This window comes from Imperialibacter sp. EC-SDR9, assembly GCF_902498805.1.
GTDB lineage: Bacteria > Bacteroidota > Bacteroidia > Cytophagales > Cyclobacteriaceae > Imperialibacter.
Map to the genome: position 1 here is coordinate 115344 of NZ_LR701583.1, position 57671 is coordinate 173014.

Annotated in this window: 27 protein-coding genes (2 of these 27 cut by a window edge); 13 read left to right on the plus strand and 14 right to left on the minus strand. The window is 47.4% G+C overall.

Going from position 1 to position 57671, the window contains the following annotated elements:
- The 8 genes from GC130_RS12600 to GC130_RS12635 all read right to left on the minus strand — a co-directional run.
- Nucleotides 1–1159, minus strand: the beginning of a protein-coding gene (locus GC130_RS12600; RefSeq protein WP_151998675.1) for a WD40 repeat domain-containing protein. 2012 nt of this gene lie to the left of the window's left edge; only the first 1159 of its 3171 coding nucleotides appear in the window; the start codon lies at nt 1157–1159; its stop codon lies off the left edge, out of view.
- Nucleotides 1160–1162: 3 nt separating this feature from the next.
- Complete coding sequence (locus GC130_RS12605; protein ID WP_151998676.1) at nt 1163–2659, minus strand: DUF4062 domain-containing protein; 1497 nt, start codon at nt 2657–2659, stop codon at nt 1163–1165.
- A gap of 55 nt (nt 2660–2714) precedes the next feature.
- Nucleotides 2715–5966, minus strand: a complete 3252-nt coding sequence (locus tag GC130_RS12610; protein WP_151998677.1) for a HEAT repeat domain-containing protein — start codon at nt 5964–5966, stop codon at nt 2715–2717.
- Nucleotides 5967–6182: 216 nt separating this feature from the next.
- Nucleotides 6183–6830, minus strand: a complete 648-nt coding sequence (locus tag GC130_RS12615; RefSeq protein WP_151998678.1) for an OmpH family outer membrane protein — start codon at nt 6828–6830, stop codon at nt 6183–6185.
- Nucleotides 6831–6886: 56 nt separating this feature from the next.
- Nucleotides 6887–7636 (minus strand): rhomboid family intramembrane serine protease, encoded by a 750-nt coding sequence (locus GC130_RS12620; RefSeq protein ID WP_151998679.1) that lies wholly within the window; start codon nt 7634–7636, stop codon nt 6887–6889.
- 41 nt (nt 7637–7677) lie between these two features.
- Entirely contained in the window at nt 7678–8580 is a 903-nt protein-coding gene (locus GC130_RS12625; protein ID WP_151998680.1) for a histone deacetylase, read from the minus strand.
- Between the two features lie 16 nt (nt 8581–8596).
- Nucleotides 8597–9154 (minus strand): hypothetical protein, encoded by a 558-nt coding sequence (locus tag GC130_RS12630; RefSeq protein WP_151998681.1) that lies wholly within the window; start codon nt 9152–9154, stop codon nt 8597–8599.
- Between the two features lies 1 nt (nt 9155).
- The gene (locus GC130_RS12635) at nt 9156–9959 is read right to left on the minus strand and encodes an outer membrane beta-barrel protein (protein ID WP_151998682.1); all 804 of its coding nucleotides are present in this window, start codon (nt 9957–9959) and stop codon (nt 9156–9158) included.
- 301 nt (nt 9960–10260) lie between these two features.
- Between GC130_RS12635 and GC130_RS12640 the strand changes: the two genes are divergently transcribed.
- The 5 genes from GC130_RS12640 (at nt 10261) to GC130_RS12655 (ending at nt 37339) form a co-directional block, all read left to right on the plus strand.
- Nucleotides 10261–13107, plus strand: coding sequence for a PorP/SprF family type IX secretion system membrane protein (locus GC130_RS12640; protein ID WP_151998683.1), 2847 nt, complete (start codon nt 10261–10263; stop codon nt 13105–13107).
- A 116-nt stretch (nt 13108–13223) separates the two neighbouring features.
- Nucleotides 13224–16481 carry an FG-GAP-like repeat-containing protein gene (locus GC130_RS12645; protein WP_193217846.1) on the plus strand — a complete coding sequence of 1086 codons (3258 nt, stop codon included), beginning with the start codon at nt 13224–13226 and terminating at the stop codon, nt 16479–16481.
- Between the two features lie 294 nt (nt 16482–16775).
- Nucleotides 16776–24806 (plus strand): L-type lectin-domain containing protein (locus GC130_RS28870; protein ID WP_226940458.1); only part of this gene is annotated, 8031 nt, incomplete at its 3' end.
- Between the two features lie 105 nt (nt 24807–24911).
- On the plus strand, nt 24912–36401 hold the full coding sequence (locus GC130_RS28875; RefSeq protein WP_226940459.1) for a gliding motility-associated C-terminal domain-containing protein: 11490 nt from the start codon (nt 24912–24914) through the stop codon (nt 36399–36401).
- Nucleotides 36402–36409: 8 nt separating this feature from the next.
- Nucleotides 36410–37339 (plus strand): type IX secretion system membrane protein PorP/SprF, encoded by a 930-nt coding sequence (locus GC130_RS12655; RefSeq protein WP_151998686.1) that lies wholly within the window; start codon nt 36410–36412, stop codon nt 37337–37339.
- Nucleotides 37340–37439: 100 nt separating this feature from the next.
- Here the strand turns inward: GC130_RS12655 and GC130_RS12660 are convergent, their stop codons facing one another.
- Together GC130_RS12660 and GC130_RS12665 are read right to left on the minus strand one after the other, a co-directional pair.
- Nucleotides 37440–38540: a 6-phosphofructokinase gene (locus GC130_RS12660; protein ID WP_151998687.1), complete on the minus strand. Its 1101-nt coding sequence runs from the start codon at nt 38538–38540 to the stop codon at nt 37440–37442.
- 153 nt (nt 38541–38693) lie between these two features.
- Nucleotides 38694–40568, minus strand: a complete 1875-nt coding sequence (locus GC130_RS12665) for a serine hydrolase (RefSeq protein WP_151998688.1) — start codon at nt 40566–40568, stop codon at nt 38694–38696.
- A gap of 200 nt (nt 40569–40768) precedes the next feature.
- Between GC130_RS12665 and GC130_RS12670 the strand changes: the two genes are divergently transcribed.
- Together GC130_RS12670 and GC130_RS12675 are read left to right on the plus strand one after the other, a co-directional pair.
- Entirely contained in the window at nt 40769–43018 is a 2250-nt protein-coding gene (locus tag GC130_RS12670) for a GH92 family glycosyl hydrolase (RefSeq protein ID WP_151998689.1), read from the plus strand.
- A gap of 297 nt (nt 43019–43315) precedes the next feature.
- Nucleotides 43316–43969, plus strand: a complete 654-nt coding sequence (locus tag GC130_RS12675; RefSeq protein WP_151998690.1) for a tetratricopeptide repeat protein — start codon at nt 43316–43318, stop codon at nt 43967–43969.
- A gap of 55 nt (nt 43970–44024) precedes the next feature.
- Here GC130_RS12675 and hrpB read toward each other — a convergent pair whose 3' ends face one another.
- Nucleotides 44025–46511 (minus strand): ATP-dependent helicase HrpB, encoded by a 2487-nt coding sequence (gene hrpB, locus GC130_RS12680; RefSeq protein ID WP_151998691.1) that lies wholly within the window; start codon nt 46509–46511, stop codon nt 44025–44027.
- 110 nt (nt 46512–46621) lie between these two features.
- On the opposite strand from hrpB, the gene GC130_RS12685 reads away from it, so the two are divergent.
- Complete coding sequence (locus tag GC130_RS12685; protein ID WP_151998692.1) at nt 46622–46840, plus strand: CDGSH iron-sulfur domain-containing protein; 219 nt, start codon at nt 46622–46624, stop codon at nt 46838–46840.
- 4 nt (nt 46841–46844) lie between these two features.
- Here the strand turns inward: GC130_RS12685 and GC130_RS12690 are convergent, their stop codons facing one another.
- Nucleotides 46845–50222: a methylmalonyl-CoA mutase family protein gene (locus GC130_RS12690; RefSeq protein WP_151998693.1), complete on the minus strand. Its 3378-nt coding sequence runs from the start codon at nt 50220–50222 to the stop codon at nt 46845–46847.
- Nucleotides 50223–50497: 275 nt separating this feature from the next.
- Here GC130_RS12690 and GC130_RS12695 point away from each other — a divergent pair, with 275 nt between their 5' ends.
- Nucleotides 50498–50875, plus strand: a complete 378-nt coding sequence (locus GC130_RS12695; RefSeq protein WP_151998694.1) for an SRPBCC domain-containing protein — start codon at nt 50498–50500, stop codon at nt 50873–50875.
- A 53-nt stretch (nt 50876–50928) separates the two neighbouring features.
- On the plus strand, nt 50929–51702 hold the full coding sequence (locus GC130_RS12700; RefSeq protein WP_151998695.1) for a hypothetical protein: 774 nt from the start codon (nt 50929–50931) through the stop codon (nt 51700–51702).
- Between the two features lie 303 nt (nt 51703–52005).
- Here GC130_RS12700 and GC130_RS12705 read toward each other — a convergent pair whose 3' ends face one another.
- Together GC130_RS12705 and GC130_RS12710 are read right to left on the minus strand one after the other, a co-directional pair.
- The gene (locus tag GC130_RS12705) at nt 52006–53589 is read right to left on the minus strand and encodes an NAD(P)/FAD-dependent oxidoreductase (RefSeq protein WP_151998696.1); all 1584 of its coding nucleotides are present in this window, start codon (nt 53587–53589) and stop codon (nt 52006–52008) included.
- Between the two features lie 113 nt (nt 53590–53702).
- The gene (locus GC130_RS12710) at nt 53703–54407 is read right to left on the minus strand and encodes a hypothetical protein (protein ID WP_151998697.1); all 705 of its coding nucleotides are present in this window, start codon (nt 54405–54407) and stop codon (nt 53703–53705) included.
- A gap of 157 nt (nt 54408–54564) precedes the next feature.
- Between GC130_RS12710 and GC130_RS12715 the strand changes: the two genes are divergently transcribed.
- From GC130_RS12715 to GC130_RS12725, 3 genes are all read left to right on the plus strand, one after another.
- Entirely contained in the window at nt 54565–54981 is a 417-nt protein-coding gene (locus GC130_RS12715) for a hypothetical protein (RefSeq protein WP_151998698.1), read from the plus strand.
- 138 nt (nt 54982–55119) lie between these two features.
- Nucleotides 55120–56466, plus strand: a complete 1347-nt coding sequence (locus tag GC130_RS12720) for an Nramp family divalent metal transporter (RefSeq protein WP_151998699.1) — start codon at nt 55120–55122, stop codon at nt 56464–56466.
- A gap of 106 nt (nt 56467–56572) precedes the next feature.
- On the plus strand, nt 56573–57671 hold the 5' portion of the coding sequence (locus tag GC130_RS12725; RefSeq protein ID WP_226940461.1) for an asparagine synthetase B. It continues 161 nt past the right edge of the window; only the first 1099 of its 1260 coding nucleotides appear in the window; it begins with the start codon at nt 56573–56575; its stop codon lies off the right edge, out of view.

The window sequence follows — 57671 nt, forward strand, 5'->3', positions numbered from 1 at the left end:
CGACCACCCGGTACACCTCGTCCTCGGTTACGCCAGCAATGGACGCAATGACGCTCAGCTTGGTAGGCCTTCTAATGCCCTGATTTTCTGATCCCCGTTCGGTGAGTGCCTTGAACATGGTCTCGCATATCTGCTTCTCCCTTTTGGAGAGCATGTCGTAGGCCTCGTTGGCATGCTGCGACAGCGCCTCTTTCAGCGTACCAATAGCATTATAATGCCGGATGTCCATTGACTCGGCTTCCTTGTGATTATCAGCCCAGAATGACCAGGTTCGCATCAGGGAGTGCTGAAGGATGGGTAGCTGATCGGGGTTGTCTCCCACGTCGTTTAACAGCTGTTGTACCAAACGAGGTGCGATGGTACCTCCACCTACCGCCACCGGGCCTTCAATCGCCAGTCTCTTCTGATCCCTGGTCATTTGCGGGATGAGGTAGTGGCTGTCGTTGATCATTTGTGTGAGCTCCGGAAAAACTGCGCACTCACCTATGAAGTCGGACCGCATGGTGATGGTGACATAAATAGGCTCATCGAACTGATGAACTGCTTCCATCAGCAAGTTCACGAATGCAGAAGACTCGTCCTGAGACGAAGTCATACTTTCTGTCTTCTTATAGCGAAAGAGTTCTTCAAACTGATCGACAAGGATCAGGATGTTCTCATCTTCCGATTTTTTTAGTTGCTTAACCGCCTCAACTAGTCCGAGAGAACTACTCCTGAGCACTGTAGCGGTAATCGTCTTCCTTATCAGCCGTTCCTCTTCTTCCAGCCCTGCGTATTCATCGTCTTTTTCCACCAGCGACTCTGCCAGGTTGTCGATCGGCCCCCCGCCCGGTCGCAACACCACAATTTTCCAGTTGGAGCCTGCCTGTGTCATGAATCCCCCGTAGAGCGTTGGAATCAGTCCACAATACATCAACGACGACTTACCACTTCCCGATGATCCCAACACTGCCGAGAACCTGTTCTCTGCCAGCTTTACAAGGACTTCATCACTCTGGCCCTCACGGCCAAAGAAAAGATGGGATTCTTCCACACCGAATGGCCTAAGGCCAGGGAATGGATTGAACAAGGTAGTGGTGCTACCTCTTGAAATAGTGCCAGACGAAACCTGATCAGGTCTTCCGTCGGACTCGTTGGGGTCAAGGTTGCTAGCGCTCATAATTTACTTTTCAATTTTCTCCAGGAATGGTTTTAAAGAATCGGCTTTGAATTCGCCGTTACCAGTTAAAATCAGGGTGCCTTCTTCTTTAAACTCCTCAGCCTTCACTTTGGCCTCCCCTGCCACATAAATTGCTTTTGCCTTTAAGGGCTTAATTCTGCCAAACCCGGGTGCTTTCAAAAGATCCTGAAGCTTGGCTTTTATCCAGTGATGATTGGCTTTTCCGAAATAAATCAGCGAAGCATCACAGCGTCTCAAGTTTTCCTGATGCAGGTATCGCAAATCGATCAGGTCACCATCAAAAAGGGACGTCATCACCTCGCATCCTTTGGCAGTCAGCGCTTTAGCAATGGGCTGAGCCGCCTCGGCGTCAGATTTATCACAAATCAGGTAGATCATTTTCCCGCCTTTGCTCTCTTCCTCCTCCCTTGCGTAATGATCCCTTGTTTTGAACCTTCCGCCGGTAAGCAGTTCCTCCCTTACAATGGATTTAAGCTCTTGCAGTGTAATTTGAAGAACCTCGGCTTCTTCCACTGCAGCGGCATCAGACTTTAAGTCCTCAATAAAAATCTTTTGCCTCTCCGACACATTAACCATGTCGGGTGAAAGCCAAATCAATCTTGAAAAAGGCTCTCTATTGGCACTTTTACTATTGTGCTCGATTACCTTCAGCACATATTCCGAGGCTATCTTATTCTGCATATCTACGATCGACAGATCAGAGCCCTTCGGCTTATAACCATAGTCCTCCCCAATCAGGTGAATGGATAAACGGCACTTTTCCAAATCCGCCTTTACCATTGCCTCCAGCAGTTTGGCTTCCTTCGGGAGAGACTGTTCAGGCAGCACCCTGTAACCATGGCGCAACAATTCCCTTTTGATAATGTCTCGTTGAATCAGAATATCTACACCTGTGCTAGCCAGGTAAACTGTGCGTTCTTTCGGAACCGTATCTTTTGCAATCTTCTTTGTGGATCCAATTTTTTCGAGGATCTGGTAAATATCGTACGACATATCTACCAATTTCAGCCAGTAACTTCTCTCCGCTTCCGAGCCAAAATACCGGGTGTATTCCTGCGCCTCACCAGTCATTGGATCGATCTGAAACAGGTCGTACGGTAAAATTTCCTCGTAATTGGGAAGGACACTGTCAATCTCGACCGGGTGTTTCAACACCTTGAACATCCTTGACTTCCCCGCAAGACTTAGGTTCTTTTCAGCAGTGGCCTTATCGCCAAAGTGTGTAATGCCTTTTATCAGTTTGGCGTCTGCCTTGAAGTTGTTTGACAGTATGGCAATCAAAACAGCTGCCTTTTCGATTTCCTCCGGGTGCTGCTGATTTTCGTCAACCATTCTCACATGAGGCTCCTCCTTCATTATTTGTGTAAGAAGTGTGGTGAGGAACTTACAAAAGCTCGTCACCCAGCCTCTGTCGCCCGCTATCCTTGGATGGTTATCTTCTGAGGAAAAACTAATTAAAATTTCTTTTCCAACTGCCATTTTTTTCAGGTCAAAATCTCATATTCCTTTTAAAAACTCGATAAATATTGTCCTACTATTGACTAAAAAGCAACAGTCTTTCTTCATCCATCACCTCATCTTCTGCCTCGATCTGGTCAGAGTCTTTCACTGACAAAAGTGTTGCCTCAACCATCTCAATGTTTTTGCTCATTAAATCGAACAGCGCCTCCATTGAAATAGTCAAAAAGATCGCCTCGCTGGTCGTTGTATAGTTGTATTCAAATTGGTCTGTCTCAACCAATTTATTGAAACCGATCACATCTCTACTGCCCAGTGTTCTCTGGCGCCCATTGTCGTCTTGTTCAAGCACACTGCCCTTTACAATAATGTAAATTGGTGCATTGCCATTATCTCCTTTATTGATGAAGGTTACCCCTTGCCTCATTCTTACTTCTTCTGAGGCGTCTACCACGTCCGTTAACACTGACCCAGGGATCGTTTTAAATAAATCCAACCCTTTCACAAACACAGCCTTCTCAATGAGCAGCATCTTCATGTGCAGGTCCTCCTCTGTCTCAACAAATGTTGGCGGCACTATGGCCCTGTCCAGGTCTTTCTTAACACCCGGGCGTATTCTTCTGGTGTGACGCTGATACTCCGCCTTGTCTTTTTGGTAAATGATCCAGGCAGATGTTTGAAGAATGAGCTTATCAGGGTTGAAAAGATTGGCAATAAGATCTGCTGAAACTTTTGTTTCATCCATCATGGACAACCTGTACAATGCCACTGCCTTGGTCCACCTGTTTATGTGATTATAATCCCTGTTGACTATGGAAAGGAGCAAGTCTTCATAACCTCTAAAAGTCTCAGGTGCATAGAAGTCATTGAGTTGGCTCAACCTGTCCTGGGGCTTGAGTTCGTCGAAAACCGGAAATAACTTTGGCTTCAATTCATCCTCCAGGATAATATCGAGCATTTCGACTGCGAACGTGACGCTTTCACTGGTGCCTACATTGATATTCTCTTTGACAAGCTCCACAGCCTGAGAGTCGTAGATAAGCGCCAAAAGCATATAAATATCATCATAGTTTTGGGCGTTCTCCTCTTCCATTGCCTGAACGAGCAATTGGTCGGTTTCATTTTCAGTTGGAATTTCAGTGAGCACTTTAATATTCCAGGCCAAGTCACCAATTTCAGCCTCGATCTGAATCTTGATTCGTGCCGCCTGAAAGTCTTTGGCGTGGTAGCCAATATAGCTTAGCGATAACAAGATTTCTGAAACGATGGCTTTATCAGGGAAGTCAATCTTTTTCCAGAGGCGTTCAACCCCCTCGGGGCCGCCTATTCGTCCAAGAATCTGCACAACTCTGAACATTGTACTTCCTTGCTGCCCGGTTTTGTAAAAAGCGGTATCCACGGTATGCAAGGTCGCTTCCCCCCCGGCCGTCAGCGCAGCCTTGGCAACATTAGAATAAATAGGCACATGAAGGTTCTCAATCAAAATGGGCCAAAGCTCCGGCCACTTATTAATTCCGGCACTAGCAATGGCTGCTGTCCTTACATTAACATTGATGTCTCTGGCAAGCTCCACGAGCAAGGGGATATACTTTTCTTCGTCTAGTTTTGCCAACACCTGAGCTGCGAATACCCGATCATCCTTGTCAACAGACCTAACAAGTTTTCTGATACTGACCTCGTTCAGTTTGTAGTCTTCAGCCAACTGTAGGAACGCAATTACTTCTATCGCCAGGTTCCTTATTTGCTCTTCTTGCTCATAGGAAGCCAGCTTTTTGATTTCTGCCAGCTTCTCAAAGTTGTTTACCTGCCTGCACTTGGCATAAGCATATTTTCGCACCTCTGGATGAGGGCTCTTGAGCGTTTCCACCAGAATCTTTCTGAATTCTATCGGTTCCAACTTTTCAAATAACTTCATCGACAGAATAATACTCTCTGCATTGTGCTCATCGAACTCCCGCTGAAGCACGTTCACCGTACTATTCTCATTCTTCTTCCCTTTGGATCCAAGTGCCTCCTTTTGCCTTGTTAAAGTAATTTTCAATGTTCCCTTATACTCATCGTAGAGTTTCACGGCTACGTATATGACACCAACTGCCAAAAAGATGATGATGTACGAAAAGTGAATCAATTTGAAGAAACTCAGCAAACCCAGACCAATCAATGCGGCACCTGAGATGAGTGCAGCAAATTCATTCACTACACCTTCAACCCTGGATTGAATATCAAACCGGATTTTAATATCCAGAGGCAAGAAGAAAATCTTGAAGGCCGGGTTTTCCAAAGCGTCTTTCAGGGAGGCGGTCAAAAGTCTGGCTAGTCCGGTAAAAAGAAAGAACAAGATGTATTCTTCGTTTTTTACTTCGAAACCAAAAATATGCCCCGATACGATGGCCCCTATTGTTAGTCCGGCGAGTACAATAGGCATTACCATAAGCGATACTTTCAGTCCAAATTTACCTATGATAAGATCGTTGAGAAAGCTCTGAATAATGAAGCTAATAACGATGATCGACCCGTCGTAGAACGACAAAAAGTTGGAGAGTTCCGTTTCGTTCGGGTACATAACGTTCACCGACTCATAAAAGCTGTATTCAACAAATACGTTGGCCGACGCCGAAAAAATCAAAAACATTGACAACAGCCCAAGGTACTTGCTTTTGAATAGGTCGGAATAGCTCGTATTTGGCCTCTCCCTGGAAACCTTTTTGGTCGCACCATCAAGGTTGTAATTTTTAACTATAAGAAGAGTAAAAATAAAAATACCGAAGGCACCGGCAATGGAAATAAACAACAAATCAGTTGTATCATTTATCAACTGAAGTCTCCTTAACCCTGGAATTGAAAAGAAAGCAAGACAAGTCGCCAGAAGCTGACCTGTATCAATACCTCCCATTATCCTCTTGGAGGCTCTCAGATTGAACATTCTGCCAAAGACACCCCAGAAAGTCAGCAGTGTAACTGCAGTTATGGGGCCCATCATCACAAAGAAGGCAAAACTGATCCAGGGACTATCGTAAAACTCATATGTTCCTCTCAGTAAGGTAACATACGCCAGGATCAAGAAGGTATTGGTAATGGCGAGACTCGAGAAATTAATATTGCGTTGGAGGGAAACAAAAACAATGGTACTTACGATGCCTAAGAACCCACCAGTAAAAAAGGCGATTCCCAACAAACCCTCTCCCATTCGGCTGATAAACAGCGTTTCTGCGCCTACAGTATAGGTAGCCAGGAAGATGCCCATAAAAAAGCCCTTGCCAAGGAGTAGCCACATTTGCTTCTCCTCGCCTGGCTCACCTCCTAAAAATTTTAAGAAAGCTTGCAGCACGAATCAGTATAGTTAGGTTGACATTTCCGGCACACAGAGCACACCAGAATATTGCCAAAGTACCAAAAAAAATTGTCTTTAGAAAGCTTACAATGAATTAGATGCAGGCTCACAAGCAGCGTCAAAAAAATAGCCGGCAAATACAGTTACAATTGTACTTAAAATTTCATTAATCATCAACTTAACATGAAAAAATAGCAAATTTTACTGCACCACCTATTTGGTGGTGGCAGTAGAATCGGTTTTGTCAGAGGGGATGACACCCTTCGACTGAAGATAGCTCTTATTCAATCCTTTTATCACTTCATCAGTGATATCAAGTCTTTTATCCGCATAAAGTACGCCACTACCCTTCGTGTAGGTCAATACAAGGTGGTATTTGTTACTTCCGCTAAACTCAGACAGGTAGCCGCTAACAGCATTATACAGTTGTTCGTTGAGCTTGGTCTCTTCTTCAACCAACTGCTGTCCCAGTGTTTGCTGATACTGATAGAGGTTTTGTTGTTTAACAGTAAGTTCCTCCTCCTTGGCCCTGGCCTGGTTCATCGTCATGTTCTGGGCACTGTTCTGGAAGTTCTGTATTTCTCTCTGGAGGCCCTCTGCCCGATTCCTGTACTCAGACTCCAACTTCGCTCTCTTTTTTTCCAGATCACTGCTGATATCCTTGAAATATTCATATTTACTCAGCAGCGTGTCTGAGTTGACATAGGCAATCGAAAGATCTCCACTGATTCTGTCAATGGAAGAATCAAGATTAGCTAGCTCAGGTTCTGAAGATGCAGCCTTATTGCTAAGCACCAGATAAAACAACACAGCAACTGCTGCTAAAAGGACGACACTAAGTACAGTGGATAGATTTTTCACGCTCTAGTTTTGATTAAGAAGCGGCAAATATATAGAAACTATTTGAACGGCAATGGCTAATGCAATGAGATAATATCATCGCTGGCATCTTCCTCGTTTTTAGTCGAATTTGTAAACCTTATCAAAAGACTGGAGGGTATTTGAACCTGTTCGGCCACGGTGCCAGGAATCTCATCTCCATCACTGGCCTGGCCTTCCGCAGTGAGCTCATCATGCTGAATTACCTGGTTTACCGTTAATTCTTCTTCGGTAACACACTTGTTTCTGAAATGGATGGCGCAAAATAGCCCCGACAGGCCGCCAAATAGATGTGACTCCCAGCTTATCTGGTCTGAAAAAGGAAAAATACCGGCAAAAAGGCCGTGGTAAAGAAAAACAACTATCATACTTACAGCCAGCGACCTAGCATCCCGCTTGATGAGTCCAAAAAAGAAAAGGAAGGAAACCAACCCGTAAATAATACCGCTGGCACCGATATGAAAAGCCGGGCGGGCTGTTGTCCAAACCCAAAAGCCGGTAGACAGGTACACGATAACAAAAACCTCGATGGCTATCTTTCTAAAAAAGAAAAAAAGCCCTATCCCAAGGATCGCAAGAGGAAACGTATTGGAGAGCAGGTGCTGAATATCGCCGTGGATAAACGGGGACGTAACAATCCCCAGAGAGCCTTTCAAAGTCCTGGGGTATATGCCAAGAAACGACAGGTCAACTGAAGTTGCGTACTCCCATGACTTGATACACCACAGCACTCCCACAAAAGCAAGTGTGATGAAAACGCTTTCTCTGAAAAGCTTGCGCTCGTTCATTATTGAATTAAGCTATTTTCTAGCAAAATTGTAAGCGTGGGTCAAAAGTAAATATCCTGTGCAAGCCTGAAAGTATTGGCGTGCGCCTCCACAATGTCAGTGATTTTTTCAGAATAACCACCTCCCATGGTCACCACCACGGGGAGCCCACAGGCTTTACAAAGCTGCAAAACCAACCGATCCCTTTCCTTGCATCCTGATTGACTCAAGGCTAGTCTACCCAGCTTGTCGGTGGCCAGCACATCAACACCAGCCTGATAAAATGCGAAGTCAGGCTGAAAGTCATCCAAAATGCTTTTAAGGTTCGCCTCAAGTAGTTTAAGGTACAGCTTATCGTCAGTACCGTCGGCCAGCCCAATATCGAGGCTCGACTGCTCCTTTCTGGCAGGATAGTTTCTGGCACCATGCATGCTCAGCGTAAACACCTGTTTGTTTCCGGTAAATATTTCAGCGGTTCCATTGCCCTGATGAACATCCAGATCGATCATCAGGATTTTTGAGGCAAGGGAATTTGCCAGCAGATCGCTGGCTGCAATGGCCATGTCGTTCAACAGACAGAAACCTTCTCCCCTATCGGTAAAGGCATGGTGTGTGCCTCCGGCAATATTGAATGACACACCGTGCTTCAACGCATGTTGACAACACTCAACAGTGCCAGCGGCAATGTTTACTTCTCGCTCAATAAGTACCTCGGAGTGCGGAAAACCAGTTTTTCTTACTTCTGCTGACGAGAGGTTCAGGCTGCTTAACCTCTGCCAGTAGTTGGCGTCGTGTGTCCGGAGGATTTGTTCAGGTTGGAGGCGCCCGGGGATGAACAACTGACTTTCTTTGATAGTCCCCTCGTAAATGAGTTGTTCCGGAAGCAGCTCATATTTCATCATCGGAAACCTGTGCTTGTCAGGTAGCGGATGGTTGTACGCCTTTGACCAAGCCACTCGAAGCATGCCGCCTTTTTTTTAATTAGTCGTCGCTTTCATCCGACTCGAAGCTGTAGAGTGTGGGATCAAGCCTGAGCTGACCGGAGTTAAAGTCGCTGATAAACTTTTCAACCACCGCTGGAGTAACTTTATCTACATTGAGGCAGACATCGATTCCCACACGGGCTTCAAGCTCCTCGTCCAGCTCCATGTGCTCTTTCACCTTTACTGACTCCTCCTCTTCGAGATCAAGCATTGTCTCAGTTATGAAAATGCCTATTTCTTCTTCAAGTTTTGCCGGCAACACGCCTTCACGAATCTCTATTCCTTTGTTGACCAAATCCCTGTACTCCGGGAATCTCTTCATGGCTTGCTTTTCAGCTTCATCATACAACTCACTTTCGTGATGTAGCTGTAAAGTATACAAGGCAGCATCAAACAACATTTCGGCACCGTTGTGTTTGCCTACAAAAAGAAACTCCAAATAGTCGTCTGAGTTGTCGTCGGTTTCGTTGATCACATAAGTGGAATCAAGCGCTTTCATCTCTTCCTTCACCTTCCCAATGCTCTTTTCGTCAAACTCAAATTCACTTATTCTCATATCATTTTACTTTGCTTGTGCTGCGGCCTTTTTTCCTGAGCTGTGTATTGTAGTCTAACAAAAACGCCAGTGATATTTCAACGTTCCGGTTTGAGCCTTCAAAATTCTCTTTGTATTTATTAAGCCCAAAGAAGTTATCTTCCTTTTCCCCGATATTGGTGTGCCCCATATTGTATCTGAAATCGAGTTGCACAATTTGGTCCTCCAGCACTGGAAATTCAAAACCACCTCCAAAACTGAGTCCCACCTGTAGTCTGTTGGCATTTGGCACTTCTATGATACCATTTGCGATTGGATAGTCTCTTTCATCCGGGCGTGGGGAATCATATTTTGTGAAATCATAATGGTAATTCACCGTACCCACCTTCCCCTCATCCAGTTCGGATGACGATATCTGACCATTTCCATACACCCAATAGCTTAGGGCGGGGCCAGCATTCACGTACCATTTGAGCGACCCCATTTGAAAAGTGCCCCTGAACATAGCTGGCATATCGATATTATGGAATCGTGTTACGTTTTTCACGTAGTCCAAACCTCTTTTCTGAATAGTCCTCCCTTTTGTGGAATAATACAATTCTCCATGGAACGACCAAACAGTCGACTTTGAAGCAGAATAGTTGAACACCCACCCGCCACTAAACCCTGGTCTCCAAACGGTCTCGTAGTCCCGGGTATATTGCTTCTCGTCGAAATGCATAGTGGAGAGGTTGATCCCAACCTTTGGCCCGGTCAATATCTGCCCTTTTGCCAGGTAACTGCTTAAAAATAAAGTAACTAGAATAACAAATGAGGTTCTTGTCATAGAAAACCCTGAAGGCGATTTATTCAATTATCCGAAATTTAGGGTTTAAAAACAGATTTTTACTCTCAAATTAAAAAAATCTAATTTGAAGTTGAAATTTTACTATAAGAATAAATCTCGCTAGCTTGCGTTAAAAGTGAGTTCTATTCTTTAGGAATTGCCTTTTTTAGGCCGGTTCTGTAAAGATTATTATAAGCTGTAAATTAATTTTGATAAATTTCGATTTCTGTTTTCTATCTGCTTTTGACCCGCTACTGAGAACTGGTTTAAAAGAATAGTAATATTATCCAATAGCGTTGACATGAGAAAACGTATACTTTGGCTTTTTCTGAGTTTTTTACCCTTTCTATCAGAAGCCCAGCAAGTACCTGTTTATAGCCAGTTCTTCATGAATCCCTACCTCTACAACCCTGCTTTTGCGGGTATTGAAGGGCATACTGTTGTGTATTTTATGCACCGGCAACAATGGGTTGGCATTGAAGGAGCCCCTCAATATTCCCACGTGGTTTTTCATACTCCTTTAAAAAACCGACTCGCACTGGGAGGTGAAATTAGTACGGACAGGCAAGGGCCGTTGACGGATAATTCATTCAGAGTAACCGGCGGCTACCTGCTGCCTCTCGACAGGAAACACTATTTGAGGTTCGGTCTTTCGTTAGGTGCGGGAAACAATGCAGTGGATTTGGACGCCATTGGCAACAGTTCTGACCCTGCGTTGGTTAACCTGCTCGATAATAATTTTTATATGAGGAGCGACTTTGGTGTCACCTATCACTTTGGCAAGTTCAATGCCGGTTTTTCATTACCAAGCCTCATCAGTCACGACGTACTCAGTCAAAAAACACTTAGCCCGGTCAGAGTTACGCCCATCGACAATATATTATTCAAGGCCAATTATCGTCAAAGTCTTTTTGACGATGCTCTTGCCTGGGAGCCGCATTTATTATATAAATATTCCGGAGTCGGCAATAGCCAGTATGAAGTCACCAACATCTTTCATATCAAGCACCTTGTGTGGGTGGGTGCTTCGTATCGGCAAGATGCCGGTTTTGTGGGACTGGCAGGTATAAAAATAGCGGAGCGTCTGGCAGTTGGCTATGCTTATGATTTGCCTTCTTCTGACCTGGCAACTTTCTCCACCGGATCTCATGAAATACACCTGGGGCTTCACCTGGGCACCAGAAAAGAGCACGCTGAGCATGTTTCTTCCTTCATAAAGAGCCATTCGAAGTCAAAAGCGGAAAGGGATGAAGAAGCTGCCAGACAATTGGCTCTGGAAGAGGCACGGAAAAAACGTGAAGAAGAAAGGCTGCAGGCCTTGAACAATGCTAAGCCGGAAGAGAAGAAGAGTGCGCTACTGGTCGACGGCACGCCCGAAAAGCCAGTCGAAGAAAAGAAGCCCGCAGGAGCCTCTTCATGGCAATACGTTTCTGAAAATAACGGTGCACCCATTTCAAGAACAAATGCTGCCGGACAGGACGAAGAAGGTGTGACACTGACCAGGACGAACGCCCAGGGAAACAAGGAGTTCATTGTTAGCTTTATTCCTGAAGCGAAGTTTGGGTCAGAAGAAGCATGGTCGCTGGTAAATAATGCAGGAGCTGCGCAGGAGCGAGTGAATGCCAATGGACAAAAGGAGGTTGGTGTACTTTGGCGAGTGAAGCACGAAGATGGCACTATAGAAGACAAAATTATTTGGTCCCCAGTTTATACCTCCGAAGCCGATATGAAGGCTGAGATGGTCGCCTCTGGCGTTGACATGACTACTGGCCAAAACCCAGATGCCGCTCATAATTTTGCACTGACAAGTAGCCGCTCAACTATGCCCGAAAGAACGGTTAACGGTGAAAGGCAGGTAGGCTTTGTATTCAAAAATACTTTGGCAGACGGAACGGTTGAGGAAACTACTGTGTGGGTGCCTGCTCCCGATCCAAATACTGGCGAAAGGTGGGAATTGGCGGATCCTAATGAGAAGCCTGCGGTGAGAATTGGACCTAATGGAGAGAAAGAACTTGGCGTAATTCTCAAGCGAATCCACCCCGACGGCACTGAGGACTTGATGGTAGAATACGAGCCGGTGGTGAAAAAAGAAGCACCTAAGCCTACCCCTAACGTGGCCGCCGCACCAAAAACAACCAATTGGATTTATGTTTCCGAAAACGAGGGAGCACCTATAGAAAGAGAAGTTAACGGCGTAAAAGAAGAGGGTATAACACTCTCCCGACAAAACGCCCAGGGAAACACTGAGTATACAGTAAGCTTTATTCCTGTTGCTGACTTCAATTCTGAAGAAAGATGGTCGCTTGTTAACTCCATTGACAACGTGGAAGAACGAACTGCTCCAAATGGACAGAAAGAAGTCGGTTTGAAATGGCGGGTTTCAGGGCCGGGTCTTCCATCAAAGGTGTCTACTGTATGGTCTCCTGCTTATTCGAGTGAAGCACTCCTTAAAGAAGATCTAAGGAAGCAAGGTGTGAGAATTGGTGTGCAGGGAAGAAAAGAGGAGACAGACCCGAACAACAACTTCAACCTTGTAAGCAACACTGGTAGCAAGCCGACAAGAACGATTAAAGGAGAAGATCAGGTTGGCTATTTGTTCAGAAACACTCTCCCTAATGGTGATGTGGAGGAATCCACGATTTGGGTACCTGCACCGGACAAAACCACCGGCGAGCAATGGGAAATTGCAGAGGAAGGAGAAAAACCTTTGGTTAGGATAGGAAGCTCAGGGCAGAAAGAAATGGGTTTCACTGTGAAAAAGATTCATGCCGACGGGAGTCAGGAGTTGCTTGTTCAATATGAGCCGGTGACAAGAGTAAATGCTACTCCCCGAATTGTGGAAAACACTGAAACCGTGCCTGTAGCTACTCCGGCTACGCCAACGCCACGAAGTGGCAGAAACCTTCTGGAAATGGCCCCGGGCAATTATGTGATAGTTGGGGCATTTGCCAATTTCGACAACGCCCAAAACTATAGCGACACCTTATTGGATGAGGGTTATTTTACTCAGGTAGGATATCACTCACCCAAAAACTTGTACTACGTGCAGATTTACAGTTCGCAAAGTTTGCCACAAGCTGAAAAAGAAAGAGACAGGTTAAGAAAGAGTCCCACACTAAGCAAGGCATGGGTATATACCGTTAAATGATAATGAAGATGATTAACAGCCATTTTAAATTGTCGTCTAACCCCATCAGGTGGACATCAAAACAAGCTTTGAGTTCAGGGAGATTTTATCGTAGTGTCAGAAATCAGAAAATGGATATGAGGCGGATTGGGTTAACGATTGTCGGTTTGCTGTTCTTTGCTTTCAGCGTGATGGCCCAACGGCCTTTTATAACAAACCTGGATAAAACTACAGCGGCTGCGGGTGACAAACTCACTATTTCGGGCATTAATTTCCCAACCTCCGCAGCTAACATCAAGGTGCGGTTTGGCGCCGGTGTCGGCACTGTCACCTACGCCTCAACCAACTTACTTGAGGTGACCATCCCTGGCAATGCAACCTTTGGCAACGTATCGGTGACCAATCTTACCAACGGCCTCATCGGCTATTCATCCGAGTTTTTCACATTGAGTTTTGGCGGCACTTCATTTCTTTCTGCCGCTATAGATGGCGCAGTAGGTTTTGCGGCCGATCAAAATGGAACCTACGATCTTTGTGCTTGTGATTTTGACGGCGATGGGGTGATTGACGCAGCAACTTCACATTTCAATGATCAGGCATCGAGAGTGCCTGTTTACCGAAATACAAGCTCAATCACTACTACTACATTCACCAAACTCAATCTACCCTCTCTACTCATTAACGAAGCAACTTTGAGTATCACTTGTGGCGATTTGGATGGCGACGGAAGGCCAGACTTGCTGGCCACCAGAGCGATTGCTGGTGTAACTCCGGGTGATATAGTATTTGCCTTCCGAAACACAAGTACACCGGGAGCCATTAGCTTTTCGTCCCCTATCTCGCTCACCCTTCCGCCGGACCCCGCTGGCAACCGAAAGAACGTTAGCCGTGTTTCTATTATTGACCTTGACGGGGATGGAAAACCAGAGGTAATTGTTTCCAACCAGGTTGATAATCAAATAGATGCATTCAAAAACACATCTACTGTCGGCACGCTCAGCTTTGCGGCTCAGCCCGCACAATTCAGTATCGGTGTCAGTCGGTCGTTCGGATTAGATGTGAAGGACTTAAACAATGATGGATTTCCTGAAATTGTAGCTTGCGCACTTCAACAGCCAAACATCTTTGTGCTGCCCAATATTAGTAGTGAAGGCACCATCGCCTTTGGCCCATCGGTCACGCTGCCAGTTTCAGGCAACCTTGCCAACCTTGTGGTTGGCGACTTAAATGGAGACGGACTAAATGACATCTCCACTACTCAAATTGGTAACAATTCAGTGTCTGTCATCCTTAACCAAACCAGCGAAGTAGGCGGCGCTATCTCCTTCGGTGCTGCGAGTTCATTTAGTGTCTCGTCGGGCGCCTGGGGGCTTGACCTTGGCGACCTGAATGGTGACGGCAAGCTTGATCTGCTGGTAGCGAGCACCACTAGCAACAATATGACCGTCCTTGCCAATACGTCGACGACCGGCCTCACTTTTGAGCGGTTTAATATACCTGCTGGAAGCGCAACCAGAAACGTAAAGATTGCCGACGTAAATGCCGACGGCAAGCCAGACTTGCTGGCAGCCGGCATTACGAACAACGAGCTGATTGTTATTGCCAACAGAAATTGTATTTCGCCAACAATAACGCCAAGCAGTGCCACTGTTTGTACTGGCACTGATTTCACTGTAGAGGCAACAAAAAGCATAGGGCATACCTACACATGGGAAACCGCTTCCAGTGCCTCTGGCCCCTTTACGGCTCAGGCAGAAACTTCATCATCTCTCAACCTGTCAAGCCTGCCCGAGGGCAGCCTCTTCATCAGAGTCAATATCAAGTCGAACGACGGAGCGTGTGACGCCAGTTCGGCCAACTCTTCGCAACTGCTCGTAAGCGGAACCCCTCCCACTCCACCTGGAGTTGTTGACCCTTCTCCAATTTGCGCCGGAGAAACACTGCAAATTGATGGTACAATTGCCGGAGCTAAATCCTACCAATGGACCGGGCCCGACGGATTCGCATCCACAGAAGCAGTTTTAAGTGTCGCTAACTTTCAACCTGCCAAGGCCGGAATCTACACCCTTCGTTATGTAACCGCATCGGACTGCCTAAGCCCTCCTACGCAGCTAAGAGCTGAGATAAAAAGCCTTCCACCGGTGGCTGTCAGATTCGACGGCAACGGACTTTTCTGCGAGGATGCTACAGTAGCTCTTTCAGCCGCTTCCTATGCGGGCTATAACTACCAATGGGTGGCTGACGGAGCAGATATCGCCAGTCAAACTACTACATCACTTTCAGCAAGCGCAAGTGGGAACTATGCCATAAAAATTTCGGATGCGGCAACTGGTTGTGCTGCTACAAGTGTGGCCGTGGCGCTCACAAAAAAGACACTTCCAGCGAGTCAGTTTACAGCAGTAGATGCCATTTGCGTGAATGTGGATACCGAATTTACTGCCGAATCTACCGGGGAAGCCGACCTTACGCTCAACTACGCCTGGGATTTTACCAGTGACGGAACAACAGACAACACCAACGCAAATGCAACAAATACCTTCGCAACAGCAGGGACAACCATTGTAAACCTGACAACCGGCTATGATGAAATTGCCGGGTGCGTCAGTTCAGCCACAAAATCTATTGAAGTAAGAGCCTTGCCTGTTATAGCCATCGAAACGCCAGATGGAACTGAAAAATGCCCCGAAAATGAGGTGACTCTTGAAGTGGCTGACAACTTTGTGTCCTACGCATGGAGTACCTCAGAAACTGGGAATGCTATTAGCGTAATAGATCCAGGAACCTACACTCTGACAATTATTGATGATGCCCAGTGTATCATCAACAGCACAGTGGACATAGTAAACTTCGATACCTCAAACTCTATAACGGCTGTGTCGAACAGATCCGTCATAGATGAATTTGACACTACTCAGTTCAATGTTACTGGAGCCTCGGAGATACTTGACTGGACGCCGCTAACCGGCATGGATGACCCAACTATCAGCAATCCGATTGTAACAGGTACTTATGAGTTTGGCGATGTTTTGAATGCATCCAACCAAAGAGAATACCTCTACGTGGTAACAGCCCTTGATGGCAATGGTTGTGAGGTGCAGGCCAGCATTCCTTTATTCATAATACCCGACGAGTCTCCCCAGCCAATGAAATCCTTCTCGCCCAATGGAGATGGTATAGATGACCTTTGGAGCGTCGAAAATGTCGAATTCAACCAGGACTGTAAAGTGGTGATCTACGACCGCCGGGGTCGTGCCATTCTGGAGAAGAAACCATACAATAACGATTGGGCCGGCAGGGTCAATGGAAATGACGTGGAGCAGGGTGTTTACTATTACGTTTTCATCTGCGACGACGCCACCAGGAGCCAAAACGGGAGCATATTGCTTTTTAGATGACAACACAGCCAGCTCAGTGATATTTAACTTTTATGTGTATATTCGACGGTTAAATTATCCTTTCAATCACCTGCAAGTGTATATGCCTGACGCATATAAGAATTATCACATTTTTTCTTCAAAAAATTATTTTCAATTCTTTTACTCTTAGATGGGTTACACTTTTTCTTTAAATTGTATTAACAATCTAAGAACGGAAAGCGCTCAAAGTAAAAAACTATGCTTTTATAGCCTTTGAGTTTATCCTAATAAGTATTTTCAGTTTTGAGAAACGCCACGATTTCGAAAAATACCATGAGACGACACAGCCTAGCCACCTCTGCTTTTGCCCTAATTTTGTTTATATGTACTTCTCAGGCCATGGCCCAGCTGCCAAAAACCGAGGGGAGTCCATTACCGAACACCTCATCCTTTTTCATTCCTGACTACAAGGATGGTTTTGCTACCAGGGGAGACGCATCGGCACTTTCAGAGCGCTGTTATCTCATTACTCAAGACCAGAACAACCGTTTTGGCCGCCTTTGGTGGAACACCAAATTAGATCTTACTCAGCCTTTCAGGCTTGATTTTATCATTTTTGCTGGGGACAAAGACGGCAGTGGCGCTGACGGATTTGGTTTTGTGTTGCAAACAGACCCCAGAGGCTTTGAAGCAACTGGTCGGGCCGGTGGTGGGCTTGGGTTTGGAGACTATCAATTTGCCAACAAAATTATTCCATCGGTTGCTATTGAATTCGACACCTGGAGAAATACCGAGTGCCCGGGCACAGCTGGTGATGACCCTGCTCATGATCACACGGCCGTGGCCTACAATGGAAATATTTGCGACCCGCAAACCAACGAATTATCTACTAACAAAACGCCGAGAATACACCCGACCTTTGACAATATTGAAGACAACTCGTGTTATGATTACGTGATCTTGTGGCAGCCTAATGCCGATGGAACACAAACGATTCAGATGTATGTAGAAGAAGAACTGCGAATCTCACATACTGCGAACATGATTACTACCGTTTTCGGCGGGGTGACTAACGTGAATTATGGTTTTACAGGATCAACAGGCGGTGCACGCAACGAACAAACTGTTTGTTTGAGTGGTGGCCAGCAGCCGCCCCTAACAGCGGAAGATAATTTTACCACGCCACAGAACACCAGTAAATTACTTCCTGTAAGGGCTAATGATATTGTTTTGAACCCTGATCTTGATTCACTGTGGACATTTACGATTTTAACTCCTGCAGCTAACGGCTCTTCCTACATTGATGGAGCCACGCTTGACATCATGTATACCCCAAATGTTGGATTTGCCGGACTAGACTCTATCCAATATCAAATATGTGACGTGCCCGTTGGCCGCTGCTATAGCCTTTGTTCTCCTGAGTGGGCTTATATTGATGTTCAGTGCGTGCCCTACAACTTCATGCTCGATAAATTGACTGACAACGAGCTCTGTAATGATGCTCTTCCTGACAATGGGTCAGCCAGGGCTTATATTAGCTCCGCAACTGTAACCAGCACCAGTGTCAACATATGGGAAGAAAAATTTAATGACCTGTCTACCAATGCCACGGTCGATAATGGAACCACATCCTGGAGCAAATCCGGTAACGCAAGTGGTTATGCAAAGGTTGTTAATAGCAGCGGAAACAAGAGATTCGAAGTAAATGATGCCGATCAGATTATTACATGGACATCAGGAGCCATTACAACGACGGGGTATTCCAACGTAAAAATACAAGCAAGTATCAGTGAGGTGGGTACGCTTGAGGGCAACGATAATGTTAAAGCATTCTACCAGGTGGGAACAAACGCCAGAGTGGAATTTTTCAACCACTCTGATGACATCTCCGGAGGCTCAACGTCTGCATCGGTGACCATTCCCAACGGCAGTTTGGGGTCAACTGTAAAGGTAATATTCGAGTTTATTAACAACAGCAGTAGCGAATACTACAGCATTGATGATGTGCTGGTGACTGGTGACTCCCCTCCAACCACAACATATATTACTGCGGGCTATACCTTTAGGTGGTACGATGGTGCCCCCGGAACCACTAATGCAGCTGACTTAGTCTATACAGGTGCTACCTACAACACCATGGCTGAAGGCACCTACACGGTGCAGGCAACTTCAACCTACGGATGCGATGCAACACCTCTAACAGTAACTATAGACAAGGTTACTGATGCTCCTGTTGTAGTGATCAACCAGGTGCAGGAAGTAACCAATTGCGCCAGCCCGAACGGAGTACTTGAGGCCTATGTGAATGTTAACGGTGTTCCTACGACAGCCGGTTATACGTTCCTCTGGTATGTGGGTGTGGATTTCACCTCAAGTTTTGCCACAGGTCCCACAGCAACCAATTTGAAAGCCCAAAACTACTCTGTTAGGGTGATCAATAACACAAGTGGTTGCGAAGCCGTCGAAGAAGAGACGGTGACCTCTACGCTTACGGCTCCTACCGTTCAGGCCACAGTAACTGCCAACGTGACGAGTTGTACAGCACCCAACTCAGGTGCCGTCTCCGCCAGCAGCGGGGGTGTAACTGCCGGTTTTACCTTTAAATGGTACAAAGGCTCAAGTATTAAGGCCATTGCAGACTACACAGGAGCCACTGTATCCAATCTGGTCTCGGGGTTTTATACAGTTCAAGCCGTCAATTCATCAGGTTGCGTATCTGAGGGGGTCACTGTTGAAATTACAAATACTTCGGGAGGACCGGTTCTTGAGACAGAATTCACAGAAAATACCTCTTGCCGGGTGGACGGTAACGGAACGATCACGACTACTTCAGGCGGTGCCACGACTGGGTTTACCTTCGAATATTTTATAGGGCAAAATACGACGAACAGCGTTCCTGCTTATAAGATTACTGGTAACGACGGCAATATTGCTTCATTACTTAAGGGTGGTATTTATACCGTAAAAGTAACAGAGACAGCCACGGGCTGCTTCTCAACCGAAGAAGTAACCATTTCTGACATCCCTTCGACCCTTACTATCGATCCGTCGCAGATCGACCTCAACTCCAATAAGGGGTGCGGACCTACTGCCGATGGTTCTATTGACGCTTCTGCGGCCGTTTCCGGCGGTAGTGGTTCATCTTTTGACTCTAACGGAAACCCGATTGCCATCTCAAGCAGTTCAAATGGAGGCTTTGATCAACCAGATATCTTTGGGTCGACCCCATTTGCTCAGTCTTTTGTTGGCGGCGCAATTAAGACATACAACCAATCGAACGTACCGGGCTGGCAAACCACATCACCTGATGGAAGAATTGAAATCTGGTCTAGTGGGGCACTGGGAGTGCCAGCGTATCAGGGAACACAATTTGCCGAAATCAATGCAAACAACGACGCCACGCTTTACTTTGATGTGGTGACTGTACCAGGAGTGACCATGAACTGGTCGTTTGCTCACAGGGGCAGAGCAGGAACAGATTGTATTGCTCTGTTGATCAATGCACCCGGCGCACCCGACAATCAGATTAATCAATTTTGCACTGGCAACACGGCGTGGAGCCTGTACTCAGGCACTTACGTAGTACCTGCGGGTCAATATGTAACCAGGTTCTTTTATAAAGCTGTTAGTACGGCGGGCGGAAACAAGTCGGTTGGTAACTTTCTGGATGCCATCACATTCGAGGCAGCCGCTAACACATTCGAGCTTTTCCTGGGAAATGACACGAACGGCGTTCCTATTAGCTCAAATGAAACAGGTGTTTTCTCAGGGCTTGACGAAGGCACATATTCCATTAAGTTTCTCGATAACCTGACCGGCTGCTTTGTTTCTGCAACTGACCTTGTTGTCAGCCTGGATCAGGATGTGCCCAATACTGTAGTTACTAAGGTCGACAACACCGGTTGTACGGTAGGTGACGGAGAGATTCTGGTAGTTTCGGAATCGCAATTCACACCCGACGGCGAACCGGCGGCAGGCTACAATATGGAGTTGTGGCAAGGTGGGGTGAAAATAGATGAAGAGATCGGAGTGATGTGGCAAAATGCTACGCTCAAAGCAAGGCATACTTTCACCGGCCTCCTTAGCGGCACCTACACGGTGAAATCAACCAACCCAGCGAAGACCTGTACCTTCGAGCAGGATGTTACGCTGGATGACCTTTCAGTTGATCCTCAATTTGTGGTAACAGGAACGACCAACGAGCCTAATCATGGATGCGACACTCCCGATGGCAGGCTCACGGTGCAGGTGGATGACGGGGCTGGTAACTTCGACGATCCTTCTGAATACACGTTTGAATGGTATTTTGGCAGTGTCGTTTCGGCGCCAGATCTGCTTGTAAACGGCGTTGACCCTGGAAATGGTTCTACTCCAGCGATTAACAGTAATACTGTTACGGGGCTAGCTGCTGGATTTTACACGGTAGTGGCCACCAAAACCTCTGCCGGTTCTACCGGTTGTGAGTCACCTCAGTATACACTCGAGGTTTCCGACGAAAAAACCATCCCGGATATCACCATTGTTGAAGATCAGCCAGACATCTCCTGTGGAGGGGCTGGTACTGCCCAGCTTTCTGCATCAGTAACTGAGAATGGAACGCCGGGCGTAACCGTTGGCTACACATTTGAGTGGTTTACAGGAGCAACTGCCGGAACAGCTGGCACCGGTTTTGCGACCGGAACTCAAACTGCTGCCAACCTTTCTGCTGGTGAGTATACGGTACTGGTTACAAACACGGCGACTGGTTGTGTGAATGACCTTACCTATGAAATTAATAGTAACCCGGTCAAGCCAGCAACAACACTTAATGTTAAGAACCCCAATACAAGCTGTTTGGTCGCCAATTACAATGGCGGAGCAACTGTTAATGTAAGTTTTAATGGAACGCCTGTAGCAAGCCCATCATCTGCTGGCTACACCTTTGTTTGGCACGTTGGTAGTGGTACTGGGGGAGCGGTTGTTACCAACGGCAATAATGGAGCCGTAGGCGGAAGCGTTACCGGAGCAACCACCGAAACCATTGGTGGTCTTAACGGCGGGCAGTACACTGTGGTGGCTACTAACCCAACCACAGGCTGCGAAGCAGATCCTTTTGTTGTTACGATTGTTAACAGCCCTGTGCTGCCAAATATCGTTATCACCAAGTTGTCGGATCAGACAAATTGCGATGTTCCCAACAATGGTTCTCTAAGTGCTGACGTAACTGTAAGCGGTACTCCTCAGCTTGGAGTCGGCTATACTTTCCAATGGTATGCTGGTGGTTCAGTAAGCGGTGCTGTACTTACAACGAACCGTCAGATAGATAATTTAGCTGCTGGTACCTATACCGTAAGAGTTACCAACCAATCGACAGGTTGTGTGCAGGTGCTTACTTCCTCTGTCTCCCAGGTTTTGGCTGACATAGACGGATCGGGAACTAAAGCCGACTCGGAAGACTGCTCCGGCAATGGCAGTATCACTATTACCAGTGCCTCCATAACAACTTCCGGGGCACCTGTGGTAGCTAATTCAGAGGCGGCTATTCTGGCGAGCTACAACCTCACCTTGCAGGATGCTTCCAACGCCGACATCACCGACTCAGACACTGACGGCTCTGCGACTTTCGGTGGTTTGATGCCTGGCACCTACTATGTGGTGATTACCCACAAATCTTCCAGTTGTGATTCTGAAACATTGCAGTTCGACATCGCCGACAATGCGGTATCACCTACACTGTCGATCACAGAAGATCAGCCTTCTTCAATTTGCCCGGGTGGAACGGGTGGTGATGGAGAAGCGACCGTAACTGTGACCAACGCTGGCGGCAGTACTGATTACACCTACAAGTGGCATACCGGCACAGACACCTCAACCCCCATCGATCCGGTACTTAACACGTCAGCAGCAACAGCTACATTGACTGGCGTTGCGGCCGGATTTTACACTGTGTTGGTAACCGACAATGCCTCTCTTGGTGATGGGTGTTTTGCTACTGAGACGGTGGAGATTACTGCAGCTACTCCCACAATAGAGGTTGTTGCCACTACGGTGAATGCTAATAACTGCCCTACGCCTAACAATGGTTCTTATACTATTACATCGGTTACCGAAGACGCAGGATCAGGCGCCACAGTTGTGGCTGCTGTTGCTGACTACACCTACGAATTCTTTAACAACGCTGGAACTTCTATTCAAGGGCCTAACACTACTGCCTCTATTTCAAACCTTGCAGTTGGTAACTACTCAGTAGTCGTTAAGCGTACTTCTTCGCAGTGTAGCTCGGCTTCTATTCCCTTCTCTATCACTGATGTGTCGGTAGCTCCTATTGTTAGCCTTACGGCTGTCGATAACACCAGCTGTAATGGTGGTGCAACTGCCAATGGCTCATTAACTGCTACGGTAACCAATAATACCGTTCCTGCTGTTAATTTCAACTACACTTTTACATGGTATGTGTCTACCCCTGCCAACTTCGGTAATACCGTAGCGGCCACTCCTCTGACTAATGGTACTAATTACAATGGTGCTACGGTCGCAATAGGCGACAATGGTGGCTTTACTGGTAATGTGCTCTCAGCACTGCCTGCCAACATTGCTGGTCAGGTATATTGGGTGAGAGTAACAGACACAACTGACCCGTCAAGCAATTGCCGTGTTGATGCAAACAGAACCATTGCTGACAACCCGGCTACTATTGTTGTCACTGCTTCCACGGCAACTCCGTCTAATCAGTGTACACCTTCTAATGGCTCTATTGAACTCACTGCCATTACTGTTAACGGAACGCCCACCAACACTGCGGCCGGTTTCCAGGGACTTACCGGATATACTTACAGAGTATTGAGAAGCGATGCAACCACTCTTGAAAAAGTATTCGACGTAGCAGCCAATGGTGGTACAAACACATTCCCCACTGCTACCGCTCTTGCTCCAGGTACTTACTTCATCGAAGTAACTAACGACCTGGGGTGCGTGTCGGCGCTTAAACAGTTTAGTATTACAGATGCCAGTGTTGCCCCTGTCCTTGCTGCATCGGAAGCTGCACCCTCCTCTGTTTGCGCTGGTGGTACCGGAGCAAATGGTTCCGCTACAGTAAACGTCACCAACTCGGGTGGTAGTACCGACTATACCTATCAATGGTACACAGGAACAAGCGCTGTGCCTGCTAATATCATTGCCGCTGGTACCAATGCATCGGCTGTCACTGCTACTTTAACAGGGGTAGCTGCAGGACAGTACACTGTACAGGTAACTGACACCAACGGTGCCGGACTTGGTTGTTCACAAGTGGCTACTACCACCGTAACCCTGGCTAAGCCTACCATAGCAGTGACAAGCACTACGGTCAACGCCTCTAATTGCCCTACGCCTAACAATGGCACCTACACTATCAACACAGTTACTGAAAATGGTAGTGCGGTGGGTGGAGTAACTCTTACTGACTATACCTACGAGTTCTTCAACAACGCTGGAACTTCTATTCAAGGGCCTAACACTACTGCCTCTATTTCAAACCTTGCAGTTGGTAACTACTCAGTAGTCGTTAAGCGTACTTCTTCGCAGTGTAGCTCGGCTTCTATTCCCTTCTCTATCACTGATGTGTCGGTAGCTCCTATTGTTAGCCTTACGGCTGTCGATAACACCAGCTGTAATGGTGGTGCAACTGCCAATGGCTCATTAACTGCTACGGTAACCAATAATACCGTTCCTGCTGTTAATTTCAACTACACTTTTACATGGTATGTGTCTACCCCTGCCAACTTCGGTAATACCGTAGCGGCCACTCCTCTGACTAATGGTACTAATTACAATGGTGCTACGGTCGCAATAGGCGACAATGGTGGCTTTACTGGTAATGTGCTCTCAGCACTGCCTGCCAACATTGCTGGTCAGGTATATTGGGTGAGAGTAACAGACACAACTGACCCGTCAAGCAATTGCCGTGTTGATGCAAACAGAACCATTGCTGACAACCCGGCTACTATTGTTGTCACTGCTTCCACGGCAACTCCGTCTAATCAGTGTACACCTTCTAATGGCTCTATTGAACTCACTGCCATTACTGTTAACGGAACGCCCACCAACACTGCGGCCGGTTTCCAGGGACTTACCGGATATACTTACAGAGTATTGAGAAGCGATGCAACCACTCTTGAAAAAGTATTCGACGTAGCAGCCAATGGTGGTACAAACACATTCCCCACTGCTACCGCTCTTGCTCCAGGTACTTACTTCATCGAAGTAACTAACGACCTGGGGTGCGTGTCGGCGCTTAAACAGTTTAGTATTACAGATGCCAGTGTTGCCCCTGTCCTTGCTGCATCGGAAGCTGCACCCTCCTCTGTTTGCGCTGGTGGTACCGGAGCAAATGGTTCCGCTACAGTANAAGTATTCGACGTAGCAGCCAATGGTGGTACAAACACATTCCCCACTGCTACCGCTCTTGCTCCAGGTACTTACTTCATCGAAGTAACTAACGACCTGGGGTGCGTGTCGGCGCTTAAACAGTTTAGCATTGGTAATACAACACCAATTCCAACGACCAATACGGTAGCTGGGGTCGACAATACATCTTGTACTGCTACGCCGAACGGCCAGGTATCATCGAATTTTGTTTGGACAGGCGGAGCGATTTCCTATCAGTGGTATTTCGGTACTATAGCCTCTGGAACGGCCGTAGCACTCGTGACTGGGGCTAACCCAGGCAATGGATCTGTACCCAGCGATCCAACATTAGCAACCGTTACAGGATTATCGGCAGGCACCTACTATGTGGAAATTACTGATACGGATGGAGGTGCTGGCACAGGTTGCGTTTACCGGCAGGAAGTTTCTATCCTTACGGATCAACCAGTGATCACAATTGCTGGCAGCAACAAAAATCAAGACAATACAATTTGTGATCCGGCCGCAGACCCTGACGGATACAATGGAGAATTCGAAGTGCTGACTGTCAATAAGGATGGCGTTGCAGATGTGCTTGGAAGCTACACATTTGACTGGTATACCAGCGCCGGAGTTTTCATCATCAATACTGCTGGTGCAATAAATAATGACTTCAATGCCGGAAGCTACCGAGTGGTGGCAAAAAATACAGCAACAGGTTGTGTGTCTTCGCCGGTTCCATTTACCATTGGAGACAACACGGCTAAGCCAGTATTGGCAGGTAACTTCACCATTACACCATCTTTAAGTTGCGACAATACCAATTTCCCTAATGGTACAATTGATATAGACCCTGATGGCAACGTCGCCAACAATCCCGCTGGTTATACTATTGAATGGCATACCGGTGGAACTGCGACTATGGCAGTAGGAAATGTTACAACCGATAATAACAATCTCTCCGATGACTTAATAGACGACGTGTTGGACAACGTTTCACCTGGAACTTATTCTGTTAAAGTGACAAATACAGCCACTGGTTGTTTCAGAGTTCAACAGTTTGTAGTAGGGTCTGGTGTGCCTGCCTCACCATCCTTGACGGTAGCGGTTACACAAGAGGTGACCGATTGTAACAACCCTGATGGCATCCTCACCGGAACGCCAGCTCCAAAGGCCGCCTCAGAATATAACTGGTTTTGGTTTACTGACGACCAGACCACTAGCGTGACCACTGTCGGTGGTGATGTATCGGTGGAGGGAGTAGCGTCAAGCCTTCCAGAGGGCCTTTATTACGTAAGAATTCAGGACAAAGAGACCGGTTGTGTATCTAGCTTGATGAGCAAAACACTCACCAGGTCGTCTGTCGCTCTGGTAAGTGTAACCATCAATTCCGCACCTGGGGATTGCGATTCAGATGCTGGCGAGTTTGAGTTTGATATAACCGGCAGCTCTGGTGTTGTTGACATACGTGTTCTGAAAGAAGACGGCACAGTAATGATCACCCAAACTGGCATCAACGTGGCCGCTGTCAACCCTGACGTCACAGTGGCAGACTCTGATCCCGGTGCCACTACCTATTTCTCCAATGCTGGTTTTATTAATGGCAAGTACGTAATTGAAGTGACTGATCAGGTTACAGGTTGTGTTGACGAGCAAGACTTCTTTTTACCATACGTTGGCGCTCCACGACTAGATTTAGCTGTCCCAGTCGTTGTTAGTCATAGTACCAACTGCCAGCCTTACGATGGTGCAGCTATTATCGCAGGAGATAACACCAATGGAGTGACCGGTGGCCAGGGAGGTGCAACAGGCCAAGTTAGTGTAACACTTACGCTTGTGGACGGAGAATTCACAGGTGACAGTCATGACAATTATCAGGTATTCCTTTTCCCAACAACAGTAGTTACACAACCCGAAACTGAAATAGTTCTTACGGTCGATGATATTACTGGTTTCTCCGTAAATGACAATATGACCATCAATGGAGGGACAGCAACCGGAGAAATAGACGCTATCAGCGGTCTGGAGCTGACAATTGATTATACAGGAGGGGACATTACCAGCATTTTGGCTGGTAATACAATTAGCGATGGAATCAACACTCACACTATCACTGGGGTTACTCATGCTGGGTTATGGTCTGTTGCTGAAGGCAGGCCTACCAATATTCAGGTGCTAGAAGGAACCACGGCATTTCAAAATCAGGCCAACCTAGGATATGGTGACGTAACAGCAGGCCACGATGATATAGAAAACACCTATGTGTTTAGTGGCCTGACCGCTGGGGAATACACTGTAATGGCAGCCCAGGAAGGAGCACTATTTTGCTTGTCTCCGTCAGTAGTCTTCGAAATCGAAGACAGATTCTTTGAGCTATACATTGACGAATCAGATGTCGCAGACATTGAAATAACCAACGATACCAATTGCAATGGAATCGCCGCCAACTCAAATGGTGTTATTAACATTAAACAGATTGATCGTAGAATTCTTGACGGAGCTGGTGTTCCTACTAGTGATGGTATTGATGATGCAACCATTAGTACAGACTACACTTACCAGTGGTTTGAAGGCATCAACACCTCTGCTCCAGCACTCGGAACAACTGCAACTGCTGCAGTCAACAACGGTCACCAAATCACTAATATCCCTGCTGGCTCTTACACCGTACTTATCACAAACGGAACAACAACTACCGGTAGCGCCGATGCATGTACAGCCACCTATACGTTCGAGGTTCAAAACGAACCGGAAGTAATTGAAGTAATCGCAGCACCGACCGACAATACCAACTGTTCTGCACCTTTTAACGGAGTTATTACGATCACTACCGTTGAGGTAGATGGAGGCGGTGCAATGCCGTGGAATACAACGGCTAATTTTAGCGCTAATTTGTACAAAGTAGGTGCGGCTACACCATTTGCAGGCCCTATATTTTCGAATGGTGCTACCGACCAATTCACTGCTCTTGAAGACGGGGATTATGAAGTGGTTGTTGAAAATAGCCTCACTTGCGAATCGACTGCCTTCCCTGTCACAGTAGTAGATGCTACTACACTGCCAACACTAACTGTTAGCTCTACTACCAACAACACCAACTGCACAACCAATAATGGTCAGATTACCGTCGATTTAGGTGGAGCGGTTGCAGGTTACAATTACAGCTGGTTTGTTGGTGACATCACCAGCACAACTGCTTTTACCGGAACTGAGTCAAACCCGTCAGGCACAGAAACTCAAATTTCCGGGCTATCTGGTGGTACTTATACACTTAAAGTAACGGACAACTCTTCACCTGATTTTGGTTGTTTCAGTTTTGTCACGGAAACTATTGCCGACGATATCGATAACATTATTGACTTTACTTTCAACGTAGTTGATAACCCCGATTGTACACCGGATAATGGATCAGTGACATTAACCAGCATCGACCTCTACAATAGCTCCACCAATGTGGCAAGCACTTTAACTGCGCCGGGCGACATCATAGCCATTGATGCATATACCATGAATGTCTACGATGCATCAGACAACTCGATAGTTGACACCAATGTGGAAGATGCCGGTGATAATGTAACCATTGCCGGGCTACCAGCTGGAAATTACCTGATTGAGATTCTAAATCCGGCAACACAATGTTTCTCAGCCCAAAAGGCGTTCACAATCGATGACCTCAGTAGTTCACCTACTGTTGACATTGTGGAAGATCAGAAGAACACCATTTGCGATCCAACTTTCGGTGCGTTAGAAGCTAACGGGCAGTTGACTGCTACTGTTACCGGAGACGCTGATGACAACTACACTTTCCAATGGTACAACGGCCCCACAGGAAATGTCGGCTCAAGTACTGCTCTTTCTAATGGAGTAGCGCACAATGGTTCGACAGTAGGTATTGACGAATCGGGTGTCAACACATCTGTCATCTCTAACATTCAAGAAGGTAATTACTGGGTTTTCATCACTGACGTGACTACTGGAAATTTGGGATGTACTGTCACTGGTGGGTTTACACTTACAGCTAACCTCACTCCTGTAACGCTGGACATTGCCAATGTTTCGACAACTCCAGCAACTGATTGCGCCAACCCTGACAATGGAACAATAAGCATCGACTTAGCTGATATATCGGGTTTTCTGGGTAACGACATGAGCGATTACCGAATAATCATTGCAGGTGTTACTACAACCGCAGATGATCAGACATACAACCCTGGCGCAGTTGATCCATTTATTATTACAGACTTATCCGCTGATACCTATGATTTGACTATCATCGACAAAACAACTGGGTGTGTTTCAGTGGTCTATCAAAAAACCGTGCTGTTCGCTCCTGTCGAGCCTATCATTGAAGTGACGACAAATAGCGCCAACAGATTCTGCGACACAAGTGGCGGTACTGTTGGAAATGGAGCAATTGAAATTCGTGTTCAAAACCCTCTGGGTGGATACTACGATCCTGCCAACTACACCTTCGATTGGTATGACCTTCAATCCGGTAGTGCTGGCCCGTCATCCCCATCATCAGGTGTCGGCGACGCTCTCCCTGGCGCCGGCTCCGATGAAAGAACCAATCTGGCTCCTGGCTTTTACACTGTAGTGGTCACTGCGAATGACGTAGCTGCCAATGATGGTTTGGGTAGAGGTTGCTTTGATCAGGTGATAGTTGAAGTGCTTGACAACCCTGACGTAATAGAACTTAACACAACAATTGTTGATGTAACAAATGTAACCGATTGCACACCTGATAACGGTCAAATTGAGGTGACTGATGTGCTCCGCAATACGTCTAGTGACGCCCTCGGCAATTACACCTTCCACCTGTATCAAAGTGATGGAGTAACTGAAATCCCAGCCGCTTCGGCCTTCAATGGCACAGCGATCGTTTCTTCGCTTTCTCCGGCAACCTATTTTGTAGAGGCGAGGAGCACAACAGGCAGTGGTTGCTCATCTAACTTGCTTCAGGTTGTGATAGAAGACGACGCTGTTACCCCTACTGTAGCCATTGTACAAGATCAGGCTAACACCATTTGTGATCCTAATTTTGGTACTCTTGAAGCAAACGGTCAGTTAACAGCTACCGTTACCGGAGACGCTGATGACAACTATACTTTCCAATGGTACAAAGGGCCAACTGGTAATGTTGGTGCGAGTACCGCTCTGGCAGATGCCATGGTCATCAATGGTTCTACGATGGATATTGATGAATCAGGAGTTCGCACTTCGGTTCTTAGCTTTGTCGAACAAGGTAACTATTGGGTTCAGGTCACTGACATCACTACTGGAAATCTCGGATGTACTGTCACTGGTGGATTTACACTTACAGCTAACCTCACTCCTGTAACACTGGATGTGGCCAATGTGGTGGCTAACCCTGCTACAGACTGTACAGCGCCTGCCAATGGATCAATCATCATTGATCTGGCCGACATATCAGGAAGTGGTGCTGCCATTACTGACTACACCATCGCTATCAATGGTGTAAATACAAATTTAGCTGACAACGCTGCTTTGGCGCTGTCGACTGATCCTGAAACAATCAGCAACCTTGAGCCTGATACTTACGATATCACTATCACCGACGAAACAACTGGTTGTGTATCCACAACATATCAGGTTACTGTCGGTCAGGATGGTACTGAGCCTACCATCAACCTGGTAAGTGTTACTGCCGACAACTTCTGCACTGGTGGAAACGGTACTATTCAGCTGGAAGTAACTGCGCCTGATCTCGACGAATCAAACTACACTTTCGACTGGTATCAGGGTGTAGGTGTGACTGATCCTTTCACGCTGGCTGAAGGCTCCCCAGGCAATGGCCCTATTGCAGGTGTAGCCGGAACAGGCAACGGTGGTGGCGATGAAATCACAGGACTTAGTGCTGGTTTCTATACCATAGTGGTCACTGCTTCAGGAACTGCTGCCGATGGCGTCGGCTGCTCAGACCAAATCGTGGTAGAAGTGCTCGATGATCCTTATGAGCTTACTATTTCCAATACTGCAGTAACTGACGTAGCTGACTGTACGCCGGACAATGGAATCATTGATGTCACTGAACTTACATATACTTCAGTAGAAGATGGAGCCACAACTATCACCGCAGCTGGCCTTAGTGATGCCAACCTTACCTACAACGTGTATGACAATGCTGCCCTGACCGTTAATGCAAATACATTAACTATTACTGGCGCTGCTCCTACTTTCACTTCTTTGGCTCCTGGGACCTACTATGTAACCGCCCAATTTACAGGTGGTGCCATCGCTCCCGGATGCGTGTCTCCTGCTGTACAACTTGAAGTGTTGGATAATGGCACAGCTCCTACAGTAGCCATCGTGCAAAATCAGGCTAATACCATTTGTGATCCTAATTTTGGCGCTCTTGAGGCAGACGGTCAGTTAACAGCAACTGTCACCGGAGACGCTGATGACAACTATACTTTCCAATGGTACAAAGGCCCAACTGGTAATGTTGGTGCGAGTACCGCTCTGGCAGATGCCATGGTTATCAATGGCTCTACAATGGATATTGATGAATCAGGAATTCGTACTTCGGTTCTTAGCTTTGTGGAGCAAGGCAACTATTGGGTTCAGGTCACTGACGTCACTACTGGAAATTTGGGATGTACTGTCACTGGTGGATTTACACTCGCATCTAACCTCACTCCAATAACACTGGATGTGGCCAATGTGGTAGCCAACCCTGCTACTGACTGTACAGCGCCTGCCAATGGCTCTATAATCATTGACCTGGCTGACATCTCAGGAAGTGGAGCAGCTATTACTGACTATACAATTGCTATCAACGGAGTAAATACAAACTCAGCTGATAATGCTGCTTTAGCTCTCTCGACTGACCCTGAAACGATCAGCAACCTTGAGCCTGATACTTACGATATCACTATCACCGACGAAACAACTGGTTGTGTATCCACAACATATCAGGTTACTGTCGGTCAGGATGGTACTGAGCCCACAATGAGTGCTGTCGTAACACCAGACACATATTGTACCGGTGGTGATGGTACGATTAACCTATCGATCACTAACGGTGACGGAGATGAAGCAAGGTACGACTTTCAATGGTTTAGCGGTGTAGGTACTGCTGCACCTAGTGTTGCTCTCCCTGCCCTAAGCGGTGTTAACATGTTCTCTGCTTCTAACCTCGACGCAGGTTTCTACACCATCGTCGTCACAGCACAAGCCACAGCTACAGCAGGTGTCGGCTGTTCCGATCAAATCGTGGTGCAAGTACAAGACACCCCAGCTAACCTGTCCATTCCCGCCACGGGCGTTAACATTACAAATGTGAACGACTGTAGCCCGGCGAATGGAAGACTGGAAGTGGATGAAATTAAAGTAGCGGGTGTCACCTTGACTACTACCACCGACTTAGCCAACTACCAGATTGAGCTTTGGAACAGTGGCAATACCGCTTTGATCAGGCTGTTTGACAACCAGGGTGTTGCTGGCGTTAGCTTCCCTAACACAACGGCCAACCTCACTGCTGGTACCTACTTTGTTAGAGCAAGAAACCTTACTACCGGTTGTTTATCGCCAGGAAGACAGGTAAACATCATTAACCAGACCGTGAAGCCGGTAGTGACCATCACTCAAAACCAGGCGAACACCTACTGTGACCCTGCCAACTTCGACGGTCAACTGACCGCCTTCGTAGGCGGTGTAGATGGAACAACACTTGGTGGCGATTATACCTTCCAATGGCATAAAGGCACGGTAGCTTCAAGCACACCAGTTCCTAACGGCGATGGTGGCAACACTGCCCAAATCACGGGAGCTGAAGATGGCAATTATTGGGTAGAAGTAACCGACAGCAATCCAGCCAATCTGGGTTGTACAGCACGAGCCACTTTCAACCTCCAATACGTACCAGTAGTAATCACCCTACAGGCCAGCAGCACTGATGATACGTCATGTGCGGCTGACAACGGCAGGATTTTCTTTGGAGGCTCAGACTTCGTGAATATCACAAGTGCTGGAAATCCAACCGATGATGCAAGTGCCACCACCCCTGGATTGATTGATACAGATTACACGCTGGAGCTCTTCAATTCAAGCTTTGGTTCACTGGGAGCTGTAACAGCAGTTGATCTCACCAACACCAACATGTATGCCCCTGGCCGTTACTATTTAGTAGCAACCCATAGAGTATTTAAATGCTCTTCTGAGTTCTATCCATTAGATATCGAGGACGCTATTGAGTTCCCTGAACTTGAAACATCTTCGATCACCGCAGATGTCAACTGCACAGGCGACAATGGAACCATTACATTTGGCATGAGAACTGGAGCCGACATTATTGGTGAGACCTATAGCCTGACCTGGACATACCAGACAACTTTATCTGCCGCAGCTAGTGCCTTTGTTCCCGGCTCGATCAGCGGAGATGGTAACTCAGGAACTGAGTTTGTGGTTTCCGACCTGGCTGCAGGCTTCTATACTGTAATAGTAGAAAATACTGCTTCTGGTTGCGAAACCACCGAGCGGTTCCAGGTTACTCAGAACCTTGTGACCCCTGCCTTTACCGTAGCGGCGTTGACACACTCTACGTTGTGTACTACTCCGGCGGGTAACGGATCATTCGAATTGAGGAGCAATAAGATCGCAACGGGCGTTCAGGATCTGCAGGCGTATACCTGGAGACTTTACCAAAGCGACAAAACAACACAGATAGGTGCCAACCTCGACGTAAGCGGGTCAACCACTGTTTACAATCATACGAGAACGCTTGGCCAGGGTGAATACTACATTCAAGCAACCAGAAATTCGACAGGTTGTCCTTCGGCATTCATTAAGCTGACTATCGAAGACCACCACGTGAATCCTTCACTGACAGCCGTAGTTACTGAAGACCAGGGTTGTGTGGGTGGAACGCTTGGCGTGGGAGCAATAACAATCACTCTGGCTGCACAGGATACGGACGGCGATGCTACAACAGATGGCACGACCATTACTTGGGCCAATACTGCCGGAGCACTGCCTGCCTTCAATGGCCTGACAACCATCACCGGTCTCTCAGCTGACACTTATACGGTCACGATAGTTAACAATGTCTCGACCTGTCAAGTGTCCCAGCAAATAGTTGTAGGCACCCAGTCGCTTCCAGTCGTAGTAACCGCAAGAACAACTACTGACCAAACCAGCTGTACACCTAACGGTGCTGCTTCGGTAGACGTAGTTACTCTGGGTGGCGCTGCAAGTGCTTTGGCAGACTACAACTTCACTTGGAAGGATGTAGACAATGCCACTACCCTTGTCAACAATGTGGCTGGGCAGAACAGCATCAGCAACCTGAGCGCTGGAGCTTACACTGTCACTCTAACACATGCCGTTACAGGTTGTGCGCAGACACTTGAATTTGTGGTAGAAGAAGAAATCACTTACCCTGTGGCCGACATCACACTGGTGCAGGTTGATCAAAGCTGTGATCCTTCCACTGCCAATGGAGAGTTGAGTGTAATAGTAGATGATCCAAGTGCTGTTGGCTACGATATCAACAACTATGTAATCACCTGGTACGAAGGCAGTGGTGTAACAGGCACTAACCTGGGCAACACGCAATCCATTAGTGGTTTGGCTGCCGGGCCTTACACCGTTGAGGTATTGAATAACCTTACCGGTTGCACAAGCACCGCAGAAATCACCTTAGAGAACGTGCCGGTAATACCGCAGTTGATTTTTGATGACATTGAGGTGTTGCCAATGACAGTATGTGACCCAGCTGATGGCTCTATAGAGATCAACGGCATCACGCCTGGCGTATTGGCTGATTATACCTTCGAGCTGTGGAACGTAAACCCGGCTACGGCGGGTGCATCACCAATCGCTTCAGCTACCGACACTATCTTCACGGACTTAGAAGCAGGCATCTACTACATAAGGGCTGTGGACAATGCCTTCGGATGTAGCTCCATAGAAGTAGAAGTAGAAGTGGAAGACGCTTCAACACCGCCTGTAATTAGTCTGGTAAATGTTGAGGTGCAAACGAACTGTAACCCTGCCATTCCTAACGGCTTACTCGAAGTAACAGCTAATGGGTCAAATGACACAAATGCCTATACTTTCGCCTGGTACAGGGGCACCACAGCCACCGGCACGCCGCTTCTGACAAACAACCCTGTCCTCAGTGGTATTGCTGCCGGTATGTACACCGTGCTGGTCACAGACCTTGCCACAGGTTGCAGCTCTGTTGAGACTTATCCAATGACGGACGAGTCAATCAACCCACTGGAAGTAACAACTACGGCAACTGTGAACGACAGATGTATAGCACCATTTGATGGTGTAGTAGCCGCTAACCTGATCACCCTGCCATTTGGTAAGGAAATTCAGGACTATAAGTTCGTATGGAACGCAGGTTTGGTTCCTCCTGGCTTCAACACCGGAGAGTTTGACTTTGAAGGACAGTCGTGGGAGAATTTGAACAGCGGTACGTATACACTGATGGTGTATAACCGGGGTGACCAATTGTGTCAGTCACAACCAATTCAAGTCGTGGTGCCGGATGCAACTACCATTCCTGACGTGATCGTTACTGAGACACAGGCACTGACCATATGCTTCGAAGACCAACCCAACGGCGAATTGACTGCTATCCTTGCCGACAGCACAGTAACCGGTCACACTTTCGAATGGTATATCGGAGCGCTGGTTGATCCAGCCGCTAAAATCTTCGACGGGCCTGTGGTTGGCAATCTGGCTGCTGGTCCCTACACACTGAGAGTGACCAACACAATTACTGGTTGTCAGTCTACCCAAACAGTAGAGGTGACGGATCAAACAGTAACGCCTTCTAACCCGACTCTGACACTTGTGAGTAATATGACAAGTTGTGCCGCTCCAAACGGTGAAGCGAGGGCGACAGTGGACGGCAACATTGGCAACTATCAGTTCGACTGGTACGAAGCAACAGATACTACCACTATCATTTACACCGGCTTCGATCCTAAGGGGCTGGGAAGAGAAGGTGAAACCGTAGAGTACATTGTGATCGCTACTGATCTTCTGACAGGTTGCGTATCTGAAGAGTCAAGAATATCAATCAGCGATGCTCGTACAGAGCCTCAGTTTGTGGTGGATGTGCAAGACTCACAGTGTCTGGTGCCAACAGGAGTTGCGCTGCTGGTGTTCCCTGAGCCTGTAGAGCTTGACAGCGTTGTGTGGACTCACCTTGCTACTGGCAACACTACTTTTGAAGGTGGTTTGTTTGAAGCAACTTTTGGTGACTATTCGGTGACCATTTGGGATGGCAACGGATGTACTGCGACACAGGAATTCACTATCGGGGCGGATATCGTGATTTACAATGGCGTCTCTGCCAATGGCGATGGACTGAACGATTTCTTCATCATGGATTGTATCGATCAGTTCCCTAACAACAATGTGAAGATATTCAACAGAGCCGGAGCTATTGTATGGGAAAACGATGGTTACGACAACACCGACATATACTTTGACGGTGTAAGTAATAAGGGAATAGTTGCTGGAAGCAGGCTGTTACCTGCAGGTACCTATTTCTATCTCGTCGACAAAGGTGATGGAACTGATCCACTTTCTGGCTATCTTGAGCTCGTAAGATAATTTGAAGTATGAAGATTGTAACTAGATTATCGTTCTGCGTCGTGTTGTTGTTGGGTAGCTGGGGTGTATTCGCCCAGCAACGCCCGGTTATTTCGCAGTACATGTACAACGGAATGGTACTTAACCCTGCCTACGCCGGCAGCACCAACGAGTTCAGTGCTGCGGTTATCCACCGGGATCAATGGGTCAATATTGATGGTGCACCGTCATTCCAGACATTCACTGGGCACACACCTTTGTTTAGTAATCAGATCGGCGTCGGTCTAACGGCAACGAGAGACCAGGTGGGTATTCATACTGATTATGGATTTTATGCCAGCTATGCCTACAAAATCAAGCTAGCGACAGGCTATTTGGCAATGGGGCTGCAAGGCGGGTTCAATGACAGAAGATCAAACTACGACCTGCTTACTATCAGGGATGAAAATGACAACATTCTTTCAGGAGTTGATCGAAAGTTCAGCCCGAATTTTGGAACAGGTGCTTACTATTACAATAAACGAGTGTACCTGGGAGCATCGATCCCCCACATTGTTAAAAACAGGGTTGTCGATGTAAGTTTAGGGAAGGAGACGGAAGCCAGAACACCCCGCTACGTATATTTAACCGGCGGAATAGTTTTCCCTTTGACCGATAACATCAATCTGCTCCCAGCCGTGCTGATCAGGTACCAGGATCACCTGCCATTGGGTATCGACCTTAACTGCAATGTGATATTTGAAGACATTGTTTACGCAGGTCTCTCCTACCGTAGCGGTGACTCAATGACGTTGATCACCCAACTTGTATTGAACGAGAACATCCGGCTTGGCTATGCCTACGATATGGTTACATCGAACCAAAGGCAATACACGAACGGAACGCATGAGATCATGATCAACTATAGAGTATTAATAAAGGCTCTTTCTAAAGATCCTTTATGCCCTGTTTATTATTAATCAACCTAACTTCCTCGAAAAGCCGAACAATGTTGTTTGGCTTTTTTTTTGCCCAGACTCGCCGCTTTAGAAGTGATAGAGATTTTACTGAAAGCAGAACTCAATCTCCAAAAGAGATTCCTAACCCTCTGGCTGTTTTCACTAGGTAGGAATCAGTGTTAACATAGTTGTAGGTACTAATGGCCTCCAGCAAGGGAACGTCCACGATGTCGTTGTGTTTATAGGCCACCATCCTGCCAAACTTCTGTTCCAGCACCATTTCAAATGCCTTCACGCCAAATTGCAAGGCAAGCACCCTGTCAAAAGCTATAGGGCCCCCTCCTCTTTGGATATGACCCAATACGGTCTCACGAATGTCGGCCTCACAGCCCGCATCTTTCAATTCTTGAGAAAGCCGGTAAGCACATCCTCCCAACCGAACATTTTTATACCCCACCTCGCTGCTTTTAGTGGCAACCACATCACCCCCAATCGGCTTAGCACCTTCAGCCATCACAATATGAGCAAAGCCCTTCCCATTATGGTAACGCTGATCAATTCGTTGCTTTATTTTCTGTACATCATAGGGAATCTCTGGAATAAGACAAACCTCTGCCCCACCAGAAATGGCTGTATGAAGGGCAATCCAGCCAGCTGCCCTGCCCATCACCTCCATGATCATTACCCGGTGGTGGCTTTCGGCAGTGGTCACCAGCTTGTCGAGGCTATCGGAAGCTATTTGCACAGCTGTTTGAAAACCAAAAGTAAAATCGGTGCCCGAAAGATCGTTGTCAATGGTTTTCGGCACGCCTACGATGTCCAGGCCCTGCTCGTACAGTTTCTGCGAAATGCGTTGTGAGCCATCCCCGCCGATACTAATCACTGCGGTTATGCCTAGATCATCGAGGCGGTTGAGTAAGTCATCGGAGCGGTCGATGCTGGACCAGCTTCCGTCTTCATGCTTCACGGGCCAGGTAAATGGCCCTCCTTTATTGGTTGTTTTTATGATAGTGCCGCCCTTTACGTGGATGCCGGCGATGGCCTTGTTGTCCAACCTGACAATCTCCTGGGGGTCGCTCAGCACGCCATTATAGGCTTCTATACTTCCGTACACCTCCCATTCAGGGTTCTGCTGCGACCTTTTTACAATCCCCCGCAACACGGCGTTGAGACCGGGGCAGTCGCCGCCGCCTGTTAGCACCAGTAGTTTCTTCTTGCTCATATTTCCAGATTTCTGATGAATCTAAGCAATCCAACAGAAATACAAAGCGATTCTTTATCGACCAGCCCATTGGCAAGTCGAGTGGTCACGAACGTAAAAATCACGTCCACGGAAAAATGTTGGCTACATTACCTGATAAGAGAACCGGCTATGCTAGTACTCCCACACTTTTAATCCCATCCAACCCGCATCGTAAAGAAACAAGGTGACAATCACACATGAGAAGGCCAGCAAGATATAATACACCGAGAAAGCCTTTTTCTCCCCCAACTTAAAGTTCATAATACCGAAGCGAGTGCTTAAAAAAGCGCTGAACAAGATGATCCAACCTCCCAGATAAATAAGCCAGCCATTGACGTTCGGTTCGCCTGCTTCACTTAACTTATTGATGGTTCCGAGGAGCCCGGTAGAAACCATAACCAGCCCAACCACCACCAACGACGGCACCATTCTCCGAAAGAACTCCTTCCAGGGCAGCGACTTCCTGATTGCAAAAATCAACCACACCAGCGTCGCAAAGCACGAGCTAACCAGCAACACCAACGACACCACCAGCAGTACCCGTTTGGTAACAACACTTGAGTATTTCACTCTCTCAAGGTAGTTGCCAACAACTGCCGTAGCCAGCACAGGCTCACCTGTGTCGGTCGGTACAAATGCATGACTGGGAACATAGTCTTTGAGCCCGGCAAAAAGATAGCCCTCCCCATTTGAATTAATAACTGGCACCACTGGAAAGCGATCCTTCATAAACTGCTTCAGGTACAGGGTGTCGTTGTCGATGGTCACTTCGCAGGTACTGAATATGCGATCGATAAAGGCAAAAATCTGGTTGCGGGACGCCTTGAAGAGGTAGTAGCCTTCGTATTGTCTCATTGTTTCAACGTCCAATGCTTGAGCAGCTGGCTTGGCAACTGATATGTCCTGCACCAGAAATTGTTTGATGAGGTTAACCAAATCTCCCATGCCCTTGCCTGCATTGTTGGAAATGGCATAACCTATCCCATACTGACTATTGTAGCCGTAAGAGGAAGAAAAACCATCAATCCCACCATCGTGCCCATGAAACGAAGCAGGCAACTGCGTATCAAAAGTATAGTTGCCTAACCCATACCCAACTGGCAGTCCGGCCTGATTGGCAAGGGTGTAGACTGGTCTTTCCATCAGGTCAAGTACCTTTGAGGGGAAAACCTGGGCAGAATCTACCATGCCTCTGTTGATCCAAAAAGAAAGAAACCGTGCCATATCATTGGCATTGCTATTGAAGGCTCCTGCAGGGCGATGATAGATAGGGAGAAAGGGCACCTCCCTGCCGGTTCCGTCATATCCTTTAGAATAAGCCTGTCCTTCAGGAACAGACTTAAAATTAGAAGTCTTCATTCCGATTGGGTTGAGCACAGCTTCAGTGATAAATTCATCGTAAGGCCGTTCCGCATATTTTTCGATAAGATACCCAGCCACTGTCCAGCCAGGGTTGCTGTAGGCATAGCGGGTTCCTGGCTGCCACCGTACTTTAAGTGTTTTCTTATGCTGTTCCAGTACCTTTTTTAAAGGATAAACGATAGTGTCCGACGTATTATAAACCTCATTCAGGTGCATGTCGTCAAACCCTGCTGTGTGTGAAAGCAGGTGTTTTACCCGCACAGGGTGCTCCGGCTCAAAGCTATTCTCAAAGTCGATTTCCGGCACCAACGCCTTCACTTCGTCTTCCAGCGAAAACTTGCCTTCTTCCACTAACCTGAGCACGCCCAACGCCACAAAGCTTTTGGTGATGGATCCCAACCTGAACAGGGTCGATCCATCTACCTGCGAGTTGGTCCCTTTGTCTTTCACACCCAGTCCGCCTGAAAAGATAGTGCTGTCATCTTTAACAATGGTCAGCATGATACCAGGGATGTCGTTCCTTTCCATCAGCACTTCAAGCGAGTCTGTCAGCTGCCGGGATGTTAACGGCGGGCCGGAAGGCTGGGCTTTTGCAACAAGAACGCTAAAAACAAGAGCGACAGTGACTTCAAACGCATGCTTCATTCCTTTTTTCTTTTTAGGAGGCTTGTCAAATGAGTTTCGAAATAGCAATTTAAGTCCGAAAAATGACTTCTCAGTCTGGCTAAACAATATCTAAGTATTTACTTTTACAGATGGTACTTGGGGAATGGCGTTGAGCTTCTCCAGATAGCGCCAATTGTTTTATTATTCGCCAGCTCAAATAGCTTTTCAACCAGTATTCTATGAGGTTACTCTTACTTATCCCTTGTTGCCTTTTGTCTTTTGCACTACAGGCACAAACCACGCAAAATCCCGTTGCGCTGGTCAATACGCTCATGGGAACAGATTCAAAAATGGAGCTGTCCAATGGCAACGCCTACCCGGCAATTGCCGTGCCCTGGGGCATGAACTTTTGGATTCCACAAACAGGAAAAATGGGCGACGGTTGGGCCTATACCTACGATGCTGACAAAATCAGGGGATTCAAACAAACCCATCAACCATCACCCTGGATGAATGACCATGGTCAGTTCAGTCTTATGCCAGGCACAGGAACGGTTAAGTTTGACCAAGACAAAAGAGCGAGCTGGTTCTCCCACAAGGCTGAAATAGCCCAGCCGCATTACTATAGCGTTTATCTGGCCGACGTTAATATAACAACAGAAATAACCCCCACTGAAAGAGCAGCTATTTTCAGGCTCACCTACCCGGAGGCAGACAGCACCTGGCTTGTTATCGACGGCTTCGACAAAGGTTCGGAAGTAGTCATAGACGAAGAAAACGGCAGAATAACCGGCTACACAGTAAGAAACAGTGGTGGCGTGCCGGACAATTTCCGCAACTATTTTATCATTGAGCTGGATAAAAAAGTGAATTGGAGCGTTTCCGACACGCTCAAGAAAGGGCATGCTGTGGGAGCCGTTGGCTTCTCAACAAAAAAGGGTGAAGTAGTTCACCTCAAGGTAGCCTCCTCCTTCATAAGCCTTGAACAGGCCGTCATCAACCTCAAAAGAGAAGTGGGCGACAAAACCTTTGAGCAAGTAAAAACCGAAGCAGAAAAAGTGTGGAACGAAAAGCTTGGCGTGGTGACTGTCGACGGCGGTTCAATCGATCAGATGCGCACATTCTATTCATGCCTCTACCGCACACTCCTGTTTCCTCAAAAAATGTACGAGTTGAACGAGCAGGAAAAAATCGTGCACTACAGCCCCTATAACGGACAAGTACTTCCCGGCTACATGTTTTCTGGCACCGGATTTTGGGACACCTTCAGGGCACTTTATCCCTTGCTCAATCTGCTTTACCCGTCTATCAACAAAGAGATGCAGGAGGGGCTCATCAACGACTACAAAGAGGGAGGTTTCCTGCCGGAATGGGCAAGTCCGGGATACCGAAACGTAATGGTAGGCAACAACTCAGCTTCTGTCGTGGCCGATGCTTATATAAAGGGCCTCAGAGGATATGACATCAATACGCTGTACGAAGCGTTGAAAAAGGATGCCAATACCGAAGGTCCCATGGACGCTGTAGCCAGAAGGGGTGCTCCCTACTACAATAAGCTGGGCTACGTGCCCTACAATGTTGGCATCAACGAGAACGCCGCACGCACTTTGGAATATGCCTACGATGACTTCACCATTTATCAACTGGCAAAAGCACTCAACAAGCCTCAGAAAGAGATCGATCTCTACAAAAAGCGCTCACAAAACTATCGGAATCTTTTTGACAACGAGACAAAACTCATGCGAGGTAAGAATGAAGACGGCAGTTTTCAATCTCCTTTTAATCCGCTCAAGTGGGGAGACGCATTCACTGAGGGCAATAGCTGGCACTATACCTGGTCAGTTTTTCACGACATAGAAGGGCTAAAGCAACTCATGGGTGGCGACAAAATGTTTATAAATATGCTCGACTCTGTCTTTAGCATGCCACCGCTCTTTGACGATAGCTATTATGGCTTCACCATCCACGAAATCAGAGAGATGCAAATCATGAACATGGGACAATATGCACACGGAAACCAGCCCATCCAGCATATGACCTATCTGTACAATTTCACTTCAGAACCCTGGAAGGCGCAGTACTGGATCCGTGAAGTCATGAACAAGCTGTACACCCCTGCCCCGGACGGTTACTGTGGCGACGAAGACAACGGACAAACCTCCGCCTGGTATGTATTCTCAGCTATGGGTTTTTATCCGGTATGCCCTGGCACAGATCAGTATGTGTTGGGAGCTCCACTGTTCAAAGAAGTAATGATTTCCCTGGAAAACGGTAAAAACATTGAAATTCTTGCAACGGAAAACAATCATGCAAATTTTTATGTTAATGAAGTGGTCTACAATGGAAGTGTGTATGATAAAAATTGGCTCGCTCATTCCGGGTTGGTGAAAGGGGCGAAAATCTCATTTGATATGACATCAAAACCAAATACAAAAAGGGGTGTTTCTGCCGTCAACTGGCCATTTTCGATGACTTTTGACAAAAAATAGCACTCTTTCACAGCCTATTTTTCTTAAACACTGTCAGGTCTACATTAATTATAGGACTTAAGTAATAAAAAAAATAATTATTAGGGGTTACCTTTAACGATAATGTGATATCAACACCAGTGAACATTATAAACTTACATGAGTAATTTTAGTTATCCACTTTCGTTTTTTTCTGTTTTACTAGTTTGTAACTGCGCCGCCTGAAATAATTTGTTTTACCGATTTATAAACATTGTGATCGAGCGACGTTGTATTTTTTTTTTCGGAAATTGAGATTAACTGATTTAGTCGACCAGCATGATTAAGAAGCTATTAACCGTAGGAGTCCTCTTCGTCGTATTTTTCAATGGGGAATCGAAATCCCAGGAGAAAGCGTCCGACGCAGATTCCGCCCAGTATTGGTGGGGCAAAGGGTACGTTAGTGCCGTTAAAGGGGATTATGAAGCCGCCATTGTTGACTACAACAAATCCATCCAACTGTATGGACTGAAGGGGGAAGTGTATTACGATAGAGGTAATGCTCGTGCCGAATTAAAAAACTACGCAGGTGCCATCGAAGATTACACCAACGCCCTGAAGTACCTGATTGACGACCCTGACAAGTTAAAGACTTACTATGTGAGAGGAATGGCAAAGATTGAGACGCTAGACCTCAACGGTGCCATAGAAGACCTCACCGAAGTAGTAAAACTCTCTCCGAACCACGAGGAGGCATTTTACTACCGGGCAACCGCCAAAGACAAACTGAAAGACTACAGAGGTGCCATAGAGGATTTCACAAAAGTCATTGAAATCAACCCTCAGTCGAGCAGGGCTTATAAACTTAGAGGCATCGAGAAGATTAGACTCCGTGACAAGCAGGGAGGCTGTAGCGATTTATCGATGGCCAGTGAGCTTGGCGACACCAAAGTGGCCAGCGTGATGGAAAAGCTCTGTGGTTCATCAAATTGACCTAACACCCGGCACGGAAAGGTAAACCCTGAATTGCTAAAAGCCTCGGGCAGCGTCATCTACCCTTTCTTTGAACGCCTCGTACGGCCAGGGCTGTCCAGGGGTCATCGGGCCAGGAATGCTTCGGATACCTTCTCTTAAGATCCTTTTTAACCTCAAAATAGGCATTGCTCCAGAAGCTTTTGAGGTCTGAGGTTACCTGCACTGGCTTGTATCCCGGCGATAGCAGATGCAGCACCACCGCTGTTTTCCCGCCATTTATTCTTGGGGTTTCAGCAAGCCCAAATACTTCCTGAAGCCTTACCGATAACACCGGGGATTCCCCGGCGGAAAAGTACTGAAGCTTAATTCTTGATCCGCTCGGCACCTCAATATGTGTTGGGGCCAATATCTCAAGCTCCTTTTGAGTTTCCCAGTCCAGCGAACTATAAAGCACCTCAACAAGGTCAATCTTCTTCAGATCCTCCGGCTTCTTTATGCCCGACAAATAAGGGCCAAGCCACTCTCCGTTTGTCGCCAACAGTGAATGAGTACTTACAGCGGGCCAGCCCTGCTCCGGATTCCATTTCTTTAAGCTCATTACCCGGCTCTGCCATTGAACGAACTTATCGTCAAAGCTTAGAAGCGCCTCCCCTTCCTTAGCTATGACTTCACTTATCGCTTGTATCAACTGGCCTTCATCGGGTGTTGGCAATGGTTTCGAACGAAGGACGATGCTTCCAATCCTCAAATCGAGTGAGGCTATGAGGCCTCCCTTTCTGGTGTCCCAGGTCACTATTTCCTTTTCTTTCACCAGGGGTGTGAGAACTTTAGGATTAAGCGGAGCAGCCAGAAAAATCTTTCCCATACCATCACGGGCGTCGAGGTGAGCCACTGCCAGCCATGGTTCGTGAGCCAGATCGTCTTTATGTGAAGCCATGGCATACTTGCCGTTGGCAAGCTGAAACTGGGCATTATTGCCCGGCCTTGCGCAGGCAATTCTTTCAGGGTATGCATAGGCCAATAGCAAACCGACCTCATAGGGGTCAAAAACGCCATTATCCCCTTCAAGGCTAAATATTCTCCGGTACGATTCCGCTACCTTTTCTATTCTCCCAAACTGCTTTCCCTGCCCGCCATTATCCCGAAACCTCCGCAAGGCCTCAATCCGCAAGGTGATATCGATGCCAGCTTCCCGTGGTAAGGGGTCTCGTTCTTCCAGCACGGCAGCCAGGTCGGTAGCCAACTCCACCTTGTCAGATTCCTTTGCCATTAGCAACATGTGGGCAATGCGAGGGTGACAAGGCAGCTCATGCATCTTCTTGCCATGAGAAGTAATTTTGGCATTTTCAAGGGCCTCCAACTGATGCAGGGTGTCTGAAGCCTGAGCCAGAGCGCCCTTAGGCGGTGACGTCAACCACGTAAGCTGTTTAACATCCACAATGCCCCACTGCGCCATGTCCAGCACAAGGTTGGCCAGATCAGCTTCCATGATTTCGGGAGTTCGGTGTGGCTCCAGCCGCTCCTGTGTGGCCTTGCTCCACATACGGTAGCAAGTGCCTGGGCTCAGCCTGCCAGCCCTGCCCGCACGTTGGTCGGCGGAATCTTTGGATATCTGTACGGTTTCCAGCCTTGAAAGTCCTGAGCGGGGGTCAAACTTCGACGTGCGGCCGTAACCTGTGTCCACCACCACTTTGATGCCTTCAATGGTCAAACTGGTTTCTGCTATGGACGTAGCAAGCACCACTTTTCTGCGCCCGTCTTTACCGGGCATAATGGCGGCGAATTGCTGGTTTTGTGGTAGCTGACTGTAAAGCGGGTGGATGGCGAAGTCAGTCATTTCTTTTCTGAGCAGCTCCTCGCATTTTCTGATCTCCCCTTCTCCGGGAAAAAAAGCCAGGATATCGCCTTCTCTTTCCCTCGATGCTTTGAGAATGGTTCTGGCAGTCATTTCCGGCAACATCATTAGGTCCTGCTCGCCAGTGTAGATCACCTCTACGGGATACTGCCGACCTTCACTTACCGCTACGGGTGCTTTCATCAGCTCAGGCAACCGTTCCATATCCAGCGTAGCCGACATGATCATGATGCGCAGATCGGGCCGCAGCACCTGCTGCACCTCTCTGCAAAGTGCCAGGGCCACATCCGCATGCAGGCTCCTTTCATGAAACTCATCAAAGACGACCATCCCCACGCCTTCCAACGCATTATCGGAGTGGATCAATCGGGTAAGAATGCCTTCGGTGAGCACTTCAATTTGCGTCTGGTCCGACGTCCTGTTTTCGAACCTGATCCGGTAGCCAATTTTCTTTCCGAGCTCATCATTCAGCATTGAAGCCATCCTGGTGGCGATCGATCTGGCCGCCAGGCGCCGGGGCTCCAGCATCAGTACTTTTTTACCCTCTAGCCAGGGCTCGTCCATCAGCGCTAGTGGTAGCAGCGTGCTTTTTCCCGCTCCCGGAGGCGCATTCACAATCAGGGTGTTTTCCTTAGCCAGACTCTCCTTTATCTGCGGAATAATGTCGACAACAGGAAGATCGAATGCTAGTGGATCGAAAGGCAAGCTCAAGGATTTTGAGATATTCAGACTATTTAGACACAAAACTACACACCACAAGCCGATTTCCTTTTATCCGGTTTCTAAGTTTCTACATTTGCGTCAAAAAAACATCCATGACCAAAATCACAGTAAACAATAATGGCTCTCTGAAAATTGACGGGGATTTTGAAATCGTAGACAAAGAAGGCAATGCATACGGCCTTCAGGGAAGGACAATCGTTTCCTTGTGCCGTTGCGGAAAATCCGCCAACAAGCCATTCTGCGATGGGTCGCACAAAGAGCACTTTGAACACGAAGCCATTGCTTTTGACTTGCCTCCGAAGAAGGTATAAGGCTTTACATATTCCTCCTGTACTGCCCACCCACTTCATACAAAGCATGGGTGATTTGCCCTAAAGAACAGTACTTCACGGCTTCCATCAGCTCCTCAAACATGTTTTGATTGCTGATGGCAGCCTGCTGAAGGCTCGAAAGCACCTCCTGAGACTTGCCTTCATTGAACCTCTGCAGGTTGTTGAGTGACTCAATCTGAAATTCTTTTTCCTCTTTCGTGGCCCTTATCACTTCCATGGGCGTGATGGTTGGTGAGCCTTTGGAAGAAAGGAAGGTATTCACGCCAATGATCGGGAAGTCGCCGTTGTGCTTCATTGTCTCATAATAAAGGCTTTCTTCCTGGATTTTGCTCCGTTGGTACATGGTTTCCATAGCACCCAGAACTCCTCCTCTTTCGGTGATCCTGTCAAACTCTGCCATAACAGCTTCCTCGACCAAATCGGTCAGTTCTTCGATAATGAAGGAGCCCTGCAATGGGTTTTCATTTTTGGCCAGCCCCAGTTCCTTGTTGATGATGAGTTGGATGGCCATGGCACGACGCACCGATTCCTCCGTCGGGGTGGTAATGGCCTCGTCGTAGGCGTTGGTATGTAGCGAATTACAGTTGTCGTAAATGGCATACAAGGCCTGAAGCGTCGTTCTGATGTCGTTGAAGTCGATCTCCTGTGCGTGTAGCGACCGACCACTGGTTTGGATATGGTACTTCAGCATTTGAGAACGCTCGTTGGCACCGTATTTCAGCTTCATAGCTTTCGCCCAAATTTTTCTGGCTACCCTGCCGATAACCGAATATTCCGGATCGACACCATTACTGAAGAAGAAGGAGAGATTAGGAGCGAAATCGTCGACATGCATGCCACGGCTGACATAATACTCGACAAAGGTAAACCCGTTCGACAAGGTAAAGGCCAGCTGAGAAATGGGGTTGGCACCTGCCTCAGCAATGTGATAGCCCGAGATAGATACAGAGTAGAAATTCCGAACATTCTGATCGATAAAATATTGCTGCACGTCACCCATTACTTTCAGTGAGAATTCCGTGCTGAAAATGCAGGTATTTTGCGCCTGGTCTTCTTTGAGGATATCGGCCTGCACCGTACCTCTAACTTTTGAAAGGGTATCAGCTTTGATCTTTTGATACACATCAGCAGGCATCACCTGATCTCCGGTAACACCCAACAGCATAAGCCCCAGCCCATTGTTACCCTCAGGAATCGCACCACTGTAGACAGGCTGCGTCATTCCTTTGGCCTTAAAGAGTTGGGTGATTTTCTCCTTCACCTCCGCTTCGAGGCCCTGCGCTTTGATGTATTTCTCGCAGTTCTGGTCAATGGCAGCATTCATGAAAAAAGCACAGATAGTAGCCGCCGGCCCGTTGATGGTCATCGACACCGATGTAGTCGGGTCAATCAGGTCAAAGCCGGAGTAAAGCTTCTTGGCATCGTCCAGCGAGCAGACGCTCACCCCTGAGTTGCCGATCTTGCCATAGATGTCGGGCCGGTGATCGGGGTCTTCTCCGTACAAAGTCACCGAATCGAAAGCAGTCGACAACCTGGCAAACGCATTGTCTTTCGACACATAATGGAAGCGCTTATTGGTGCGCTCCGGGCCGCCCTCTCCGGCAAACATCCGGGTAGGGTCTTCGGTGGTGCGCTTAAAAGGAAACACGCCAGCGGCGTAAGGAAACTCTCCCGGCACATTCTCCTGCAAATTCCACTTCAGCACGTCGCCCCAGCCGTCATACCTGGGCAAGCTTATTTTGGGCACTTTGGTGTGTGAGAGCGACTCAGAATGAGTAGGCACTTTAATCTCCTTCCCTCTTACCGAATAAACATATTCCCCGCTTTTATACCGCTGTACTTTTTCAGGCCATTCCTCAATCACTTTTAAGTTTTTGGGGTCAAGGTCAAGCGACGTCTTCTCAAAAAGTGCATCAAGCTTCTCTCCCAACACCTTGTCCTCTCCGGCTTTCTTTGCTGCGGCTATGGTTTTTTTGATGCTGTAAAGCGTTTGTGCCACTTCCTTTTGATCCTCCACCCACTGATTGTAGTGCCTGATGGTCTCAGTAATCTCCGACAAATAGCGGGTACGCTTGGGAGGAATGATGAAAATCTTTTCTGAGAGTTCGTCCGACGATGCGGAAGCAGACGCCAGCCCAGCACCTGTTTTCTCTACAATCTTATCCATCAGCTTCCTGTACAGCGTGTTCATGCCGGGGTCATTAAACTGGCTGGCAATGGTGCCAAATACTGGCAATTGGTCGTCTGGTGTTTCCCAAAGGCCATGGTTGCGCTTGTACTGTTTCTTCACATCCCGCACGGCGTCAAGGGCGCCTCTCTTGTCAAACTTGTTGATAGCGATCATGTCGGCAAAGTCGAGCATATCGATCTTTTCCAGCTGAGTAGCTGCACCGTACTCCGGCGTCATCACGTACAACGACACGTCGGAGTGATCGGTGATTTCTGTATCCGACTGACCAATGCCAGAGGTCTCAAGAATAATCAGGTCAAACTCGGCGGCTTTGAGAATGTTCACAGCTTCCTGTACATGCTTCGACAGTGCAAGGTTCGACTGCCGTGTGGCCAGCGACCGCATGTAAACCCTGGGGTGATGGATGGCGTTCATGCGGATCCTGTCTCCCAGCAAGGCACCGCCTGTTTTCCTTTTGGATGGGTCAACCGACACCACTCCGATATGCTTGTCGTCGAAATCAACTAAAAACCTCCGCACCAGCTCATCAACTAAGCTGGACTTGCCAGCACCACCGGTACCTGTGATCCCCAGTACCGGCACCTTGCTTTTTGCAGCCTCAGCATCTATCTTTTGTAGCAGTGGCTGAGCAACTTCTGGAAAATTCTCAGCGGCCGATATCAGCCTGGCCACCGACTTCACATCTTTCTTCTTCAAGCTACCAAGCTCTCCGTTGAGGTGATCACCAATGGGGAAGTCGCTTCCTGCGATAAGGTCATTGATCATACCCTGAAGCCCCATCGTACGGCCGTCGTCCGGCGAGTAAATGCGGTTGATACCGTAGGCATGCAACTCCTCTACTTCCGTGGGCAGGATGGTTCCGCCTCCCCCCCCAAATATCTTGATGTGACCGGCCCCTTTCTCTCTAAGCAGGTCGTACATGTACTTGAAAAACTCTACATGCCCACCCTGGTAACTGGTGATAGCAATGGACTGCACATCTTCCTGAATAGCGCAGTCGACAATTTCCTGCACTGACCTGTTGTGGCCCAGGTGAATCACCTCTACGCCTGTGGCCTGAATAATCCGGCGCATGATATTGATGGCAGCATCATGGCCGTCGAACAACGAAGCAGCAGTGACTATCCTGATGTGATTTTTCGGCTTGTAGGGTGATTCGGTATGTGACATAAAAATTAACGAAATGGATATTGGGTCAATGATTCCTTAAAGTTAACCAAAGTGAGCGACATGCTCGCCCGTTTCTACCCAACTGATATTGGCCAAATAAAGCTGAATAAAGAATTTTATTTTTCAGGTTGATTCATATAATTTCCAGATGGCAATCGCAAATGCGAATAAGGGAATCATTCTTTGGTTTTTCTTAAGGATTTTTAGCATAAAAAGCAGTGCCGATGGCAGCATCAAATTTGAAATCAGCAATATCAAATCAGTAATTCGTTTGAATGAAAGACTATAAAAAATACTACATCGTACCTGCCCTACCAGAAGAAGTATTCGCCGCTCTTACACACCCCGCCTCCCTTCATGCCTGGACAGGTGAAGAAGCAGAAATGTCGACCGAACCAGGCTCAGAATTCTCTCTTTGGGAAGGAAGCATTGTTGGGAAGAACCTGGAGTTTGAGCCTGGAAGAAAAATTGTGCAGCAGTGGTATTTTGGCGAGCAGGAAGAGGCTTCGATAGTGACCATCATACTCCATCCTCATAAAAATGGCACGTCGGCGGAACTTCGCCATAGCAACATTCCCGATGAGGACTACGACGACATTGTAGAAGGCTGGAATACGACTTATTTTGGAGCTTTGATCGATTTTTACGAATAAAGTTCAACCATTTTTTATAGATTAGTGTCTGGTAGTTACCAATAGTCTCGTCTATGAAAAACTACACTTTACCCTCAGTCCTCCTTCTTATTTTTGCATTTGGCTGCCAAAAAGAGGACGTAGATAGCAAAAAGAACCGGGATAATCTGCCTCAGTACAGTTCAGGTGCACAACTACAGCAAGTGACTTTGTATGGCCTCGAAAGTAGTAGCCTTCCAGGTAACGTTATCGAAAGCTACGAGTATGATGAAAATGACAGAGTTTCCAGGATAGTAACGCCAGGCGTGGGCGGCATGGACGATATCGCTCAATACCAAAGTTTTGAGTATGACAGCGAGGACAGGGTAAGCTCCGTTTCTACTTATGTAGCCAACACAGGAGAACCAAATGGCTTTTTGTTGATCGAAGTGAAAAATATCTTCTATTCGGGAGACGGTGTCAAGACAAAAGAAAGTGTGGAAAACCCACAGATCGGCCTCAAAAAAGAAAGGAAGTTCAGCTACGAAGGTATTCTACTTGCAAAATCTGAAGAGTTTGACAACAAAGGGTTGCTTGAGAGATATACGGTCTTTGAGTACAATGACAGCGGCACATTAAAAAAGGAGACGGCTTATTCCTCCACCGGCGAACTTAACAACTATGTCATCCATGTTTATGACGGAGAACTGCGCAGACACTCATCATTTTACTCCTTTAACAACGAGCTTATCAAAGAAGAGAAACGAGCTTACGATTCCAATAGCAACCTGGTGGAGTTGAAATCAATCAACAAAGCGTTGTGGCTCTCTTCCATGAGCTACAGGCTGGAGTACACTTACGTAGAATAAAAAAAGGGAACTTAATCCCTTTTTGATGCTTTCTTAGCCTTCTTCTCAGCTCTTTTCTCTTTCAGATTCTTAGTAGGCTCCTTTTTTTCGTTACCTTTTTGGGGCGATGTTCCTTTTGCCATGGCTATTTGCTTTAGTTGTTGAGTTCTGCCAGAAATGTAGCGCTAATGCCAATAATATCCTTCAAAAGAATGAGATTTTAATTGCTGAGTGAAGACTGAAGTATGAATGTTCTCAGTTGGCTCGGCTCTGGTGAATATCTTCACTCACGAGCCTCAAAAGCAGCCGCCTTGTTGAGTGTCCTCACTCACCAACAACCGCCGCCACATACCCCACCGCCTTCTCTGCACACTTTTCCCCATCAATGGCCGCCGAAACAATGCCGCCAGCGTAGCCTGCCCCCTCTCCGCAGGGGTACAGTCCTTTTACGGCAATATGCTCGAGTGTTTCCGGATCACGGGGAATGCGCACCGGAGATGAAGTCCTGCTCTCCGGCGCATGCACTACTGCCTCATTGGTCAGGTAGCCCTTCATGGCTTTACCAAACTCCCTAAAGCCTTCCTGAAGTGTCTTGTAAATGAAGTCTGGCAACACGCTTCCTAGTTCCACAGAAGTGACGCCAGGCTTGTAAGATGTTTCCGGTACATCAGCTGATAGTTTACCATTGGTAAAATCGATCAGTCTTTGTCCGGGGACACGTTGCGTCTGTCCACCTTCTTTCCAGGCCAATTGCTCAATGGATTGCTGAAAAGCCATAGCCGCCAAAGGGCCCTTACTGGAAAACGCTTTAAAATCCTCCGGCCGCAGCTCTACCACTATGCCCGAGTTAGCGCTTGGCTGGTCTCTTTTCGAAGGTGACCACCCGTTTGTCACCACCTCGCCGGGGCTTGTGGCACAGGGAGCAATCACCCCTCCCGGACACATGCAGAAAGAATACACGCCACGGGTGTTGGTACCGCTACCTACCTGCTTCACGATGCTATAGGGAGCAGGGGGCAAATAGGTACCCCGGTCTTCGCATTTGTACTGAATCGTGTCGATCAACGACTGCGGATGTTCCACCCTCACTCCCAATGCAAAAGGCTTGAGTTCTATAGCGATCTTTTTTCTATCGAGCAGTGCAAATATATCCCTGGCCGAATGGCCGGTGGCCAGGATGACCTTTTTCGTTTTAATAATATCTCCGGAAGCAGTTGTCACGCCATCAATAGCATCGCCTTTCAGCAGAATGTCGGTTACTCTGGTATTGAATTTCACCACACCACCGTGGGCTAAGATGCACTCCCGGATGTCAGTAATGATCTCTGGCAATTTATTAGTGCCAATGTGCGGATGAGCCTCCACGAGTATTTCTCTCGTTGCCCCAAAGCCCACCAACAGCTTCAAAATCCGCTGCACATCGCCCCGTTTCTTGCTGCGGGTATAAAGCTTGCCGTCTGAATAAGTGCCAGCGCCCCCTTCACCAAAACAGTAGTTCGAGTCCTCATTGACAATATGGTCGATGTTAATAGATTTCAGGTCACGGCGGCGGTCACGGACGTCCTTGCCTCTTTCAAGGATGACGGGCTTCTTCCCCAATTCGATACACCTCAGCGCCGCAAAAAGTCCGGCAGGCCCGGCCCCAATAATGACTACTTCTTCCGCTGTGGATACGTCAGGATAGTCTGGCAGCCAAGCCTGTTCCTCCTTAAAATCTTCGTTCACATACACCCGCACAGTGAGATTTACTTTGATAATGCGCTGTCTGGCGTCGATCGACCGCTTGAGCACCTCCACATGCCTGATGTCTGAAAACGGGATGTAGGCCTTTTGGCTAGCCAGCTTATAGAGCGCTTCCTGGTCGGCGGCCTCTTCGGGTAGTACCTGAAACTGAAATTCTTTTTGCAATGCGTATCTTCTTTAAAAACGCAAAGATAGACAATTGGAATGCTTAGAATTGTATTACTTGGAAAACGGGACATGAATCCTCATTGAAGATCAGAGGAGTGAGAAAATATTCGTTAATCGCCTATTTGGTGGCAAAAGGCAACAAGTTGTCTAAGATCTTCCTCCTGATTCGTTTTAATCGACTTCTCCTTTATGAAGGACTTTATTTCATTTGAATACTGTGGAAAAAGTTTTACGATAACTGATCTTTTGGCTCGACTAATCCTTTTGTTCTTGTCTATAAAATAGTAGGCCGTCTGCTTCGTCAGCAGCATGCAGTACCTGGCTTTCTGGTTATAAAGCTCCCTGTACGTCGGGTATATGCCCCTTTCAATATTTCTAAATGGGGTTATTCCGTCACGATATTGCTCTCCAAAAACCTCGGTCTTCGCAAGCCCTACTACCTGATGAACGCCCAACTGAAGTTTTTTGTCACCGGCTATCACCTCCACCCACATATTACCGGGAAACGAGTAGAACTCCGATCCTCCGACCGTGATCTTTTTTGTAGCCGTTGCACTGATACTTACGGTATCGCCAGCATAATTAATGTAAAGCATTTCCCTCAAGAGTAAATTATAATTAAGGAGTGCCTCGATAGTGGATCCACTGACCAAATCTACATCTCCGTACTCAAATGAGGCAAACCTGAATACTTCAGATAACGGAATCACTGACTTAGTCACTTCTCCGGGCCTTACTTTGAACTTACGGCCTTCCTGCGCCCTTAAGCTTACACTTAAAAGCAACATAAACACCAGAAACAAAGAATTTCTCATCTAACAGGAATATAGCCTCATGCCGCAATAAACTTCAATATCTGAAATTTTCAGATAAAAAACCGTACGAATTAAGCCAGGAAAAATATCCCACTCATTCTGGAAGCCTTTACAAGGTGGAGTTGTCTTTTAAAAACTATCTTACTCATACAACCATATGAAGGCATCTTTGAACATTTTCGTCCTCATGACAGCCACACTTACTGCTTGCTACTACGACGACCCCGCACCTTACGTCATTTTTAAAGATACCTATGCGGAAGTAATCTATGACGACACCCTTTTTGTTGATCTTAATTCGCAGCAGGAGCTCCTGGTGGAGGCTGGCTCAGATGCTAGCTCCGTTCGTTACCTGACGCAAAGAAATGATGAAGGGGTCATTGACATTACTGGCACCGAGCTGGTCAAGTATTCAACAAACGGCTGGAATGGACGCAACAACTATGAAAACTCCATCGTCTATTCCTCCTTCCCTGATAGTGTATATACCGTTGGCGATGTACTGAGGATAACGGTCAGGTTCAATTCCAATGGCTGGTATGGAAAGACCCTTTTTTACAAGGTAAAAGAGTAGTTCTGGTTTTACTCCTTTCAAACGAAAAGAACCCTGCCTACGGTCGGATTATCAACCACCGATGGGGAAAGGGCTTTCAAATCAGGTAGTGGCTGCGTATTATTAACTATATTGTTTGCATCCTACTTATCTGCATAAATGACCGACAACTCTTACCTCATCAGTGCGGCGACCATCAAAGAACCGCCTACCACCTTCTTTCAGCGTCTTAAATTCCTTGGGCCTGGTTTCATCCTTTCAGCCTCCATCGTTGGCTCAGGTGAGCTGATCGCTACTACCACCCTTGGTGCGTCGGCAGGTTTCACCGCCTTCTGGATTATTATTGCCAGCTGCCTGATAAAAGTGGCAGTGCAGGTGGAGTTTGGCAAGCATACCATCCTCACCGGCGAAACAGCTATGCAGGCATTAAAGCTGCTGCCAGGCACCAAGTCTGGCAAGGGGAAATGGTCTGTGGTGACCATACTCGGTCTGATGTCGCTCAAAGTATTCCAGATTGGTGGCATGATGGGCGGCTCCGCTCTGGTGCTAAGCATGCTATTTCCATCTGTAGCCACCATGGTCTGGGTAATTTTTGTTGCCTTGCTGGTGGCAAGCATCATTTTCAAGGGCTACTACCTGCCTGTGGAAAAAGCCTCACTGGTGATGACGGTGCTTTTCACCTGCCTTACCATTGCCTGCCTGATTTTCCTTTCCGAAACCCAGTACAGCATTTCCATGGCCGATATATGGAGCGGGCTCCAGTTCGACCTGTCACCTGCCCTGGTGGGCGTAGCCATTGGTGCTTTTGGCATTACGGGTGTGGCCAGCGACGAAATACTTGCCTACACCTACTGGTGCCGTGAGAAAGGCTACGCTGCCTACACTGGCCCTCGTGACGACTCCGACGACTGGCTTTGCAGAGCAGAAGGCTGGACCAAAGTCATGTATCTCGACGCCACTGTTGCGATGATTATTTACACGTCGGTCACTGCTGCCTTCTACTTATTGGGTGCTGCTGTCCTCAACCACAGTGGCAATGTGCCTGAAGGGCTGAAAATGGTAGAAACCATTGCCACGATTTACACGGAATCCTTGGGGCCTGGCTTCAAAACGATCTTCCTTGTTGGCGCCTTCTTCGTACTGTTCTCCAGCGTTTTCGCCACCCTCGCCTTCTGGACGAGAATGTACGCCGATATTTTCGGGCAGCTTGGTTGGATAGACTTTTTTGACATGGCAGCCAGAAAAAGAACCATCGCTATGCTGGCGTGGGTTTTTCCCACAGCCTGGGCCCTCGCCTATTTCTTTGTGGAGTCTCCGGTGCTAATGATTCTTTCTGGTGGCATTGTCGGTTCTGTTCTGCTCCTATTGGTGGCCTTCGCAGCCATTCACTTCAAATACAAAAGAGAGCAACCCATCGCCTCAGGAACATTGTACAACATCACTCTTTGGGTCAGCATCATCTCCATTGTTGCCGTTGCGATATATGGTTTGGTCAAGCTACTCTGACATGTAGTCGGCCAGGGGCATTGTCAATGCAAACCGAAATGTGACGATTGGCGGCGAGCTTGCGAATTAATTCGTTATATTGAGTAACCACTAACCCTCGTTTCTCATGGGGACAGTAGTTCTACGGTTTCTTTGTTGCATCATGTTTCTGATTCCTGCTATTGGAAAATCAGCGTCTATACTCATACCCATGGATGCCCGCCAAAAGAACCACCTCAAGGCCTACGGCATCGCCTACCTGTCTCTCCAGAATGAAATACCTATCAACTGGCTGCTCAACTACCGGGGCGGCAGCTTTCTTTTTCCCTACAACCCGTTAGTGGAAAATGAGTGTAGCATCAGGGGCGTGTCGTTCGACGTGATCAGTGACGGCGAAACTGCCCTGCTGATGAAAGAAATTGAAAGCCCCAGGGTAAATATGAACTCGGTGAAAATGGAAAAGGAACCCCGAATCGCCGTTTACTCTCCAAAGAACGACATGGTGGAAGACAATACCGACGCTGTGATTACCGCCCTCGATTACGCAGAAATTCCCTACACCATCATTTACGACACGGAAGTCCTGTCCGACAGCCTGGTACATTTCGACTGGCTGCACCTGCATCATGAAGACTTTACCGGGCAATTTGGGCGGCATTTGAGAAGACAGTCTTCGCAGATTGAGGCGAAGATACAGGAAGCTACAGCGGCCTCTTTTGGGTACAGAAAAGTATCCGACATGAAGCTGGCGGTGGCCAAAAAGATTGAGGGCTTCACACTGACAGGTGGCTATCTTTTTGCCATGTGCTCCGGTGCCGAAACGTTCGACATCGCCCTGGCTGCTGAGGGTGTAGATATTGTAGAAAGCATGTACGATGGCGACGGTATGGATCCGCAGGCGCAGCAAAAGCTTGACTTCAGCAAGACTTTTGCCTTTACCGATTTCATACTCGACCCGCCCAATTCGAGAAGGTTTTCAAACATCAACACATCGGAAGGTCGGCGCTATTACTACGACGAAAGCTCGGGCTACTTTTCACTGTTCGATTTTTCTGCCAAGTGGGACATTGTGCCGTCCCTCCTCACCCAAAACCATACGGCCATTGTCAAGTCCTTCTTCGGACAAACCACTGCATTTTCGGCCTCCACCGTTAAGTCCGATGTGCTGATCCTTGGCGAAAACAGTGGCGATGGCGAGGTGCGCTACATCTACGGGGAAATGGGCT

Excerpts from the sequence above, each read along its gene's own strand:
- GC130_RS12630 (WP_151998681.1), bottom strand. The coding sequence starts at position 9,154 with ATGAGAATAAGTGAATTTGAGTTTGACGAAAAGAGCATTGGGAAGGTG.
- GC130_RS12720 (WP_151998699.1), top strand. The coding sequence starts at position 55,120 with ATGACCGACAACTCTTACCTCATCAGTGCGGCGACCATCAAAGAACCG.
- GC130_RS12685 (WP_151998692.1), top strand. The coding sequence starts at position 46,622 with ATGACCAAAATCACAGTAAACAATAATGGCTCTCTGAAAATTGACGGG.
- GC130_RS12645 (WP_193217846.1), top strand. The coding sequence starts at position 13,224 with ATGAGGCGGATTGGGTTAACGATTGTCGGTTTGCTGTTCTTTGCTTTC.
- GC130_RS12695 (WP_151998694.1), top strand. The coding sequence starts at position 50,498 with ATGAAAGACTATAAAAAATACTACATCGTACCTGCCCTACCAGAAGAA.
- GC130_RS12710 (WP_151998697.1), bottom strand. The coding sequence starts at position 54,407 with ATGAGAAATTCTTTGTTTCTGGTGTTTATGTTGCTTTTAAGTGTAAGC.
- GC130_RS12625 (WP_151998680.1), bottom strand. The coding sequence starts at position 8,580 with ATGCTTCGAGTGGCTTGGTCAAAGGCGTACAACCATCCGCTACCTGAC.
- GC130_RS12670 (WP_151998689.1), top strand. The coding sequence starts at position 40,769 with ATGAGGTTACTCTTACTTATCCCTTGTTGCCTTTTGTCTTTTGCACTA.
- GC130_RS12605 (WP_151998676.1), bottom strand. The coding sequence starts at position 2,659 with ATGGCAGTTGGAAAAGAAATTTTAATTAGTTTTTCCTCAGAAGATAAC.
- GC130_RS12660 (WP_151998687.1), bottom strand. The coding sequence starts at position 38,540 with ATGAGCAAGAAGAAACTACTGGTGCTAACAGGCGGCGGCGACTGCCCC.
- GC130_RS12655 (WP_151998686.1), top strand. The coding sequence starts at position 36,410 with ATGAAGATTGTAACTAGATTATCGTTCTGCGTCGTGTTGTTGTTGGGT.
- GC130_RS12700 (WP_151998695.1), top strand. The coding sequence starts at position 50,929 with ATGAAAAACTACACTTTACCCTCAGTCCTCCTTCTTATTTTTGCATTT.
- GC130_RS12690 (WP_151998693.1), bottom strand. The coding sequence starts at position 50,222 with ATGTCACATACCGAATCACCCTACAAGCCGAAAAATCACATCAGGATA.
- GC130_RS12620 (WP_151998679.1), bottom strand. The coding sequence starts at position 7,636 with ATGAACGAGCGCAAGCTTTTCAGAGAAAGCGTTTTCATCACACTTGCT.
- GC130_RS12635 (WP_151998682.1), bottom strand. The coding sequence starts at position 9,959 with ATGACAAGAACCTCATTTGTTATTCTAGTTACTTTATTTTTAAGCAGT.
- GC130_RS12675 (WP_151998690.1), top strand. The coding sequence starts at position 43,316 with ATGATTAAGAAGCTATTAACCGTAGGAGTCCTCTTCGTCGTATTTTTC.
- GC130_RS12640 (WP_151998683.1), top strand. The coding sequence starts at position 10,261 with ATGAGAAAACGTATACTTTGGCTTTTTCTGAGTTTTTTACCCTTTCTA.
- GC130_RS12715 (WP_151998698.1), top strand. The coding sequence starts at position 54,565 with ATGAAGGCATCTTTGAACATTTTCGTCCTCATGACAGCCACACTTACT.
- GC130_RS12665 (WP_151998688.1), bottom strand. The coding sequence starts at position 40,568 with ATGAAGCATGCGTTTGAAGTCACTGTCGCTCTTGTTTTTAGCGTTCTT.